Genomic DNA, 52,532 nt, shown 5'->3' with positions numbered 1-52,532 from the left:
AGTTCAAATCTGGCCCCCGCAACCAAGCCATATCAAACGCCCCGTGGCCACCAGCCCCGGGGCGTTTTTTGTTGTCCGCACCGCCTCGGTACCCCCGCCGACAGCGCCAGGATCGTCGCGAGTTCGCCCGTCATCACCGCAGCCAACTCGTTCCCGGATCGTGGGGTCAGCTTGACGCCGGCAATCATCGACCGGATCAGCTCGCGCGCTTCCAGGAGCCAAAAGCTCAGGGCTTGGTATATCCTGCAGTTGCCGGAAAATTGCGCGCAGCGATCTGAGCGGGCAGGATGGACGTTAAATTGTATATCGATAAATTTTGAATCATTCAAAATACATATTATTATTTTGGATTACCTAAAACGCACATTGTGAAATCCGGAAAATGGTCGCGTCCATGCTTCGTCGAATTATGGCATTCATCGTCCTGCTTCTCGCCGCTGTCGCGTCTGTCGGGGCAGCCGGCGCGGCCGAGGACCGGGTCATCCTGAAGATCGACGGCAAGATTGCCGGTAGTGGTGACCGCGAGTTCACCCGATCGCAACTTGAGAGCCTCGGTTCAGGCGAGATACGCACGTCGACGCCTTGGCACGAAGGCGTGCAGACCTTTGAAGGCGTCCCTCTCGACACGGTCATGCGGGCTGTCGGTGCGCAAGGCAGCAAGGTCGTCGTCGTCGCTCTCAACCAGTACCGTACTGAAATCCCGCTCACGGATTTCGCGGACTACAAGGTTCTCTTGGCGATGAAGCGCGGTGGTCAATACATGGAGGTTCGCGACAAGGGGCCCCTATTCGTCATCTATCCCTTTGATGGCAATCCAAACCTTAAATCTGAACGGTACTACAATCGGTCGGCGTGGCAGGTTCGCAGCATCACGGTGGAGTAACAGTTCCTGATCTTCCGCGAGAAGGCTGCAACTTGGGTCACAGGACGATACGGCATGTGGAACTCCGACCGGCTTCGGTATGGCCTCTTCGCGATTGTGCCCGTGATGGGCATCGCCTCGATCACGCTTCCGGCCGTCGTCTGGAATACCAATGCCGCCCTGGAGCGTTCTGTCCGGCACGATATTGCCTGGACGGCCGAGCACGGTCGTCGCGAACTGACGACCTTCAGCCACCATGTCATGACATATTCCCTCAACCCGTCGGCAGAAGCCGCCGATGGCATTCGGCTCTACCACGACATCCTATTGGCCCGCCTGAATACCTGGGCATCGGGAAGCTTTCGAAAATTCATCGATGAAAGGAATTCACGGCAGGAGACCTTGGCGACAATTTCCACGGGCTTGAATGAAATAGGCCGGCATATAGCCACCATCGAGATGAAATCAGCCCAAGAGGCGGTCCTTGGCATGACGTCAAAGGTCCAGGGGGCGGTCGATATTCTCGTCTCGGAGGCACAAACCGCAAGTGCCAATCAGATCACCAGAAATCACGAGCAACTCCGGCTGCTCCAATCCATCCAGCAGCTTTTGATCGCAGGTCTCCTGATCAGCGGCTTCATGCTGATCGCGATTCTGTTGTTGCAGAACCGGTTGCTCCGGCGGGCCAACGCTGCCGAGAAGGAGACGGCGGAACAATACGAATATATCGCCGCCCACGACACCTTGACGGGACTGCCGAACCGCGCCGCCTTCCGAACTGCCTTCGCGTCCGCGCTGACAAATCGTCAGCCGGACGCCCTGAAATCCGGTGGCAACGGCTTGGCGGTGTGCATCGTCGATCTTGACGGATTCAAGCCCATCAACGACACGCTCGGCCATCTCATCGGAGACAAGCTTCTTGTCGCGACCGCCGATCGGCTGCGAAAATGGGTGGTTCAGCGGCCGGGTTCCGTCGCCTCGCGCTTCGGCGGCGATGAGTTTGTCATTCTGCTGGCCAATGTGGGCGGAGCCGAGGCGGCCATGCAGGCGGCCGACGCGATCCATGGGCTGCTTCGAGCACCCCACGAGATCAATGGGCAGGTCATGTTTGTCGACGCCAGCATCGGGGTGAGCGTCTCAAACGGCGGCTCGGGGGCGGTGGACCTGCTCTTGCAGGCCGATCTGGCTTTGAACCGTTCCAAGAGCGCCGGCAAGGGAACCGTGATGCTCTACGAACCGGGCATGGAGGATGAGATCGTCCGCCGTCGGGCACTTGAGATCGAGCTTGGCCAGGCGGTTGCCAACAAAGAGTTCGAGCCGTTCTACCAGCCGATTATCGACCTTCCGACGGGCTCCGTGGTCGGCATCGAAGCCCTGGTGCGGTGGCGTCATCCGCGGCGAGGGCTTGTCTCCCCAAGCGAGTTCATCGCCGTCGCGGAGAGTTCCGGTCATATTGTCGAAATTGGGCAGATCGTCCTGGAGAAGGCCTGTCTCGACGCCTCGGCACTTGCGAAACCCATTCAGGTTTCGGTCAATCTCTCGATGGTGCAGCTGATGCGGGTCGATGTCCCGGCCATGGTCGCGGATATCCTTGCCAGGACGGCATTGGCGCCTGAGCGTTTGAAACTGGAAATCACCGAGAGTGTGATGATGTGCGATGAGGCCCGGTCGCGTGACCTGATCAGTCGGCTTCGCGAACTCGGCATTTGGATATCGCTGGACGACTTCGGAACCGGGTATTCATCCCTCTCCTATCTTCGGGGCTTTGGCTTCGACGAAATAAAAATCGACCGCTCCTTCGTCTCCGCGCTCGATCAGGATCCTGAAAGTCTTGCCATCGTGCAGACTATCATTGCACTGGGACGGCGGTTGGGCTTGAGGGTTGTGGCTGAGGGAATTGAGACGGAATTCCAGGCTAACATGATCATGGCCTGTGGCTGTACGCGCGGTCAGGGGTATCTGTTCAGCGAACCGGTTCCATTCCCGGCGCTAAAAGCCCTGATCGAGCCCTCCATGGTCGAGGCGGCGCGAGTCGCCTGAGCGCGATCCGCTCATCGGGTGAGCGGCATGACAAGCTTGAGGATGCTGTCCTCATCGATGCGATCCGAGAGGCCGCTCCGCCAATTCGGACGGTGGCCCGCCTGGGATTTCCGGCCGAGAACGGCGTCGGAGTATCGAGTGCCGCCGTCGGGCGTCTTCGGGGACCCTGCTTTCCGGCTGGCCGTCGGCGCAGGCGTTGCGCTGCCGCCGGTTCGCCGTCGAGGTCAGGCGGCATGATCCGATGCGGCGATCGCGTCGCGGGGCCGGGCTTTGGTGCCGCGGCCGCCGCACCCCGTCTCCGGCCGAAATCTTTCGGCGGCCGTTACGTCGCGGGGCCTCCGATGCGCGACGCGCGGGCTTCGGCTTCGAGCGACAGGCGCGTTACGCGGAAGACATGCGCCTGCGGCATGGCGCTTTCGGAGCGGTCGCGCACGTCGTCGAGGAAGCGCCGGAAATAGGTCAGCGGCTCGGCCGAGGCGTCGATATGGCGGGTGCCCTTGCGATCGGCGAGGAAGACATGATCGGCGCCCGGCCGGCCGGCGATATCGAGATACTTGCGCAGTTCGATGGTGCCGTCGGTGCCCAGGATGGTCAGGCGGCCGTCACCCCAGGTCGGCAGCCCGTCCGGGGTGTACCAGTCGACCCGGATATAGCCGGAGGCGCGGTCGCTGCGCAGCAGGATCTCGCCGAAATCCGCGAAGGCCGGGATGTCCGGCACGGCGTGATTGGCGGTCGCACTGGCGACGATCGCGGCGTCGGTCGACCCTGTATAGAACAGGAACTGGTCGATCTGGTGCGAGGCGATGTCGACCAGGATGCCTCCATAGGCGGCCGGGTCGAAGAACCAGGCGGGGCGGATGGCCCGGTTCAGGCGATGCGGACCGATGCCGATGGTCTGCACCACAGTGCCGATGCCGCCCTCGGCCACGATCCGCGCCGCGACCTCGGAGGCGCGGACCACGAAGCGCTCGGAGAAGCAGATCGAGAAGATGCGGCCGGTCTTGGCGACGCAGGCCTCGACGGCGGCGAGCTGTTCCGGCGTGGTCACGCCCGGCTTGTCGACCATCACGTCCTTGCCGTGCCGCATCGCCTCGATGGCGATCGCGGCCCGGTCGCGCGGGATCGCCGCCGAGCACACGACTGCGATGGTCGGGTCCTCCAGCAGGTGTCGGCGGTCGACTGGTTCGAGATGCGGGAAGCGCTCCCGGAAGCCGGCCAGGACACGCGGGTCGGAGGTGAGCGGACAGTAGCCCGCGCACTCGGCCCCGGCGGCGGAGAGCTCGGCGACCATATGGTAGATGTGGCGGTGGTCGAGCCCGATGGCGGCGAAGCGGATCATGGCGGCTCAGTCGCTCCGGACGCGAACACGATCGCCGGTTCGACCGGCGTCGATCAACGCATCGATCAGCCGATGCACCTTCAGGGCCTCCTCGCCGGTCACCCGGGGCTTGCCGCCGGTCCGGATTGCCGTCGCGAAATCGGCCATGACGGCGCGGTGATAGTCGTGCGGGAAGGCCATCGGGTCGGCACCGGTACCGCCCGCGCTGCGATCGGGTTCGATCTCCGTGCGGCGGCCGTCGTGCCAGGCGATTTGCAGTGCGGTTCCGACCAGGGACGCGGTCGCGTTGCGGGCGATCAGTTCGATGCGCTCGGCAAAGCCCGGATAGGCCGCCGTCGTGGCGTCGATGGTGCCGATGGCGCCGTTGGCGTAGCGCACCGCCGCCGCGACCATGTCCTCGGTCTCCATGCGATGCACCGGGCTGGTCAAGGCGCTGCCGGCGACCTCGGCGATCGGGCCGGCCAGGCTCAGCATCAGGTCGAGCGTATGGATGCCCTGCGAGATCAGCACGCCGCCGCCATCGCGGGCGAAGCTGCCGCGGCCGGGCTCGTCGTAATAGCTCTGCGGCCGCCACAGGCGGATCACGGTCGAACATCCGATGATCTCGCCGAGCGCGCCCGTGGCGATCGCATCGGCCAGCGTCACCGCGGCCGGCCGGAAGCGGTGCTGCAACACGATGCCGAGCGTCACGCCGGCGGTGCGGCAGACGGCGACGGCGGCCTCGGCGCGCGCGGAGGTGATCTCGATCGGCTTTTCCAGAAGCACGTGCTTGCCGGCGTCGGCGCAACGGCGAACGATGTCGAGATGCGTGTTGGCGGGCGTCAGCACGAGGACCGCGTCGACGGAGCGGTCGTCCAGGATCGCGTCCAGGCTGTCGGCGAGCGGGAACGGGAACCGGCCGGCGAAGGCGGCGCGCCGCTCCGCGCTCGGGCTGAAGGCATGGATCACTTCGACGGTGTCGGCGAGGTCCACGAGACCGCGGGCATGCGGGGTGACCGCCATCCCGAGGCCGACGATACCGATGCGCAGCTTGGTCATGGCAGGTGCGTTCCGATCAGGGGCCGAGCCAGCGGACCGGGCCAAGGGTGAGGACCGGCACGTAGGTGACCAGCAGGAGGACGGCGCAGAGCGCGGCGATGAAGGGGAGAATGGCCCGAAAGACCTCGACCACATTGGCGCCGCCGACGCGCGCCGTCGTGAAGACCAGGACGCCCATCGGCGGGGTCAGGGCGCCGATGACCAGATTCATGACCAGGACGATGCCGAACTGGACCGGATCGACCCCGGCGGCGACGATCAGCGGCACCAGGATCGGCACCAGGATGACCATCGCGGCGATCATCTCCATGAACAGGCCGACCACCAGCAGGAACAGGTTGATCAGCAGAAGCAGCAGGACGGGGCTCTGGGTATAGGCGCCGAGCGCTGCGGCGATCTTCTGCGGCACCTGCTCTGCCGCGAGCACCCAGGCGAAGGGCGCTGCGGCGGCAATGATCACCACGATGACGACGGTATCGAAGGTGGATTCGCGGACGGCGTCCAGGAATCGCCGCGCCGACAGGCTGCGATAGTAGAAGGCGCCGCACAGAAGCGCGTAGACGAAGGCCACGGCGCCGGCCTCGGTGGCCGTGAAGACGCCGAAGCGGACGCCGCCGACGATGAGGAGCGGCAGCAGCAGGGCCGGGACGGCCTTCATCAGCGCTTCGCCCCGCGCCCCCCAGCTAGCCCGAGCGACATTGCCGCCGAACCCTTTCACACGGGAGACCACATAGACCACGGTGATCAGCGCCGCGGCGGCCATCAGGCCCGGGATGATGGTGGCGACGAACAGGGCGCCGACCGACACGGAGGCGAGCGCGGCGTAGATGATCAGGCCGAGGCTCGGCGGGATCAGGTTGGCGAGCGTCGAGGACGCGGAGGTCAGCGCGCAGCCGAAGGCGCGATGATAGCCGTGCCGCTCCATTTCGGGGACCATCAGCTTTGCGATCGCCGAAGCGTCGGCGGTCGACGATCCGGACACGCCGGCCAGCAGCGTATTGGTGACCACGTTGGCCTGGCCGAGACCGCCGCGGAAATGGCCGACCAGGGTGATCGCGAAATCGACCAGACGCGCCGTGATGCCGCCCGCATTCATCACCGCCGCCGCCATGATGAAGAAGGGGATCGCAAGCAGCGTGAAGGAATTCAGCGACGAGGCCATGTTCTGCGGCACGATGACCAGCATGATGTCGCCGAGCGGTGCGAAGGCCGCGAAAGCCCCGAAGGCGAGCGCGAAGGCGATCGGCACCTCCAGCAGGACCAGGGTGAAGGCGACCGCCATCAGCGCGCCGGCGCTGCCCGCTTCGTTCCAGACCAGCGCCGCCCCGTGCCGGACCACCAGATAGACGGCGGCACCCGTCAGGATGGCGAACAGCCCGCCGAGGCTCGGCATGCCGCCGACCGGGCGCAGCAGGTAGACCAGATTGAGCAGCCCGCCGGCCGCGATCGAGACGAAGAGCCAGGTCAGCGGCCACTGCATCGCCGGCGAGACTTGGATCGCCCGCCCGGCAAAGTCGAGGCCCTGCACGACCATCATGACGCTGGTGGCCGCCACCATGGCCTCGACCAGATGGGCATGGACCCGGCGCAGGCGCGGCGGGAGATGCCGGCTGATCAGGTCGATGGCGATGTGCGAGCGGCGTCCCACGGCGAGCGCCATGCCGAGGAAGACCGCCCAGGTGAACAGCCAGATCGAGACCTCTTCCGGCCACGGCAACGCCGCGGAGAGCACGTAGCGGCAGAACACCTGCAGCACCGCGATCCCGGCCGAGCCGAGCATGAGACCGACGCAGAGGGTCTCGATGACCCCGTCGAGCAGCCCGAAGCCGCGCCACGCGGCGGGCGGGACGGGCGAATCTTCCGACATCATTTGGGCAACCATGGCTCGCGGAGTCCGGGGGCGGCAGACGGGTGGCGCAGACGGGGCGGGGCGGCAGATGGGGGGCAGACGGGCGCCGTCGGCCGGATGTGCGCTCCGGCCGACGGCGCGTGGAAAGCGATCAGGCAAGCTGCCGGATCTTCTCGATCATCGCCTTGGTCTCCGGGCTCTTGGCGCCGAACTGATCGAACAGCGGCGCGGTCAGCTTGGCCCACTGCGCGCGTTCCTCCGGCGAGATCCGGTTGACCGAGCAGCCGAGCTTCTCGAGATCGGCGAGCGCTTTGTCGGCATTGGCGCGGTTGGTCGCGCGCTGCTCGGCGAACACCTCCCGGGCGGAACTCCGGACCAGGTCCTGCAGGTCGGCCGGCAGCCCGTCGAGCCAGCGGGCGTTGACCCGCACCGCCTTGGGCAGGAACCAATGCGCCGTCACGGTGACGTTCTTAGCCTGCTCGTACCACTTGAAGCCGAGCACGGAGAAGAAGTCCGAATCGAGCCCGTCGATCACGCCGGTCGAAAGCGCCGAATACTGCTCCGAATAGGGCAGCGGCGTCGGATTGGCGCCGAGAGCTTTCCAGAAGTCGACCCAGATGCGCAGCTCGGGTACCCGGATCTTGAGGCCCTTCAGACTGTCGAGCGCGGTGACCGGACGCTTGGACAGGATGTGGCGGAAGCCGGTCTCCGCATAGGCGACGAATTCGACGCCGGTCTTCTTGCGGGCGATATCCGAGACCTCCTTGCCGAGCGGTCCCTGCAGCACGCGGTCGACATGGGCCTCGTCCTTGTAGATGAAGCCGGGCGCGCCGCCGAAGGCCGCGATTTCCGGCGCGATCGCCTCCTCGCTGTCGGGGCCGGCGGTCGTGACCTGGATGGTGCCGATGCGGCTGCCTTCAAGCGCCTGGGCGAGGCCGCCGAGCTGGGCGGCGGGAAAATGCTGGGCGTCGATCCGGCCACCGCTCTTGTCCTTGAGGATGCCGGTCCACTTCTCGAAGGCGAGCGTGATCGGCGTGCCGATGCCTTCGGTATGGGCGATGCGGCATGTGAACTTCTGCTGCGCCCGCGCGGCAGTGATCACGCCCGGCATCGCCAGGGCCGCGAGCCCGAGGCCGCCGAGGCGCCGGCGCGAAATCGGTGTTCCGAAGCTCGAATCCATGAAATCCTCCCGATCGGTCTTTTTGGACAGGGCGAACGCACCCCCGGCACTCCGGGTCGACGTCGCAGCGTCTGAAGGGGACGGTACGTGCAAACGATTGCGCTGTAAACAGCCTGACCTGCCTGCTAGTTTGTCGTCAATGAACCAAAGGATGCGCAATCGATTGCGCGAGGCTGCCGATGAAGCAACCGGTCAAGATGAAGGATCTCGCCGAAGCGCTCGGCCTTTCGGTGTCGACGGTCGCCCGGGCGCTGGCGGATTCGCCGCGGATCAGCCGAGAGACCCGCGAGCGGGTCGCCGCGGCGGCCGAGCGGCAGGGCTATGTCGTCGACCGCGCCGCCCAGGCCATGCGGACGGGCACCAGCGCGATGGTCGGGCTCCTGGTGCCCGACATTCAGAACGACCTCTATTCGACCGCCGCCAAGGCCATCGCCCGCTGCTGCCGGGAACGGGGCGTGCAACTCGTGCTCGCCGTCACGGACGACGATGCGGCGCTCGAACTGCATCACCTGCGCAACCTGCGCTCCGCCCGGGCGATCGGGGTGATCATGATCCCGAGCATCGCCCCGCGTCCGGAGACGCTGAAGCTGATGCGCTCGATGGACCATATCCAGTTCGTCCGGCACTGCCCGGCGGTCTCTTCCGACTGGTTCGGGATCGAGGATGTCGAGGCGATGCGGCTTGCCGCCGGCCATCTGATCGCGCAGGGCCACCGCCGGATCGCCTATATCGGCTCCACGGTGGCGATCTCGACCGGGGAGTTGCGGCTCGCCGGGTTCCGCCGAACCCTGCAGGAGGCCGGCATTGCGGTCGACGAGGCGCTGATCCATGCCGGCAGCTGCGACAGCGAGTTCGGCCGCGCCGCCATGGACCGGCTGCTCGCCGCCGACCGCCCGCCGAGCGCGGTGGTGACCGCCGGCGCCCGCATCAGCATCGGCGCCTATGACAGCGTGCGCCGGCACGGCGTGTCGGTTCCCCGGGACCTGTCTTTTGTCGGCTTCGGCGATTCGCCGACCCTGCGCTGGTGCGGTGACGGCATCACCACCATCGCGTTGCCGGTCGAGGACCTGGCGACGGCGTCGACGGACTTCCTGTTCCGGATGGCCACGCGCGAGGGGCAGGACCGGGAGACGCGGTGCAAATTCATGCTCCGCCCGACCCTGATCGAGCGCGGATCGACGGCGGCGCCGAGCCTTGTGCCGGCAGTTGAAATGGCCGGGTGAAGCGGCATCGTTCGACCCGCGAAGCCTGGGCCGCCGTCCGGCGCGGCCATTGCCGGCATCTCCTGAGCGTGCTGCGATTTTCCCGGCTGCCGGGCAGCCCCGCCGGCGAGGCCGATGACGGGAGGACCGATCTGTTCGCGTCCGGAGTGGCGCAACGCCGCCTCTCGGCCGCTCTCCGAGGGCCGGCGCCACCGTCGGCCCCGCGCGTCCCCGCGATCCGGCCGGCGCCGATGTCCTTGCCCAGATCATGGCTGAACGGCCGTCATGCAACTTGCACGGTTGCGCCGTTTAAGTGTTGAATTGCGGGCCTTCGCTTTGGGGATGTCATGCCGAGTCTGATCGATCGCCTGCTGGGCCGCGCGGAGCCGGAGACCGGTCTCGACCCGGCCGATCTGACGAGCCTCGAAGCCTTCTTCCGCGCCTTCGAACCGCTCGCCGGAGCGATCCCCGGCACGGACTCCTCGCTGCCGAAGCGGACCCGGCGCTATGTCCTCTTCGGCGAGGACGAGGCGGTGGTGGGCCTCATATGGGAGAAATTCACCCTTAGGTTTCAAATGCACCCATTTGACAGCGGAGCGGTGCTGCTGGCCGTGCCGATCGTCGATTTCCTGAACGCGCCGAAAAGCTGGCGGCCGGAGATCGTCTTTCGGCTGGCCCGCGTCCTGGATGCGGGTTTCAATCACAATGAATGGTGGCGCCGGTACCATGGCGGACCTGCGACGCCGGATTGGCTGCGCGCCTACGTGAGCAGCGCTCTGAGCGCGTCCTCGACGCTGGACCGCGCGCAACGTCGCTCGCCCTGGTCGGAGAGCCTGTCGAGCGGGCGGTTGCGGGATCTGTGCCGCGCCGCCGGCATCGACGAGGCCACGATCCTGAACATCGTCTTCAACGGGGTCGATCCCTTCACGCCGGGCGACGACGCCAACTCTTTCACGATGGCGGGCTTGCCCGATTTCATCCGCAGCCGCGCCGAGACAATGCCGGCCCATATCGCGGCGCTGACGGCACCGTCGCGCGCCAGTCTGATCGGCTATCTCGGCCACCATGGGCTCCTGAACGAGCCGGCGCTGTTCGATCTCGTCTATGCGGCGCAGCAGGATACGGCGAAGGGCGTGCGCGCCGCGGCGCGGGCGGCTCTGTCCGGGGCCGATCCCGAGCGTCTGCGCGAACGCATCGGCAGAGCGTTGTCCGAAGGTGGGCAGAAAGAGCGGATGACCGCGGTCGAAACCGCCGCGGCCTATCTGAAGGCGGAGGCCGCCGGCCTGCTGTCCCGCCATCTCGAGGGTGAGAAGGCCAAGCCGGTGCGGGCGGCCATCACATCGGCGCTGTCGGTTCTCGATGCCGCCGGCGGCGGGCAGGCCGCCGAGGAGACGACCGTTCGGGCCGAGGGGGGCGGGTCCTATCGCGGCCTCGGTGGCGTGACGGTGATCATCCCTCCGATCGTGCCGCCCGAGCCGGAGCGTCCTGTCGGCGCGGCCGGACGAGCTGCGCTCAAGGCCCATCTCGAAGAGTGGAACCGCGAGTTGGAAACCCGTCGCGACAGTTCTCCCGCGGCATGGGAGCTATGCCGTCCCGGACTGGCCGACGACGTGCTGCGCGTGATGGACGGCGAGCCCGTCGAAGGGGATGTCGGACTGCCCGTTCTACTGGCGTCCGGCCACGTCGTTCCCAAGCCCGCCGTCACGATCAGAAGCATCTTCGAACTGCCCGACTTCACCTTGCAGCATCTCGCACGCTGGTGGGTCGCAAGAGGCATGCAGGGATATCAGGCTGTCTCCTGGCTGTTCTCTGCCGACAGCCGGTTGATGGCAAAGGCGCCGGCGGGCGCCGATGTGCGGACCCTGATGCCGCTGCTGCCCTTCGAACCGGACTATCCGCTGCGCGCACTGATCGCAGACGGCTACAATTTCAATGATCTCGCCGACGTCCAGATCGACCGCTTCTGGCCCTATTTGGCGGAGAATCTTGCGGTCATCGATCAGGCGCTCGGCCTTGCCGCCCCCGGGCAGAAGACGGCGCTGTCCCTGGATCGCGCCCTGGTGCTTCTGTCCTGGCTGCCGGCAATCCCCGAGCGCTATCTTTCCCGTCTGATCGAGTTGGGGATCGGCGATCGGGCTCCGTCGCGAAGCCTGGCACAGAGCCTGCTCGCCGATTTCGCCGGTGCGGATCCGTTGCTCCGTCCCCTGGTTCAGTCGCCCAAGGCCGAAATCCGGGCGCGCGCGGCCGCCTGGCTGGCCGCGCGCGGGGATCGGGAGGCGGTCGCGGTCATCGAGGCGGCGCTCGGCAAGGAGAAGTCGGAGGTGGCGCGCGCCGCCCTGCTGACCGCTCTGCGCCGGCTCGGCGGCGATATCGGGCGATTCATGTCGGCCGAGGCGCTGGCGCGCGAAGCCAGGGCGGGCCTGGCCCAGGCCAAGCCCGGGCCGGACTGGCTCCGCTTCGAGGTCATGCCGCCGCTGCTCTGGCGCGACGGCCGGCCGATCGATCCGGACGTGCCGCGCTGGTGGACGCTGGTCGCGGTGAAGCTGAAGCAGCCGCGCGGTAACGCTCTCTTCGACCTGCTGCTCGACGAGATGCAGCCGCAGAGCGCGGCGGCGCTCGGGGTGTTCCTGCTGCAATCCTTCATCGCCGAGGACACGCGCCGGCCGACCGAGGCCGAGGCCGCCGCCCATGCCGAGGCCCTGGTCGACACCCAATTGCCGGTCTATCGCTCCTGGCAGCCGGAAATGAGCCGGGAACGGCTCTATGCGATCCTGAAGCAGGAGAAACTGTTCCAGTTCTACGGCTCGGCGATCGACCAGAAGGGCATGCTGGGCCTCGCCGCCCGGATTCCGGGCGTCACCCTGGTCCAGATCGTGAAAGCCTACCTGAAGGAGTTCTATATCCGCACCGCCCAATGCCGGGCGCTGATGGAATGCGTCGCCGGCAACCCGGACCCGGTCGCCCTGCAGTTTCTGCTCGCCATCGCCAACCGCTACCGGACCAAGGGCGTGCAGCAGCGCGCGGCCGAACTGATCGACGAGATTTCCGCGGAACGCGGCTGGACGCGCGACGAACTCGGCGATCGGACCGCGCCGACCGGAGGTCTCGACGAGACCGGTCTCCTCGAACTGCCGATCGGCGACCGTGTCTATGGCGCACGCCTGGATGCCGGACTGAAGCTGGCCCTGTTCAACCCCGACGGCAAGCCGGTCCAGGGGCTGCCGGCGACGGCCGACGACGAGGCGGGCCTTGCGGCCGCCAAGAAGCAGCTGTCCCAGGCGCGCAAGGAGATCCGGCAGGTCGTCGACCTGCAGTCCCAGCGCCTCTACGAGGCCTTCTGCTGCGAACGCCGCTGGCCGATTGCGGAGTGGACCGGCTTCCTGCTGCGCCACCCGGTCATCGGCCGGCTGGTCCAGCGGTTGGTTTGGCTCGGTTACGACGCCTCCGGCGCGGTCGTCGCCGCGTTCCGGCCGCTCGACGATCTCACCTTGACCGACGCAGCCGACACGCCGGTCGATCCGGCGGATTTCGCCACCGTCGGTCTCGCCCATCCGCTGCATATGTCGCCCGGGGATGCGGAAGCCTGGCAGCGCCATCTCGCCGACTATGCGATCGAGCCGCTCTTCGTACAGTTCGGCCGGCCGATCCTGCGCACCGACCCGGCCGCGGCGCAGGCCAAGACGATCGGGGATCGGGAGGGCCATCTGGTCGACGCCTTCACGCTGCGCGGCGTCGCCACCAAGCGCGGCTATCAGCGCGGGCCGACCGGCGACGGCGGCTGGTTCACGACCTATGAGAAACATTTCGAATCGCTGAAGCTGGTCGTGGTGATCACGTTCTCCGGCAATGCCCTGCCCGAGGAGAACCGAACGACGGCGTTGATGTCGCTGTCCTTCGTGCCGAAGACCGACGGCGGCAGTCCGCGCTACGGTCATCCGATGCTGCTGTCCGCGGTGCCGGCGGCGCTCATGTCCGAGGCCTGGAACGACTATCATGCGATCGCGGCGGCCGGCCGCGGCTTCGATCCGGCATGGCAGACCACGGTGCAGCTCTGATGCCGCCCGCCGAAATGCTGCGCCCCGCGGCCGAGCAGCGCCATGCCGACGAACTCGCCCGCCTGGCTGCGGCTGATACCGGGGGACGGCCGGACGGCTGGCGGCTTTCCCCGCGAGCGGTCCGGAGCTTCATTCTCGGCGAGCCCGGTCTCGGCGTGTCGCGCAAGTTCTTCGGCGACGACGGCCTGGTCGAGCGCGCCATCGTCAGCCTGCTGAGCGAACAGGGGCTTCTGCTGGTCGGCGAGCCGGGCACCGCAAAATCCATGCTGTCGGAGCTTCTGGCCGCGGCGATATCGGGAACCTCGACCCTGACAGTGCAGGGATCGTCCGGGACCACCGACGACCATATCCGCTACGGCTGGAACTATGCGCTGCTGATCGCCGAGGGGCCGAGCGAACGGGCGCTGGCCCCGTCTCCGGTGCTGCGCGCCATGACCGAAGGGCGGCTCGTGCGGATCGAGGAGATCACCCGTTGCCCGCAGGAGATCCAGGATGCGCTGATCTCGATCCTGTCCGAGAAGGTGATGGCCATGCCGGAACTCGGCGCGCACCGCTTCGCCCGGCCGGGCTTCAACATCATCGCCACCGCCAACCTGCGCGATCGGGGCGTCCACGAGATGTCGAGCGCCCTGAAGCGCCGCTTCAACTTCGAGACCGTGAAGCCGCTGGCCGACCCGGCCCTGGAGAGGGCGCTGATCCAGCGCCAGCTGGGCGATCGGCTGGCCGGCCTGGCGCCCCGGGTTCTCTGGCCCGACGAGGTGCTCGACGTGCTGGTCCAGGCCTTTCAGGACCTGCGCATCGGCCGAACCCAGGACGGTGCGCCGATCGCCCGTCCGGATGCGGTCATGTCCACGGCCGAGGCGGTCAACGTCGCCCATGCGGCCAGCCTCGATGCCGCCTGGTTCGGGCAGGGGCGGGTCGACGGCGGCCATGTCGGGCGCCAGCTGCACGGCGTGGTGCTGAAGGACAACCCGGACGATGTGCGCAAGGTCAGAGCCTATCTCGACCAGATCGTCCGTCCGCGTGGCCAGCGTCAGAAGGCCTGGGCCGAGTTTCATGCCGCCGCCGCCAAGGCCCTGAAGGACGGTTGAGGCCGGGCATGGCCGAGGGCGCCGCCGAGATCGTCGTCTTTCCGATCCGGCATCACAGTCCCGCCTGTGCGGCGATGCTGGCCGTGGCGCTCGACGAGATCCGTCCCGCGAGACTGCTGATCGAGGCACCGGCGGATTTTGTGGACCTGATCGGGGCGCTCGCCGACCCGCGCATCGTGGCGCCGGTGGCCATCGTCTCGATGCCCGACCGAACATCGTCCGGGACCGACTCCGAGGCGATCTCGTACTATCCGCTGTGCGATCATTCGCCCGAACTGGTCGCCCTGCGCTGGGCGTTCCGCAACGGCGTGCCGGTGACGGCCATCGACCTGCCATCGCGCCATCCCGCCATGCTCGATCCTGGTGCTGCAGCCGAGGGGCATCCGGTCCTGCTGACACAGGAGGAGGCGTTCACAGCCGGCGCCTATGTTCGTGCACTCTGCGAACGGACCGGCGCCCGCGACGGCAACGAGGTCTGGGATCGTCTGTTCGAAAGCCGGATCGGGCATCGGGACTGGCGCGGCTTCTTCCAAACGGTCGAAACCTATTGCCGGCATCTGCGCGAAACCCTGTCGCCGCAGTCGCATGCCGACGACGGCAGGCTCGCCCGCGAGGCGCATATGCGACACGTCCTCGCGGAGGCCGCCGCGGCCGGTGGGCTGCTCGCGGTCGTGGTCGGCGGACTGCACGTGCCGGCTCTGCAGGCCGAGACCCGGCCGGTATCGCAGCCGTCGCCGGCCGGCCGACTTGCGCTGGTGCGCTACGACTATGCGCGGCTCGACCGTGCCGACGGCTACGCGGCCGGTCTGCCGTCGCCCGGCTTCTATGAGCGCCTCGCGCATGCATTCGCCAGCGATGCGACGGCGACATGGGACGGACTGGCGCTCGACATCCTCGTCGGCTTCGCCGACCGTCTGCGGCGCGACGGGCAGGACGCGGCGTTCCGGCTGCCGACCCTGCGGGCCGCCGCCGAGACCGCATCGCGGCTTGCCGTCCTGCGCGGACTGCCGGGTCCGGGCCGCAGCGAACTGATCGATGCCGTGCGGGCAACCGCCGTCAAGGACGCGGTCGAGGCCGGGACCGCGCCGGTGCTTGCGGCCTTCGAGGGCTATCTGACCGGCGACCGGATCGGCGAGGTGCCGCCCGGCCGTTTCGTCGTGCCTCTGGTCGAGGACGTCCGCGCCACAGCCCGGGCCCTCGGCTTTGCGCTCGATCGCGCCGCGCCGGCCTCCCGGGTCCTCGATCTCCAGCGCAAGCCCCGTCACCGCGCCGCGAGCCGTTTCCTGCATGCGCTCGACCTGATCGGAGCGGGCTTCGCGCGCCGCATCTCCGGTCCCGATCCGGGGCAACGGCGTCGGTCGACCCAACTGCACGAGACCTGGAGCTATGCCTGGGGGCCGGCTGTCGAGGCGGCCCTGTTCGACCGCCTGCTTGACGGCGATCGGCTGGAAACCGTCTGCAGGACCGAGATCCTGCGTCGCCTCGAAGGGCTGGCCAAGGACGGCCGCGGTCGCGAGGCGGCCCCCGCCGCGGCGCTCTATGCCGCCGCACGGCGCGCGGGTCTCGGCGGCGAACTGGCGGCGATCGCGTCGCGGATCGAAGCGATCCTCGTCGAAGTGAGTGCGCTGCCGGACCTGCTGGCGGCCTTCCGGATCCTGTCGGCGCCGGCGCAGGGAGAGCCCGAACAGACGGCCGCCGCCCTGGTCGGCCTGTGCTATCGCCGTCTCGCCGCCTCGCTCGCCACCCTGTCGGATCTCGACGGGCAGCAGGCGATCGCGGCGGCTCGCGGCCTTGCCGATCTGGCCGCCGATCTGACCGATCCGGAAAACCTCGCGGCATTCGATCGGACGCTGCTGACCGAGGCTGTCCTGGACCTGATCGACGGCGACCTGCCGCCTTTTCTGCTCGGTGCGGTGGCGGCCGTTGCACGCGTTCTCGGATGCCTCGGCGAAGAAGCCTTCGAACGGCGCGTGCAGAACGCATTTGCCGGCGTCTACGAACAGGCCTCGGAGCGGGCCGCGGTCCTGAGCGGGATCCTCGCGGCCGTGCCACGCTTCCTGGTCGGCAGCCCGGCGCTGATCGGGATGGTCGACGGCTTTCTGGCGCGCCTCGACGATGTCACCTTCCTGGCCGTGCTGCCGGAACTGCGGCTGGCCTTCTCGTCCCTCAATCCGATCGAGATCGAGCGGATCGCTGCGCTCATTCCGGGGCTGCACGGTACCAGCGGCGCGCCCGACATGGCGGCCGGACTGACCGCCTCGGAACTTGCCGAGAATACCGCGATCGGCCTCCGGCTTGCCGAACGCTGGCGGGCCCAGGGGCTGGCCGCATGGCTGGCGGGCGAGGCATGAGCGAAACCGAGTCCGAAGGCGACCGGCTGCACCGCCTCAACCGCTGGCGCATGGCGCTCGGCCGCCATGCGGGCGATCTCGGCGGCGGTCTGTCGGAGCGGGACGCGCGCATCGACGGGGCACTGGAGGTGGTCTATGGCCGCGGTCTCGGTCGGCGCAGCCAAAGCGGCACGCTCGATCCTTCGCAGATCGCCCTGCCGGAATGGCTCGCAGACATGCGCCGGCTGTTTCCGCGCAGCGTGTTCGAGGCGGTCCAGGGCCATGCCATCGACCGGTTCGGGATGTCCGACCTGTTGGCCGATCCCGAACTCCTCGCACGGTTGGAACCGAACCGCGATCTGATGAAGGTGCTGCTCACCTTCAAGGGGCGGATCGATCCTCGTTTGGCCGACATGGCGCGCAAGATCGTGGCCGAGGTGGTCGACGAGATCGTGCGCCGGTTGAAGCCTCGCATGGAAAGGTCCCTGTCCGGCCGCCGCCGCCGGCATCGGGCGGTCGGGCTGCGCAGCGCGGCGGACTTCGATCTGGCCGGGACGGTCCGGAGCAATCTGGCGCACTACGATCCCCAGACGCGCCGGCTGGTTCCGCAGCGCCTGCGCTTCAACGGCCGGCAAAGCCGCCGCCTGCCCTTCACCGTGATCCTCTGCGTCGACCAGAGCGGATCGATGCTGATGTCGCTGGTTCATGCCACCGTCATGGCGTCGATCATGGCACGGCTGCCGGGCGTGGAGGTTCGCTTCGTGGTGTTCGACACGGCGGTGGTCGACCTGTCCGACCGCCTCGACGACCCGATCGATCTCCTTTTCGCCGTCCAACTGGGGGGCGGCACCAATATCGGGGCGGCGCTGGCCTATTGCGAAAGCCTGATCACCCAGCCGAGCCGGACCGTCCTGGCCCTGGTCAGCGACTTCTGCGAAGGCGCCTCGGTCGCCCGGCTGGTCGCCGCCGTTCGGCGCCTCAACGAGGCACGGGTGGTCACCCTCGGCTTGGCAGCGCTGGACGAGGCCGCCACGCCCGTCTACGACCGGGCGATCGCGGCGCGGCTTGCGGACGCCGGCATGCAGGTCGCCGCACTGACGCCGGACCGCTTCGCCGAATGGCTGGCGGACATCATCGCATGACCGGGACCCGGCTCGCCGCGGCCTATCGCGATGTGACCGAGGCGGATCTGGCGTCGGCCTCGTCACACGGCCTGGTCCGCCGGGCCAAGGCGGATGCCGCATCCGGACGTGGCGTTGCGGCGCTGTCGGAGACCGGGGAATTTACGTTCGCGATCGACGGCGAGACGGCGCGGCTCGGCGTCGGCGGCCTCGCCAAGAGCCGCTGCTCCTGCCCGTCGCCGATCCTTTGCAGGCATCGGATCGCTGCGGTCTTTGCCCTGCAGGGGCAAGGGGCCGGACTTTCGGACAAGGTTCCGCCGGCCGCAGTCCCGACGGTGCCGGCGGATGCGGTCCCGGCGGATGCGGCCCCGGAGGTGCCGCCTCGCACCCCGAAAGCGGCGGGTCCTGGCCGGGGCGAGCGGCCCGCCGTACCGTCCGACGACGGCGCCGCATCGGACCGGCCGGCAGCTGTTGGTGATCGCGGTTCCGCCGGCTCCGCGGCCCGGCAACCGTCCCGCCGCGCAGCGGCAGCGGCGGTCCCGGACTGGCCGCGCCGGGTCGAGGCATTGCTCGGCCGGATCTTCGCCACGGGTCTTTCCGTCGCCTCGGATCGGTTCGACCGTGAACTGGCCGATTTTGCCGCGGCGGCGCGGGCGGCCGGCCGCCCGGATGTGGCGGCAGGCCTGGGCACCATCGCCGATGGGCTGGATCGGGCGCGCCGGCGCGATCCGGCTTCCGATGTCCGGACGCTGCTGGTCGATCTCGGCCTCGCGGCCGCGGCGGCAGGCCGCGACGACGCGTTTGCGGACGGCGTCGGAAACGCCGAGCGCCGGCCGGCAGAAGCGGCCGCGCCCCCCCTGCCGCCCGACATGGAACTGATCGGGCTCGGCGGGCATCTCTGGGTGGCGCCATCCGGCGCTCGGGGCGTGACCGCCGCCTTCTACGACACGGCGGCCGGGATCATCCGGCACGCGACCCTGGTGCGGGCCCATGGCCAGGATCCCGGCTTCGAGCCGGCCCGGGGCTATTTCGACGCGGCCGTCTGGGGGCATGTCCTCGCAGATCTGTCCGGGCGCCGTTTCCGTCTCCAGGATGCGGTCGCGACCTCACGCGGCGATATCGCGACCGCGCGCCACGGCCGGGTGACGGCCGCCGAGCCCTGGGCGGCGGCGATCGAGGCGGTCAGCGCCTGGCCCGTCGCCTTCGACGACTGGTCGCGGCTCCAGGCCCACCTGCGCGAACGCCTGGATGCGACGGCCGCATCTTGGGAAGAGGCCATCGCAACCGCTATCCTGATGCCCTCGGCATCGGCACCGCTCGAACGCGATGCGGTCCGCCACGCCGTGCGCTGGCCGATCGTCGATGGCGGTGGACGCTGGCTGGGTCTCGAAATCGACGCCGAGCCGGCGGCTCGCGCGCGGATCGAGGCGCTCGGCCGCCTGACCGAGCATGGCGCGCCCTGGGCCGTCGTCGTCGCGGCAGGCATCCGGGACGGGCGGATCGCGCTGACGCCTTTTGCGCTGATCGAGCGGACGACCCTGGCGTTGGACTGTGCCCGGCCCGCCGCGGCCTCCGCAGCCTCGGAGCCGACCGTGAGGATCGCCCCGCCACAATTCGCGGAAGACCGGAGCGGGACCGCGACCGAACGGCTGATCGACGACGCGCTCGATCGCATTCTCACCCTGGCGGAGCAGGGCGAGGCGGCCGGTCCTGCCGTCCATCGCGCGACCGCGGGGGATCTCGCCACCGCCGTCCGGGCCGCGGCGCTGGAACCTGTCGCCGGTCTCCTCGACCGTGTCGTGGCGGCGTCGGACGCCGGTCTGCCGGCGCGATGGCTGCGGGTCGTCTTTGCGCTGGCCGCGACCCGTCATGCACGGCTCAAACTGCCGCTGCTGCGTCGCGTCCGGGCTTGATTCCGAGCGCGGACCGCCGGACCGCATGCGCCCCTCACCAGCGGAATTGCGCGCGCAGGCCCGCGAAGATCGCCGCCATCTCCTCGGCGACCGATGCCGCGCCGGCCGTGCGGGCGTCGACCCGGTCGAACACGCGCTGCTTCAGGAAATAGCGCCAGTCGACCGGGGCGGCGGCGAGGAAATCGGTCAGGAGCGCGAAGCGTTCCTCGGTCCAGACCGCCTCGAAGGCGTCGCGCTCGGCGCCGAACGCGAAATCCCGGGCCGGCCGGGTGGGGCGTCCGGCGCGAAGCGCCACCGTGGCGGCTTCGTCGACGGCGCCGTCGCGCAGCACGACACCGTAGTCGTGGGCCGCGCTCTCGGCCGAGACGGCGCCGCGTCGGACATCGGCCAGCACCCTTTCGGCCGGCCGCTCGAACGGATCGCCCCAGCCGCCGGCACCCGGGCCGACCACGCGGACCACGTCGCCGGGCCCGCAGCGCACGACATCGGTGTTGCCGAGTTCGACCGCATCCGGCCGGCCGGGATTGCGCACGAAATGCGAGACGCGGCCGGCTTCGCCACCGGCCACGCCCCAGCCGGCCAGGATGGAGCGGTTGCGGTTGCGCGCCGTCACGACCGTGTCGGGCGCGGCGATCTCGAATTCCATCACCGCCGACAGCCCGCCGCGATGGCGGCCGGGCGCGCCGGTATCCGGCTCCAGCCCGTAGCGCAGGAAGCGGATCGGCACCTCGGCCTCGGAGATCTCGATCGGGGTGTTGCGCAGGAAGCCGGTCGCGCCGCCGGCCCCGTCGCCGCCGTCGCCGAAGGGCGTGCCGCCGCCACCGCCGCCGACCGGGCCGATCGAGGCCATCACGGGCCGCCCGTTCCGACCGGCCGTCTTGATGTTCATGATCGCGTTGCCGCCCGGCGAGGCGGCCGGGATCAGGTCCGGCAGCGCCTTGGCGAAGGCGCCGACGGTGACGATCTGGGTCATCGCGCAGGTCAGCGAGCGCATGCCGACCGCCGCCGGCCTGGTGCAGTTGACGACCGAGCCCTCCGGCAGCACGGCGCGCGCCGGGCGCAGCGTGCCGGCATTGAGCAGGAGGCTGTTGTCGAGGGTGAACAGCACATAGGTCAGCCCGACCATGACCAGCGGATGGCGCTCGCGCCCGCCCGTCGGCATGTTGAGCGAGGAGGCGAGCTGCGGGTCGCTGCCGGTATAGTCGAGCTCGATCTCGTCGCCGCGGATCCGGAGCGTCAGCGCGATCCGGCTCGGGCGGCCGCCGGGGGCGTCCTCGTCGGCATAATCGGCGAAGAAATAGTCGCCGTCCGGGATGGTCGACAGGATGCGCCGCGCCTGAGCCTCGGCATAGTCGAGGATCGCCTCGACGCCTTCGAGGAAATCGGCAAAGCCGAAGCGGCGGATAATCTCGCCGATCTTGCGCTCGCCGATCGCCAGCGAGGCGATCTGCGCCTGCAGGTCGCCGAGATTCTGCTCCGGCATGCGCACATTGGTGCGGATCATCTCGGCCACGAAGGGATCGAGCCGGCCCGCCGAGACCAGCTTGACCGGTGGGATGCGCAGCCCCTCCTGCTCGATCTCGGTCAGCGCGCGCGACAGCGAAGCCGGCACGGCGCCGCCGACATCGGTGTTGTGGATATGGCCGACCACGAAGCAGGCGATTTCGCCCTCGTGGAAGACCGGCTTCCAGACATGCAGATCCGGCGTGTGGGTGGCGACGAAGCCGCTATAGGGATCGTTGGTCAGCCCGATGTCGCCCTCTTCGTAGTGGTCGAACATGGCGATCAGAGGCTGGTAGTCGATGCCGCTGTACCAGGGCGCACCGAAATGGCGCGGATTGGCGAAGGCGAGCCCGTCGCGGGTGACGATCTGGCAGGAGAAGTCCTCGGTCTCCTTGACGAAGGCCGAATGCGCCGTGCGCATCAGCGTGAACGCCATGGCGTCGGCGGCGGCTTCGCAGAAATTGGCCAGGATCTTCAGGTTGCGGCGATCGAACGCCATGGCTCAGCCCTCCGACCGGGTGATGAGGAGGTTGCCGAGGCCGTCGACCGCGACATCGAAGCCGGGCGGTACCACCGTGGTGGTGTCGTCCTGGTCGATCACCGCCGGCCCCGCAAAACCGTGGCCGGCGCGCAGCGCCGCACGGTCGTAGAGTGCTGTCGGGGTTGCCCGGCCGTCGAAGAAGGCCGTGACGGTGGCCCGCGGCAGGGCAGGGCCGTCGGCCGCGGCGAGGCGCGCGAGGCGCGGCTTCGTCGTGCGGCCGACGATGACCAGGCGCAGGTTGACGATCTGGACGGTCGCGGACGGGTCGGCATGGCCGTAGACGCGGGCATGCTCGGCGTGGAAGGCGTCGCGCACCGCGCCGTCGTCGCCGGCGGCGAGCCAGGCCGGATCGAGGCGCGTCTCAATCTCGTAGGACTGGCCGGAATAGCGCATGTCGGCCGAAATCCCGATCTCGCCCGGCCCGCCAGAGCCCTGCCGGGCGAGCCAGTCGCGGGCCTCCGCGGTCAGTGCGCGGACGTCGCGGTCCAGCGCGGCGACCGCGTCCGCGTCGGCCTCTCGGTAGACCGTCCGGATGAAGTCGTTCTTCAGGTCGGCGATCAACCCGCCGAGCGCGGAGACCACGCCGGGCGAGGGCGGCACCACGACGCCCTTCATGTCCAGTTCGCGCGCCAGGAAGCAGGCCAGCATCGGGCCGGCGCCGCCGAAGGCGAACAGATGAAATTCGCGCGGGTCGATGGCGAAGCGCGAGACGAGGCCGCTGACCTCCGCGAACATGCCCGAGACCGAGACCTCGACGATCCGCCCGGCCACGGCCTCGATGGAGAGATCGAGGGCGGCGGCGAGCGGGGCGATCGCCTGGCGGGCGGCCTCCCGGTCGACCGAGACGGCACCGAAGCCGAGCGCGCGGTGGCCGATCAGGTTGGCGGCCGCCATCGCGTCCGAGATGGTCGCGCGCGTCCCGCCGCGGCCGTAGCAGGCCGGTCCCGGCGTCGAGCCGGCACTCTCCGGCCCGACCTGGAGCACGCCGAAATCGTCGACCCGGGCGATCGACCCGCCGCCCTGGCCGACCGAGGAGACCGAGACCGACGGGATGTGGATCTGGAAGTCGCCGACCCGTTCGCCGACGCCATATTGCGCCTCGCCGTCGAGGATCACCGCCACGTCGGCGCTGGTGCCGCCGATATCGAGGCTCAGCACCTGGCCGAAGCCGCTTTCGCGGGCGAGCCAGCCGGCACCGATCACCCCCGAGGCGGTGCCGGACAGGACCATCTGGACGCATTCGGCCCGCGCCTGGTCGAGCCCCATCACCCCGCCGTTGGACTTGGTGATCAGGATCGGCCCGGCCACGCCGGCGCCGCGCAGCGTCGCCTCGAAGCGGTCGAGATAGTGGGCGACACGCGGACGGACATAGCCGCTGATCACCGCCGTGACGGTGCGCTCGTATTCGCGGATGATCGGCCAGGTCTCCGCCGAGCCGATCACCGGCAGGTCGGGCGCCAGGCCGGCGATCAGGGCCGCGACGGCGCGCTCGTTGGCCGGATTGCGGTAGGCGTTGAGGAAGGCGAGCACGATGGCCACGGCGCCCGCCGCGCGGGCGGCGGCCACGGCAGCGGCGACATCGGCGGCCTGCGGCGCAGTCAGGACCTCGCCGGTCGCCAGTGTCCGTTCGTCGATGCCGAAGACGCGGTCGCGTGGGATCAGCGGCGCGGGGCGGACCGAATAGAGATTGTGGATCTGCGGGATCTTCAGCCGGCCGATCTCGAGCACATCCTCGAAGCCGCGCGTGGCGAAGAGGGCGAGCTTCGCGCCGTTGCGCTGGATCACCGTGTTGATGCCGACCGTGGTGCCGTGGGTGAAGCGTTCGACGGCCTCAGGGTCGATGCCGTCGCGCTCCTTCAGCCGCGCCAGGGCGGCGATCAGTTCCTCGCCGGGCCGGTCGGGGCGGGAGAAGACCTTGAGGCTGGCGAGCCGGCCGTCGGCATCGTCCAGCACCGCGAAGTCCGTGAAGGAGCCGCCGACATCCACCCCGATCCTGCAGGCCATGCGGTCAATCCTCCTCGGGCGGCGCGTCATCGCGCGGCCGGGTCCAGGTCATGAAGCGTTCGGGATCGGCTGGCCGGCGGTAGCCGGCGCGCTCGTAGACCGCATGGGCGTCGGCGGTGGCCAGCGTCCAGGTGCCGACGGTGGCGAGATCCGGGTGGTTGCGGATTTCGGCGGCGAGCCAGCTGGCGAGGCCGCGGCCGCGATGCGCCGGCTGGGTGAAGACATCGCGCAGATAGGCGAAGACCGCGTAGTCGGTCAGCACCCGCGCGAAGGCCGCCATGCTGCCGTCCGGGGCATAGATGCCGATCAGCAGCGAATGGGCGAGGCCGCGGTCCAGCTGTGCGCGCGGCATGCCGCGGGCCCAGTAGGACTGGTTGGCGAGGAAGTCGTGGACCGCGTCCACGTCGATCCGCGCCCGGTCGGTAGACAGGCAATAGCCGTCGCCGCGCTCCACCTCGAAGAGGCGCGGGAAGGCATCGCCCGCTTTCGCCGCCGGCCTGCCGTCGGTCATCAGATCATCCCCGGTTTTCCGAAATCAGTGCCGTCGATCATGCGCTCGTAGCGGAACGGCTGCGGGTCGACGACCGGCCGCGCGCCGGTGACGAAGTCGGCCATCAGCACGCCGGCGCCGGGACCGATGCCGAAGCCATGGGCGCTGAAGCCGGAACAGACATAGAGGCCCGGCTGCCGGCCGACCGGCGCCAGCACCGGGATCGCATCCGGCGTCATGTCGACCATGCCGCCCCAGGCGAAGGCCGGCTTGAGACCCGCGAGCGACGGATAGAGCCGGCCGATCCGCTCCAGGCCGCGCGCGATCAGATGCGCGTCGGGTGCGGGATCGAGCACGCGGTTGCGCTCGAAGGGCGAGATCGTGTCGGCCGTCCAGCGGGCGAAGGATTCCGGCCCGTCAAGGAACTGACGGCTGATGCCGTAGGTCAGGTTGCGGCGCCGCGCCAGGAAGGTGCGCCAGAAGGCCCGTGCCTGCAGCATGCCCCAGGGCGAGGCCTGCCACTGGCCCTGGCCGTTCAGCCCGACCGTATAGCCGCCGTCGAGCCGGCGCCGCAGCGAGACATTCTCCATCGACAGTCCGCCGTCGATCACCGCCGCGGCCGGCACGGTCGCGAAGCTGGTCGACTTGACGGAGGCCTGCAGGAACTTGATCCCATGATGGCGCAGGAACATGCCGGTCCAGACGCCGCCGGCCACCACCAGCGCCGAGCAGGCGATCCGCCCGCGCTCGGTGACGACCGCCGAGATCCGTCCGCCGGTGGTCTCGAAGGCGCGCGCGGCGCAGTCCTGCACGATGACGGCGCCGTGGCGCTGGGCGGCGCGCGCCATGGCGGGCACGGCCAGACCCGGTTCGGCATGCCCGTCGGTCGGCGAATGGACGCCGCCGATCCACTGGCCGGCATTGCCCGGCAGCCGTTCGGAGACCTCGCGGGCGGTCAGCATGCGGGTGTCGACGCCGTGTTCCCGTGCCGCCCGGCCCCAGGCCTCCCAGGTGGCGATGTCGCCTTGGCTGGTGGTGGCGTAGACGAGGCCCTTTTCGCGGAAGCCTGTCTCCTCACCGGTCAGCGCGTTCATCTCGCGCCACTGCCGCAGGCCGACCTGGGCGAGCGGCAGTTCGCGCAGGTCGCGGTTCTGCTGCCGGCACCAGCCCCAGTTCCGGCTCGATTGCTCGCCGGAGACCACGCCCTTCTCGATCACCGTGACCTGAACGCCGCGCCGCGCCAGTTCGAAGGCCGTCGCGATGCCGCCGATGCCGCCACCGAGCACGACGACCTCGGAACGGGCGGGCAGGCACTCGGCGCTGGCGACGGGGCTGACGGGGGGAGACATGCCGGGACCTCCTGTCTCGCGCCGGTCATCGATGGGCGGCCGGCGGATCGACGGATCCGGCGGATGCCGGTCTGAGCGAGGGTAGGGGTGCCGATCCGTCGCCGCATGCCGAAGGTGGGGAAGCGACAGCGGATTGTTCCGATTTGCCGCCCCCGTCCGGCGGGATTTGCTGCGCGGATGCCGGCGCCGGGGCCGCTCAGGTGATCAGCCGAGCGCCTGGCTCGCCAGGGCGTAGCGGCGCGGCCCGTCCGGCCGGCTGCCGAGATAGGGCTCGCGGCCGATCCCCATCGAGGTGACGATATCGTGGTCGGCGAGCCCGCAGCGCATCAGGAAGGCGAAGAAGTCGCCCTCCGCTTCGGGCGTGTCGCAGCGCAGGAAATCGCCCACATGGGCGGCGGCATGCGGCGCGGCGACGGCGATCGCATCGGCATCCGTGGCCGCCGCGACCGGGCCGATGACATGGCCGCGCCCGAAGCGCCGGCACAGGGCGAAGGCCTCGGGCCGGCCGTCACGGATCAGGAGCGTGCCCTCGGCCTCGGCGAGCAGGCGCGTCAGCATGGTCGCACGGTCCATGCCGGTCGCCGTCCGGTCGAGGCTCAGCACGTCGGCGTGGTCGGCCGGGCCGATCGGCCGGATCGTCGCGCCGTCCGGCATCGGCATGTCGGGCGGCGCGAGGGCTTCGCCCTGGCATTGGTGGATCGGGCGCTCGTAGATGAAGTCAAGCGATCGGTAGAGGCGGCGGGCGACGCGGGTCGCGGTCAGCGCGAGGCGGCGGCCCTCGTTGCGCCGCATCGCCTCGCTCATCAGCCAGCGGCCGGCGCCCAGTTCCTGCAGACGCGGCGAGGTGATCATCATGCCGACCATGGCGGCGTCGGAGCCGTAGTGCATCCACATCACCGAGCCGACCACCCGGCCGATCTCATCGACGGCGGCAAGGCCCTGGCCGAGATCGCGCAGCATCTGCCAGTCGCTCGCCCGGTGCGGCCAGCCGACCCCGATCGACAGGGCGTGCAGCGCTTCGAGGTCGACCGAGGCGATGTCGGTCAGGGTCAGCTCGAATGCGTCGAGGGAGAAGGTGACGTTCGGTTCCACCCGGCGGCCTCCGTCGCCGCGCGCCTCCCAGCGAGGACACGGCGCCATGGAAAGTGGTACCGCAAGCCGACGACAGAATGCACCGTCTTTGCCTGGCATTTCGGCATCGTGCACCGGATCCGGGCCGGCAAACGGCGTGCGAAAGCAGGCGCCGCGCATAGACTGGCGGCGCGCAACGAGGCGGGAGCGGGCATGACGGTCGAGGACATTCTGGCGCGGCTGGTCGCGGTTCCGTCCGTGGTCGGCCGGCCCAACGCCGCGATCGTCGAGTGTGTCGCGGATCTCCTGGCGGGCACCGGTGCGCGCGTTGCGGTGCTGCCCGGCCCGGAAGGCGACCGCGCCAATCTCTTTGCGACGCTCGGGCCGGCCGACCGGCCCGGCCTGATCCTGTCCGGCCATACTGACGTGGTCCCGGCCGGCGAACCGGACTGGCGCTCCGATCCGTTCCATCTGACCGTGGAGGGCGACCGCCTGGTCGGCCGCGGCACCAGCGACATGAAGGGCTTCCTGGCGGCGGCGCTCGCGGCGTTCCGGGCGCTGGCCGGGCGGACGCTGCAGAAGCCGATCCACCTCGCCTTCTCGTATGACGAGGAGGCCGGCTGCCGCGGCGTGCCGCACATGATCGCGCGGCTGCCGGAATTGTGCGCCAAGCCGGAGGCTGCCGTGATCGGCGAGCCGAGCGGGCTCGTCCCGATCCTCGGCCACAAGGGCAAGGCGGCGGCGCGGATCGCCGTCCAGGGCCGATCCGGCCATTCCTCGCGGCCGGACCTGGCGCTCAACGCCGTCCATGCCATGACGGAGGTGCTGGCGGTCGCGCTGGCGTCGGAGGCGGTCTGCAAGGTCGGGCCGCTCGACGCCGATTTCGCCCCGCCCTGGTCGACGGTGCAGATCGGCATCGTCGCCGGCGGCGAGGCGCTCAACGTCATTCCGGCCACCTGCCGGGCGGAACTGGAGGCGCGTGCCGTGCCGGGCGTCTCGCCGGCCGCCCTGCTCGAACCGGTCCGCGCCGCGCTCTCCGGCCTCGAGGCGCGCGGCTTCGCCACCGCCTGGGAGTGGATCGCCGACTATCCGGGCCTCGCCTTGCCGCGCGAGGCCGGCATAGCCCGGTGCCTCGCGGCGCTGACCGGGCAGGCGCCGATCGCGGCGGTCAGCTACGGCACCGAAGCGGGCCTGTTCCAGGCGGCCGGCATCGACGCGATCGTCTGCGGCCCCGGCGACATCGCGCGCGCCCACAAGGCCAACGAATATATCGAGCGCGCCGAACTCGAAGCCGCCCGGGTCCTGATCGAACGGCTGTGCCTGGATTTCGCCACCTGACCGTCCCTCCCGCCCATCCCGTCGCGACGCCGTCCGCGGAGGCCCCGCCATGACCTTCCTGTTCAATTCCGACGCCGTCCGTGCGCGCATTTTCGCCGCCCGCTTCGCCGAGGCGCTGCCCGGCCTGCGCTTCGCCGTGCCGGACGACGCCGTGCCGCCCGAGGCGGTCCGCTACCTGATCACCTGGACCCTGCCGCCGGACCTGCCGCGCTACGTCAATCTGGAGGTTCTGTTCTCGATCGGCGCCGGCGTCGACCAGTTCAACGTCGACGACGTGCCGCCGCATGTGCTGGTCGTGCGCATGGTCGAGGACGGCATCGTCCGCATGATGCAGGAATATGCCAGCCTCGGCGTGCTCGCCCTGCATCGCGATCTCGCCGGCTATCTCGGCCAGCAGCGCGACGCCGTGTGGCGGCATCGCGCCGTGCGGCCGGCGGCGGAACGGCGCGTCTCGGTGCTCGGCCTCGGCATGCTCGGGCGCGCCGTGCTCGACCGGCTGAAGCCGTTCGGCTTCCCGCTCGCCGGCTGGAGCCGGTCGGTCCAGGCGATCGACGGCGTCGCCTGCCATGCCGGCCCCGATGGATTGGCCCGCATGCTGCCGGAAACCGACATCCTGGTCTGCTTGCTGCCGCTGACCGCCGAGACGACGCGCATTCTCGATGCGAAGCTCTTCGCCGCCCTCGCCCCCGGCGCCGGCCTCGTCCATGTCGGGCGCGGCCCGCAACTCGACCAGACGGCGCTGATCGAAGCGCTCGACCGCGATCACCTCTCAGGCGCGGTCGTCGACGTGACCGATCCGGAGCCGCTGCCCGTCGATCATCCGCTCTGGCGCCACCCGAAGGTGATCCTGACCCCGCATGTCGCCAGCTTCACGCAGCCGGACGGCGCCGCGCGTGCGGTGATCGAGAATATCCGCCGCCACGAGGCCGGCCTGGAGCCCATCGGCCTCGTCGACCGCGGCCGCGGTTACTGATAGGAAGCCCTTCCCGACACTCGGAGTTTTCCATGTCCCTGCTGAAGCTGATCACCCCCAATCCGACCTTCGAACCGGTCGCCTCCAAGGCCGCGCCCGAGCGGCTCGTCGCCGGCGATCCGGCCTTCCTGACCTGGCAGCAGGACGAGGCGCGCGACGGTCAGGTGCGGACCGGCGTCTGGGAGGCGAGCCCGGGCGAGTATCGCTCGATCAAGGGCGAGAATTTCGAGTTCTGCCACATCCTGTCCGGTCTGGTGGAGATTGCCGAGGACGGCGGCGAGACCCAGACCTTCCGCGCCGGCGACAGCTTCGTGATGAAGCCGGGCTTCGTCGGCACCTGGAAGACCATCGAGACGGTACGCAAGATCTGGATCGTGGTCGGCTGACGCCGGGATGCGGTCGGCTGACGCCGGCCTCGGAACAAAGCGCTGCGCCGGCCCCCGAAAAAGGATCGGGGCGCCGGCTCCCCCTGGCGCCTCGGCGGAAACTGCCGCGGCGGACCGGTCATGGTGGGTCCTCCCTCCCGATCCGGAGCCCGCCCGTGACGCTCAGCTTCGATCCCGACCTGATCGCCTGTCCGCCCGCCCATTTCATCGGCGGCGAGCGGATCCTCGCCGCCGACGGCCTCGATCTGAAACGCCCGTCCGACGCCGTTTCCTTTGCGATGTGCCCGATCGCCGGCCCGGATCTGGTCGACCGCGCCGTCGCGGCGGCGCAGGCCGCCCTGGCGAGCAGCGGCTGGGGCCGGGCGCGCCCGCGCGAACGGACCAATGCCCTGCATCGCTGGGCCGACTTGATCGAGCGCCATGCCGTCGAACTGGCGCGGCTCGAAGCCGTCGCCTCGACACGGCCGATCGCCGAGGTTATGGCCGGCGACATCCCGATTACGGCCGAGCAGATCCGCTTCTTCGCGGAGTTCGCCGACAAGGAGGGCGGCGACCTGGTGCCGACCGGCGACGACAGCCTCGGGCTGATCGCCAGCGAACCCTATGGCGTCGTCGGCGCCATCACGCCCTGGAACTTCCCCCTCTCCATGGCCGCCTGGAAGCTCGGTCCGGCGCTCGCCGCCGGCAATGCGGTCGTGCTGAAGCCCTCCGAGATGACCCCCTTCGCCACCGTCCGGATGGCCGAACTGGCGGTCGAGGCGGGTCTTCCGGCCGGACTGATCAATGTCGTGCTCGGCGACGGCCCGGTCACCGGCACGGCCATCACCGGCCATCCGGACATCGCCAAGGTCAGCTTCACCGGCTCGACCGGCGCCGGTTCGGCGATCATGGCCAATGTGGCGCGCACCGGCGTGAAGCCGATGACGCTCGAACTCGGCGGCAAGAGCCCGCAGGTCGTGTTCGCCGATGCCGATCTCGACAAGGCGATCGCCGCCATCACGCGCAGCATCCTGGCCAATGCTGGCCAGGCCTGCGTCGCCGGCACCCGGCTGATCGTCGAGGCGAGCGTCGCCGAGGCGGTCGCGGATGGGATCGCGGCGGCCATGCGGGCGGTCCGGCCGGGTCCGACTTGGGACGCGGCGAGCGGCTACAGCCCGATCATCTCGGAACGCCAGATCGCTCGCATGGGCGGCCTCGTCGATGCCGCGGTGGCGCGCGGCGCGAACTGTCGGACCGGCGGCGCCCGCATGGACCGGCCGGGCTACTTCTTCGCACCGACCCTGATCGAGGGCGTCGATGCCGGCTCCCCGGCGGTGACGGAGGAGATTTTCGGACCGGTCCTGACCGTCGAGCCGTTCCGCGACGAGGACGAGGCCTACGCGATGGCCGATCATCCGACCTATGGTCTGGCCGCCGGGGTTTTCACGCGCGATCTGGCACGCGCTGTCCGGGCGAGCCGCCGGCTGCAGGCGGGCACCGTCTGGGTCAACCGATACGGCCGCTCGCGCGACCACATCCTGCCGACAGGTGGGTTCAAGAGTTCCGGAATCGGCAAGGATCTCGGCCGCGACGCCTACCGGGCCAACCGGCGGGAAAAGAGCGTGCTGATCGGACTTTAGGGGCGGTTCCGACCGCGGCCGGAGTCATCCGGCCCGACGGGTGCCGCGCCATCGAGGCAAGGAGGAAGGCGACCATGAAGAGCTATCGCATTGCGCTCGTTCCGGGCGACGGCATCGGCCGCGATGTCACCGACGCGGCCTGGCAGGTGCTGGAACGGGCCGCGCGCGGCGCCGGCTTCGGGCTTGAAGGCACCGCCTTCCCGTGGTCTTGCGCCTACTACAAGGAAACCGGCGCGATGATGCCGGATGACGGCATCGCGACGCTGCGCGGCTTCGATTCGATCCTGCTCGGCGCGGTCGGCTGGCCGGCCCAGGTGCCCGACAACGTCTCCCTGCACGGCCTCCTGCTGCCGATCCGCAAGGCCTTCGTTCAATATGCCAATGTCCGGCCGCATCGCCTGCTGCCGGGCGTGACCGGCCCGCTGCGCAAGACCGATTTCGACATTCTCTGCATCCGCGAGAACACCGAAGGCGAATATGCCGGCGCCGGCGGGCGCGTGCATCGCGGCGGCCCGGACGAGGTCGCGGTCGAGACCTCCGTCTTCACCCGAAAGGGCGTCGAGCGAATCCTGCGCTTCGGCTTCGAGCAGGCCCGCCGCCGCACCGGCCGGCTCGCCTCCGTCACCAAGTCCAATGCCCAGAAATACTCGATGGTGTTCTGGGACGAGGTGACCGAGGCGCTGGCGCCCGAATATCCCGATGTGACGGTGACCAGCTACCATATCGACGCTATGGCGGCGCGCATGGTGATGGCGCCCGAAAGCCTCGACGTGGTGGTCGCCTCCAACCTGTTCGGCGATATCCTGACCGATCTCGGCGCGGCCATCCAGGGCGGCCTCGGCTATGCGGCCTCCGCCAATCTGGTGCCGGATCGCAGCGCCCCGTCGATGTTCGAGCCCGTGCACGGCTCGGCGCCTGACATCGCCCATCTCGGCATCGCCAATCCGATCGCCGCGATCTGGTCCGGCGCCATGATGCTGGAGCATCTCGGCGAGACGGCCGCCGCGGATGCGATCATGGCGGCCATCTCGGCGACCACGGCGCGCGGCATCGGCACCGTGCAGGGGCGCGAGAAGACCGGCGAGATCACCGCGGCGGTGCTGACAGCGCTCGGCTGATCCGGTTGGGTGAACCGGCGATCCGCGTCGGAAGAAGGGGAGGGCAGGCCCGCGGCCCGCCCTCCCGTCCGCGTTCACTGGAAGCGGTCGAGCGTCTTGTACCAGAGGCCGACCAGCGGCAGGAACCAAGGCTGGCCGAGATGGCCCGGAATGGCCGGCCAGTCGAGCCCGGCGAGCGGGTTGGTGTCGGGCCGGCCGAGGATCGCGTCGGCGATGCGGATGCCCATCTCGGTCGACATCTGCGCGCCGTGGCCCGAATAGCCCATGGCGTACCAGACGCCGTCGGCGCGGCCGGCGCGGGGAAAGCGATCCTGCGTCATGTCGACCAGGCCGCCCCAGCAATAGTCGAGCTCGACATCGGCGAGTTGCGGGAAGATGGCCGCCAGGCTGGCCCTCAGGATCGCGCCGCTCTTGGCGTCCGAGCGCTGGTCGGAGAAGGCCGTGAAGCGGGCGCGGCCGCCCCAGATCAGGCGGTTGTCGGGCGCCAGGCGGAAATAGTTGCCGACATTCATCGAGGTGACGCAGGTCCGGTTGCCCGGCATGACGGCCGCGACCTCGGCTGCCGTGAGCGGCCGCGTCGCCACGATGAAGCTGCCGACATTGACGAGGCGCCGGCGGAACCAGCCGAACGGGCCGGACGTGTAGGCGCCGGTCGCCACGAACACGTCGCGGGCGGAAAGCGTGCCGCGCGGCGTGGTCAGCTCGGTCATCCCGTCGACGGTCCGGCGCGCCGTGACGGGCGCCTGCTCGAACAGGACCGCGCCGCGTCGCCGGGCGGCTTCGGCAAGGCCGGTCGCGTAGCGGCCCATATGCATCATGCCGCTCTTCTTCGACAGCATGGCGCCGTGGAAGGCGTCGGTGCCGACCTCATGGGCGAGATCGGCCTTGGACAGGAAGGCCGTGTCGGGATCGACCTCGCGGTGGAGGACCTCGAAATTCGCCCGCAGCCCGGCGACATGCTTCGCCTTGGAGGCGAGCTTCAGCTTGCCGGCGCGCCGGAAGGTGCAGTCGATGCCTTCCTCCGCAACGATCGCCTCGATCCGGTCGACCGAGGCGTCGAAGGCACGGTAGACGGCATGGGCACGCTCGGCGCCGAGATGGGTCTTGGCGGCGACGTAGCTGTGCGCGATGCCGTTGTTGAGATGGCCGCCATTGCGCCCGGAGGCGCCGGAGCCGACCGTGTTCGCCTCCAGGAGCGCCACGCGGGCGCCCCCCATGGCGAGTTGACGGGCGGCGGCGAGGCCCGTGAAGCCCCCGCCCACCACGGCCACGTCGTAGCGGCCCTCGACCGGACCCTCGGCCCCGCCGGTGAAGGCCGGGGCGGTGTCATGCCAGTAGGAAAGGAGCTTCATCGGGCGGGCCTCACAGGCCGACGACGGCGGGCAGGCCGGAAATGTCGGCGATCTCGACATAGCCGTAATAGGGGTTGGCCGGCTCGTGGCCGCGATTAACCCAGACCTTGTTCTTGATGCCGAGATCGTGGGCCGACATTAGATCATAGCGGAACGAGGAAGAGCAGTGCAGCACGTCCTCCGGGCCGCAGCCGAGCATGTCGAACATGTATTCGAAGGCCTGGAAGCGCGGCTTGTAGGCCTGCGCCTGCTCGGCCGTGTAGACCGCGTGGAAGGGCGCGCCGAGCCTGGCGACATTGTGCGGGATCTGCACGTTCATGGCGTTGGACAGGATCACCAGCGGGATCTCCTTGGCCACCTTGGCGAGACCGGCCGGCACGTCCGGATGCGGACCCCAGGTCGGCACCTGCTCATAGATCCAGGCGGCATCCTCCGCCCGGAACGCGACGCCATTCTTGCGGCAGGTCCGCTCGACCGCGTTGTGCACCACCTCCGCATAGGGCTTCCAGGCGCCCAGGATCTCGTCGAGCCGGTAGGCCGAGAAATCGCGGATGAAGGCGGTCATGCGCGCCTCGTCCAGCGTGGCGCCGTAGATCGCCCGGGCGGCATCGGCCATCTGATAGAAGATCAGCGTGCCGTGGCAGTCGAAGGTGACATATTTCGGACGGAAGCGGCTCATGACGATGTCCTTGGGGCCGATGGCGGGATGTCGTCTCCATCATAGGAGACCGCACCGATGCGCCCGCGCCGCAGGCGGGCCGGAGGAAAGCACATCCTGCCGAATGCCCGACGAGGCTCGGCAGAGAGTTGCGAGCCGGTCGCGGGACGGATCGCGGTCATCGACCCGGCTCGTCGGAGCTCGGCGGGCACGTCCGGAATAAACTGCGGTGTCGCGTCCGGTGGACGGCCGAAGATGTCGCCGGACCGGAAAGCACGACCGGAAACGCCACGCCGGCCGGGCTACCAAGGAGGAAGCCGCCCCTCCTGCCGGATCCGCCGATGGCCGATACCCCGATCGCTTTTCAGGACTTCGCCGAACCGCATCTGGACGGCGCCCACCGGCTTTCCGTCGAGGCGCGCTGGCCGCATCGGCGCGAGGACTGGGCGCTGGTCATGGACCTGAGCCAGGGCGTCGCAGCGCTCGACGGCGAGCGGGTCGTCGGTACTGCCTTCGTCACCCCGTTCGGGCCGGTCGCGACCGTCAACATGGTGATCGTCGCCGAGGCCATGCGCGGACGCGGGCTCGGCCGGGCGCTGATGGAGCGGGTCCTGACGGCGGCGGGACCGCGCGCGACCCGCCTGACCGCCACCGCCGACGGCCTGCCGCTCTACGAAAAGCTCGGCTTCCGGCCCGTCGGCATGATCCACCAGCACCAGGGCGTCCCGTCGGAGGTGCCGGCGATGCCCGACCGTGTCGCCTGGGCGGAGACGCCCGATCTCGATGCCTTGGCGGCGCTCGACCGTGCGGCTTCGGGCATGGAGCGCAGACCGCTCCTCGAGCGTCTCGCCCGGCTCGGCCGCTTCGCGGTTCTGACCGCCGACGGATCGGTCGTCGGCTTCGCGGCCTTGCGCGCCTTCGGCCGCGGCGAGGTGATCGGCCCGGTCGTGGCGCCGGACCCGCAGGCAGCGATGGCGCTGATCGATTTCGTGATTGCCGACCGTCCCGGCGCCTTCCTGCGCGTCGACACGCCCGATCCGGCGGTCCTGTCCGCCTTCCTCGAATCCCGCGGCCTCATCAAGGCCGGCGACGGCATCCCGATGGTCCGCGGCGGGACTGCGCCCGCCGAGGCCGGGCCCGAGGGAGATGCCGCGCCGGCCGGGCCGATCGCGAAGACCTATGCCCTGGCCAGCCAGGCCCTCGGTTGAACCGGAGTTCCGCCATGCTCAGCAATTCCCTGGTCGAGCTCGACCGTGCCCATCTGATCCACCCGGTCGCCTCCTATCGCGGCCACGAGAAGGCCGGCGTGCGCGTGCTGCGCTCGGCGCGCGGCGCGACCGTCACCGACGGCGCCGGCCAGCAGCTGCTCGACGGCTTTGCCGGGCTGTGGTGCGTCAATCTCGGCTATGGCGTCGAGAGCGTGGTCGAGGCCGCCGCGCAGCAGATGCGCGAACTCTCCTATGCGACCGGATATTTCAGCCTCGGCTCGGAGCCGGCCATCCGGCTGGCCGCCGAACTTGCCGAGCGCACCCCGGGCGATCTCGACCATGTCTATTTCACGCTCGGCGGATCCGACGCGGTCGATTCCACCGTGCGCTTCGTGCGCTACTACCAGCGCGCCCGCGGCAAGCCGGAGAAGGACCAGTTCATCTCGCTGGAGCAGGGCTATCACGGCTCCTCGACCGTCGGTGCCGGCCTGACCGCGCTGCCGGCCTTCCATGCCGGTTTCGGGCTTCCGTACGACTGGCAGCATAAAATTCCGTCGCACTATCTCTACCGCAACCCGGTCGGTGCCGATCCGCAGGCGGTGATCGCCGCCTCGGTGGCGCAGCTGCACGCTAAGGTCGCCGAGATCGGCGGCCCGGAGCGGGTCGCGGCCTTCTATGCCGAACCGATCCAGGGCTCGGGCGGCGTGCTGGTGCCGCCGGACGGCTGGATGAAGGCGATGCGCGAGGCTTGCCGCGCGCTCGACATCCTGTTCGTCGCCGACGAGGTGATCACCGGTTTCGGCCGCACCGGCCCGCTCTTCGCCTGCGCGGACGAGGACATCGTTCCGGACCTGATGACCGTCGCCAAGGGCCTGACCTCCGGCTACGTGCCGATGGGAGCCGTGTTCATGTCACAGCACGTCTACGACACCATCGCGGATGGGGCGGGCGCCGCCGCGGTCGGGCACGGCTATACCTACTCGGCCCACCCGGTCAGCGCGGCCGTGGGGCTCGAAGTGCTGCGGCTCTACGAGGCCGGTATTCTGGAAAACGGCCGCAAGTCCGGCCGGCGGCTGATGCAGGGGCTGGCCGGCCTCGCCGACCATCCGCTGGTCGGCGATGTGCGCGGCCGCGGCATGCTGGCGGCGGTCGAGCTGGTGGTCGACAAGGCCGCACGGACGCCCCTGCCGGCAGCCAGCGAACCGGCCCGCCGCATCTTCGAGCGCGCCTGGGCCAACGGGCTGGTCATCCGGGCCTTCGGCAACGGCGTGATCGGCTTCGCGCCGCCGCTCTGCGCCACCCTGTCGGAGATCGACGCCATGGTCGAACGGACCCGCCGGACGCTCGACCAGACGCTCGAGGATCCGGACGTGCGTGCCGCCATGGCGTGACCCGGCCCCGGCGCTTCGGCCGGCATTTCAGCCGATATGTTGGAATGCCGCGCGATTCGAAATTTTGTGCCGAACCGCTTCGCGCATTCAGCGGATAAGGCGCAAGCCCCTTGGGGAAACTCCTGAGGGCGCGATCGGAAGAAATCCGTTCCAGCCGGCCATCGCCAGGAGGTTCCCGGGTGTCCAAGAGTTTCGCCGATTTCCGGTACCTGACCTTCGACGTGGTCGGCACCCTGATCGACTTCGAGGGCGGCATCACCGGCACGCTCGCGGCGATCGGCCGGGAGGCGGGCGTCGCGGTCGACGGCGAGGCCGCGCTGGCACTCTACCGGGCGGCCCGGTACATGCCGGAGGCGCTGCGCTTTCCCGACGATCTCGCTCGCGTCTACGGCGTCATCGCCCCGAAGCTCGGCCTGCCCGCGGGCACCGAATTCGGCGCGCGGCTGCGCGATGGGGCCGCGACCTGGTCGGCCTTCCCGGACAGCGCCGAGGCGCTTGCACGGCTGGCCCGCCGCTATCGCCTGATCGCCATGACCAACGCGCAGCGCTGGGCCTTCGAGCATTTCGCCCGTACCCTCGGCAACCCGTTTCATGCCGGCTTCACGGTCGACGACACCGGCACCGAGAAGCCCGATCCCGAATTCTTCCGCCAGGTCTTCCGCTTCGTGGAGAGCGAGGGCGGCGCGCCCGACCGGATCCTGCATGTGGCGCAGAGCCAGTACCACGACATCGGCATCTCGCGCCGGCTCGGCATGACCAATTGCTGGATCGAGCGCCGCCATGCCCAGCCCGGCTACGGCGGCACGATCGAGCCCGAGCGCTTCACCGAGCCCGACTTCCACTTCACCTCGATGGCGGCCCTGGCCGATGCCGTCGAGGCCAGCCTGCCGGCCTGATCAGCCGTCTTGCGCCAATCCGATCGAACGGTGGGCATCCGCCCGCGGAACCACGAAAGGGGAACGTCGTGACCGACAAGTTCGCATCCCACTGGACCCAGTCCGACGACGCCATGGTCGAGCATGCGCTTCGCCACGGCGCGACCCGCCGCGATCTCATCAAGATGCTGATGGCCGGCGGCCTCACCGCGGCCGCGGGCGGCCTGGTCATCGGCCGAGCCACCTCGGCGCTGGCGGCGACCCCGGTTTCCGGTGGCACCCTGAAGGCGGCCGGATGGTCGTCCTCCACGGCCGACACGCTCGATCCGGCCAAGGCCTCGCTGTCGACCGACTATGTCCGCTGCTGCGCCTTCTACAACCGTCTCACCTTCCTGGACGAGACCGGCGTGCCGCAGATGGAGCTGGCCGAGAGCATCGAGTCCAAGGACGGCAAGGTCTGGACGGTGAAGCTACGCAAGGGCGTCACCTTCCATTCCGGCAAGACGCTCTCCTCCGCCGACGTGATCTACTCGCTGAAGCGCCATCTCGACCCGGCGACCGGCTCGAAGGTCAACGCGATCGCCAAGCAGATGACCGGCTTCAAGGCGGTCGACGACCTGACGGTCGAGATCACGCTCGCCGAGTCCAACGGCGATCTGCCGACCATCCTGTCGCTGCATCATTTCATGATCATCGCCGACGGCACCACCACCTTCGCCAAGGCGAACGGCACCGGCGCCTTCGTGTGCGAGAATTTCGAGCCGGGCGTGCGCTCGATCGGCGTGAAGAACAAGAACTACTTCAAGTCCGGCGCCGCCCATCTCGACAGTTTCGAGTTCTTCGCCATCCCGGACGACGCCGCGCGCATCAACGCGCTGCTCGCCGGCGACATCCAGCTCGCCGCCTCGATCAATCCGCGCAACATCCGTCTGGTCGAGGGCCAGCCGGGCGTGGTCCTGTCCAAGACCACCGCCGGCAACTACACCAACCTGAACATGCGCCTCGACATGACGCCGGGCGACAAGGCCGACTTCGTCGCCGGCATGAAGTATCTGATCAATCGCGAGGCGATCCAGAAATCCGCGCTGCGCGGCCTCGCCGAGATCGCCAACGACCAGCCGGTCTCGCCGGCCAACCGCTACCACAATGCCAGCCTGAAGCCGAAGGCGTTCGATCCCGAGAAGGCCAAGTTCCACTTCCAGAAGGCCGGCCTGATCGGCCAGGAGATCCCGATCGTCTGCTCGGACGCGGCCTCCTCGTCGGTCGACATGGCCACCATCGTGCAGTCCGCCGGCCAGGCGATCGGCATGAAGTTCGACCTGAAGCGCGTGCCTTCGGACGGCTACTGGTCGAACTACTGGCTGAAGGCGCCGGTCCATTTCGGCAACATCAATCCGCGGCCGACCCCCGACATCCTGTTCTCGCTGCTCTACGCCTCCACCGCGCCGTGGAACGAGAGCCAGTACAAGTCCGAGAAGTTCGACCGCATGCTGATCGAGGCGCGCGGCTCGCTCGACGAGGCCAAGCGCAAGCAGATCTACGGCGAGATGCAGGTCATGGTCGCCGAGGAAGCCGGCACGGCGATCCCGGTCTACATCTCCAACGTCGATGCGATCTCGTCCAAGCTGCAGGGCCTCAAGGCCAATCCGCTCGGCGGCATGATGGGCTACGCCTTCGCCGAATATGTCTGGCTGGCCTGACCGGCCGACCGTTGCCGGCGCGCTGCAGCGCCGGTGACCGCCTTCCGCGCGACCGGGGTTCGAACCCCGGTCGCGCCCTTCGTCCGATGGACGAGACCTGAGCCGGGCCTTGCGCCGGCACCGTCCGATGCGTCGGACGCGATGCCTCGGCGCCTTCGGGGAACGACAAGGCCCTTGCGCGCCTCCGGGAGGCGCCATCCGCCCGGTTCCGGCCCGCTCCTTGCTAAGCGAGACTGCAAATCGAGACCGTCGTCGAGGTCGGCATGCGGTATGATTACCGCAGCGGGCACGCCGATCCTGTTGCCGAACGAACGGAGCGCGGATGAAAGCCAGGATACCGTCCCTGATCGCAGGACGCCTGCTGATCGCGCTGTTCACGATGGTGGTCGTGTCCTTCACGGTCTTTGCCGCGACCGCGATCCTGCCCGGCGATGTGGTCGAGATCCTGCTCGGGCAGGCCGCGACGCCCGAGGCGGTGGCCGGCCTCAGGACCGCGATGCATCTCGACGAGCCGGCGCTGGTCCGTTTCGGCCATTGGCTGGCCGGCCTCGCGACCGGTGATCTCGGCACTTCCTACGCCAACCGCCTGCCGATCGCGCAACTGATCGGCGGCCGGCTCGTCTCCTCCCTCAAGCTTGCCGGGCTGACCGCGCTGTTCTCGGTGCCGATCGCCCTGACGCTGGGCATCACGGCCGCCGCCATGCGCGGCTCGGTCTATGACCGGACGGTCTCGATGCTGACCATCGGGGTCATCTCGGTGCCGGAATTCATGGTCGCCACCAGCGCCGTGCTGATCTTCGCGGTCTGGCTGAAATGGCTGCCGGCCCTGTCGATCGCCCGCGACGTGTCGACCTTCGGCGAGCTCCTGAAGATCTACGCCATGCCGATCATGACGCTGAGCTTCGTCATCTCGGCCCAGATGATCCGCATGACCCGGGCCGCCGTGATCGAGGCGCTGCAAAGTCCCTATGTCGAGATGGCCATCCTCAAGGGCGCCTCGCCGGCCCGCGTCGTGCTGCGCCATGCCCTGCCCAACGCCATCGGGCCGATCGTCAACGCCGTCGCGCTCTCGCTGTCCTACCTGCTCGGCGGGGTGATCATCGTCGAGACCATCTTCAACTATCCGGGCATCGCCAAGCTGATGGTCGATGCGGTCGCCACCCGCGACCTGCCGCTGATCCAGACCTGCGCCATGATCTTCTGCCTCGTCTATCTGCTCCTGACCACCACCGCCGACATCCTCGCCATCCTGGCCAACCCGAGGCTCCGCTGATGGCCGTCCTGTCGCAACATATCGGCCGTTGGACCGGCTACCGCGTCAACGGCGTCGGCTTGGCGAGCTTCGCGGTCGTGCTGGCCTGGGCGCTCGTCGCGATCGCGGCGCCCTGGATCACGCCGCACGGCGTCGGCGAGATCGTCGACTACGACTATTTCGGCCCGCTGACCGCCAAATTCCCGCTCGGGACCGACTATCTCGGCCGCGACATGCTCTCCCGCATCCTGATGGGCGCGCGCTACACGGTCGGCATCTCGCTCGCCGCCGTGACGATCGCCTGCCTTGCCGGCGTCTCGCTCGGCATGGCGGCCGCGGTCCTCGGCGGCTGGGCCGACTCGGCGCTGAGCCGACTTCTGGACGCGCTCAACTCGATCCCGAGCAAGCTGTTCGGCCTGGTCGTGGTCGCCGGCGTCGGCTCCTCGATCCCGGTCCTGATCGTGACGCTCGCGATCATCTACACGCCCGGCGCCTTCCGCTTCGCCCGGGCGCTTGCCGTCAACGTCAACACGATGGACTTCATCACGGTGGCGCGCATCCGCGGCGAGAGCCTCGGCTACCTGATCGGATCGGAGATCCTGCCCAACATCGTCGGGCCGGTTTTCGCCGATGTCGGATTGCGCTTCGTGTTCATCGTGCTGCTCCTGTCCGGCCTCTCCTTCCTGGGTCTCGGCGTGCAGCCGCCCAATGCCGACTGGGGCGCCCTGGTGCGTGAGAATATCGGCGGCCTGTCCTTCGGCGCGCCGGCCGTGATGGCGCCGTCGCTGGCCATCGCCAGCCTGACGATCGGGGTCAATCTCCTGATCGACAACCTGCCGCAGAAGATCCGGGACCGGAGCGCGTGATGGCGACGATCGTTGACATTCGCGACCTCGAGGTCGAAGCCACCACCGATGCCGGGCGGCGGGTCGAGATCATCCGCAAGGTCGGCTTCACGATCGAGGAGGGCGAGATCGTCGCCCTGATCGGCGAGAGCGGCTCGGGCAAGTCGACCATCGCGCTGACGCTGATGGGCTATACCCGACCCGGCTGCCGCATCACCGGCGGCTCGGTCACGGTCGGCGGGAAGGACATGGTGCGGCTCTCCGAGCGCGAGCGCCGGGCCATCCGCGGAACCGAGGTCGCCTATGTGCCGCAGAGCGCGGCGGCGGCCTTCAATCCGGCCAGCACGATCATGGAGCAGGTGATCGAGGTCACCCGCATCCATGGCCTGATGTCCGACACCGAAGCGCGCATCCGTGCTGTCGAACTGTTCCGTGCCCTGTCCCTGCCCGAGCCCGACACGATCGGCGACCGCTATCCGCATCAGGTCTCCGGCGGCCAGCTGCAGCGGCTCTCCGCCGCCATGGCGCTGATCGGCGGCCCGAAGCTGATGATCTTCGACGAGCCGACCACGGCGCTCGACGTGACCACCCAGATCGAAGTCCTGCGCGCCTTCAAGACGGTCATGAAGCGCGGCGGCATGGCCGGCGTCTACGTGTCCCACGATCTCGCCGTGGTGGCGCAGATCGCCGACCGGATCGTCGTCCTGAAGGGCGGCGAGATCCTGGAGATCGGCACCACGGCGGCGATCCTGGAGCGGCCGCAGCATCCCTATACGCGCGAGCTTCTTGCTGCCTTCGCGCCAAACCGGGCCGTGCCGGCCGCCGTCGAGCCGGCCGTCCATCCGCATCCGCTCCTGGAACTCTCCGGCGTCATCGCCGGCTACGGCCGCATCATGGCCGACGGCATGCCGGCCGTTCCGGTCGTGCGCGACGTGACCCTGTCGCTCGCCGCGGGCCGCAATCTCGGCATCATCGGCGAATCCGGTTGCGGCAAGTCGACCCTGGCCCGCGTCATCGCCGGCATCGTGCCGCGCGCCCGCGGCCATATCCTGTTCGACGGCAAGGAACTCGCCGCCGACGCGGGCGCCCGATCGCGCGACGAACTGCGCAAATTGCAGATCGTGTTCCAGTCCGCCGACACCGCGCTCAATCCGATGAAATCGGTCGAAGAGATCCTCGGCCGCCCGATCACCTTCTATCACGGCATCGGCGGCGCCGAGCGGCAGGCGCGCGTCGACCGGCTGCTCGACATGGTGCATCTGCCGCGCAGCCTGCGCCACCGCCGGGCGACGGAACTGTCCGGCGGCCAGAAGCAGCGCGTCAACCTTGCCCGCGCGCTCGCCGCCGAGCCGCGCCTGATCCTGTGCGACGAGATCACCTCCGCGCTCGACACGGTCGTCGCGGCGGCGATCATCGACCTCCTCAAGGAACTGCAGCGCGAGCTCGGCGTCTCCTACCTGTTCATCAGCCACGACCTGAACACCGTCCGGGCGATCTGCGACGAGGTCGCGGTCATGTATCGCGGCGAGAAGATCGAACAGGCCGCCCCCGACCATCTCGGCGGCCCCGACAGCCACCCCTATTCCCGCCTCCTCTACGCCTCCGTCCCCAAGCTCGACCCGACCTGGCTCGACAGCCTCGACAGGGATCCGGAGCTGGTGAAGGCGTTCGACGGGCGGTAGCCCGCGCAGGGGCGCGGGTCGGCAGTGGGCAGGCGGCAGTCGGCAGGGGGCAATATGCGGTATGAGAAGGGCCGCGGAGCAACGCTCCTCCCTCAACCGCAATCCCGGCCGCAGCGCAGCGGAGAGCCGGGACCCACTCTGCAGGCGACTTGCCGCAAGACTATGTTTTAATTGATGATCGTGATGTGGCGGCGAGGCGAGTAGGTCCCGGATCGGCGGCTCTTCGGGCCTTGTCCGGGATTGCGGTTTGGGGGCACTGCCGGGGCGCAATTCTCCAATGCCCACTGCCCACCCCCTGCCACCCCTCACTCCGCATGAAACAGGGTCGCCAGCGGGATGTGCGGTTTTACGATCGGGGATTTCAGGACGACGAAACTGAAATACTTGTCGATGCCGATGTCGAGGTCGATCAGGCGTTCCATCAGGACCTGGTATTCGGCGATGCCGCCGGTGACGAATTTCACCAGATAGTCGTAGCCGCCCGAAACGAGGTGGCATTCGACGACGGAATCGAGTTTTTCGACCACGGCCAGGAAGCGGGCGAAATCCGACTGGCGGTGGTTCTTCAGGGTGATCTCGGTGAAGACGGTCAGCGGCTGGCCGAGCTTGGCGACGTTGATGCGGGCCGAATAGCCGAGGATGTAGCCCTCGGCTTGCAGCTTCTTGACCCGCATCAGGCACGGGCTCGGCGACAGATTGACCAGTTCGGCCAGCTCCACATTGGTGATGCGGCCGTTCTTCTGCAGTTCCGAGAGGATTTTCAGGTCGATCTGATCGAGCTTCATGCAGGGTCCCGAAACCGCGCCGCCGGTCGGCCGACCGATTTCATCAGGCGCCGCGGGGGATCATGGTCGAGCCGCGAGGCCGGGGCAATCCCGCGGTGGCCGGTACCCCCATTGGAACCTGCGGGCGGGCGAAGGTTGCGCCGTCGGTCGTCGGCGCGGCAGCATGTTATGCCGTCCCGGCGCGCAGTCCGGCGGCTCCGGCCGCCGCCACCCGGGTAGTCTCAGGGCGTCAGACCGGAGATCCGCATGCCCGCACCGTTGCTTGCCATCGAATCGTCGCCCGCTCTGCCGTCCGCAGCCGATGTGGTCGTGATCGGCGGCGGCATCGCCGGCGTGTCGGCGGCCTACTATCTGGCCCGGCGTGGCGTCAGCGTGGCCCTGGTCGAGAAGGGGCGTATCGGCGCCGAGCAGTCCAGCCGGAACTGGGGCTGGTGCCGGCAGCAGAACCGCGACGTCCGCGAGCTGCCGCTCGCCACCCGCAGCCTCGAACTCTGGGACCGGCTTGCCGGCGAGATCGGCGCGGATCTCGGCTTCAGCCGCTGCGGGCTGCTCTATCTGAGCGACGACGAGGCCGAGATCGCCCGCTGGGCCGCCTGGCGCGACATGGCCCGTCACCACGGCGTGACGACCCATATCCTCAACGCGGCGGAGGCCGCCGAGCGCGGCCGGGCGACCGGCAAGGCCTGGAAGGGCGGCGTCTTTTCGGCGAGCGACGGCATCGCCGATCCGAGCCGGGCCGCGCCGATCATCGCGCGCGGCGTGATGGCGGCCGGCGGCACCGTCCACCAAATGTGCGCGGCGCGCGGCCTGGAGCTGGCCGGCGGGCGGATCGCCGGCGTGGTCACCGAAAAGGGCACCATCCGGACCTCGACCGTGGTCCATGCCGGCGGCGCCTGGACCTCCTCCTTCTGCCGGCAGCTCGGCATCGACTTCCCGCAGGCCTCGATCCGCTCCTCGGTCCTGGCCGTGGCGCCGGTCGACGCGACGCTGCCGGATGCACTCCACACCGCACGCGTCTCGGTCACCCGGCGCGGCAGCGGCGGCTTCACGCTCGCGGTCAGCGGCAAGGCGCGGGTCGACCCGACGCCGCAGCAGCTCCGCTTCGCGCGCCAGTTCCTGCCGATGTTCGTCAGCCGCTGGCGCAGCCTCGCGGTCGGCGGCCTCGAAGGCCTGCGCGGCGGTCACGAGACGCTGGCGCGCTGGGCGCTCGACCGGCCGACGCCGATGGAGGCGAACCGGATCCTCGATCCGAAGCCCGACCGGCGCCAGATCGACGTGACCCGCCGGCGCGCCGGCATCCTGCTGCCGGCCCTTGCCGATGCGCCGGTCACCGCCGCCTGGGCCGGCTATATCGACACCACCCCGGACGGCGTGGCGGCGATCGGCAGCTACGACCGGCTGCCGGGCTTCATCCTGGCCTCGGGGCTCAGCGGCCACGGCTTCGGCGTCGGACCGGGCATCGGCCATCTGGTCGCCGATCTGATCACCGGTGCGACGCCGATCGTCGATCCGGCGCCCTACGATCCGCGCCGGCTGGACGCCTCGGTCTGGGGCCGGGTGGCGCAGTTCTGATCCGCTCCTCCGCCGCCGCTTGCGGAGTGCGGCGATGGCATGGGCGATATCGCCCGAAAGGCCTGGACGGACGGCCCGCGCCGCGCGAGAAGGCGTCTTTCGCCGGCAGACGGCCGGCCGAACGAGGATACTCTGTCCATGCACCTGACCCCGACCGCCGCAGGCGTCTTCCCGATCGCTCCGACGCCGTTTGCGGCCGACGGCAGCCTCGACTGGGCCTCCGCCGAGCGGCTGTTCGCCTGGTATGACGGGCTCGGCGCCGATGGCACCACGGTGCTCGGCATCATGGGCGAGGCGCCGAAGCTGGAGCCGGAGGAATCGCTCGGGATCGTCAAGGCGGCGGTCGCCGGCATGCCCGGCAAGCCGGTCATCGTCGGCGTCTCGGCACCCGGCTTCGCGGCGATGCGTCGGCTGGCCCGGGACGCGATGGAGGCCGGCGCCGCGGCGGTGATGATCGCGCCGCCGCCGTCGTTGCGCACCGACGACCAGATCACCGGCTACTACGCCCAGGCGATCGAGGCGATCGGCGCCGATATCCCCTTCGTCATCCAGGACTTTCCGCTGACATTGTCGGTGATCATGACGCCGGCGGTGATCCGCCGGATCGTGATGGACAATCCGTCCTGCGTGATGCTGAAGCACGAGGACTGGCCGGGCCTGGAGAAGATCTCCGCCCTGCGCCGCTTCGAGGCGGACGGGTCGCTGCGGCACATCTCGATCCTGACCGGAAACGGCGGCCTGTTCCTGGATTTCGAGATGGAGCGCGGCGCCGACGGTGCGATGACCGGCTACGCCTTTCCGGAGATGCTGATCGACACCGTCGCCCTGCAGAAGGCCGGACGGCGTGACGACGCCCACGACCTGTTCGACGCCCACCTGCCGCTCCTGCGCTACGAGCAGCAACCCGGCGCCGGCCTGGCGGTGCGCAAGTATACGCTGATGCGCCGCGGCATCCTGGCCAGCGACGCCCAGCGCAAGCCGGGCGCGGGCCTGACGCCTGCCGCCAAGGCGGAGGTCGACTATCTGCTCGCCCGCCTGGCCCGCAAGGATGCCCGCGCGGCCCTGTAGCCGGCCCCGGCCTATCCGGGCGCCTCACTGTTGTCGTTCACAGAAACTCTGACCGCGGCAGGGTCGTGTGCCAGCCTCCCATGAGTGAGGCCGGCACTGCACAATGGTCACGCGGCTCGGGAGAGCGCCACAGCATCCGCCCCGGCCGGGAAACGCAGCTTGCCGCTGCCGTCGTTGACCGCCCGCCAGACCGCCTCGGCGACATCAATTTCCCGCGTGGTCAGGGCCGGCTTCGCGAATGCTTGAAAGATCGGCGCTGCGAAATCCGCGTAAGCCTCCGGGATCAGGTCTTCGACCCGCACGGAGGTGTTCCGGGCGAAGCTCGTGGTCGGTGCATAGCCGGGTTCCACCAGCTTGGCCTGGATGTTGAAGTGTCCGAGTTCGTGAGCGAGAGAGCCGGTGAAGCCCTCGATGGCCTGCTTGCTGGCGGTGTAGGCCGCCGCCAACGGCATGGGGGCCAGAGTTGCGCTCGACGTGACGTTGACGATCACGCCGGATCGGCGCTCGCGCATCTGCGGGATGACCGCATGCGTCATGGCCATGACGCCGAAGGTGTTCGTGTCGAAGACCTTGCGGATGTGAGACATCGGCGTTGCTTCAAATGCGCCGACGACGCCGATACCGGCATTGTTGACCAGCACATCGATCGGCCCGGCAGCTTCGACGGCCCGAGCGATGCTGGCTTCGTCCGTTACGTCCAACGATTGAATGCGCAGGTTTTCCGAGCGCGGCAGAATGTCTTCGCGCGGGGTGCGCATGGTCGCGATGACGTGCCACTGCTTCTGACGGAAATAGCGAGCCGTTTCAAGTCCATAGCCCGAGGAGCATCCGGTGATCAGGATGGTTTTCATGGCTCGTCTCCTTGTTGGTGTCGATGAAGCCATGGTAGCCCGCCCGGGCCGGACCAACTACGATTGAAAGTCCATATTTCATTTGTTATCGTCCAGAAATGAACGATCCTCTCTCCGACATCATAGGGCTGCTGCAACCCCAGGCCGTGTTCACCAAGGGCATCAGCGGCGCCGGACGCTGGGGCGTTCGTTATGGCGATTTCGGCCACCCCAGCTTCGCCATCATGATCGAAGGGTCCTGCCGTCTGGCCGTCGATGGGCAGGCTGAGTTGAACCTCCACGCGGGCGATTTCGTTCTGCTGCCGACGACGCCGGGTTTCACGATGTCGGGCTTCGAGCCCGTCACTCCCGTGTCCATGGATCCTCATGTCGCGGCAGCGGCGACCGGCGAGGTTCGCCATGGCAGGCAGGACGGCCCAGCAGATGTTCGCATTCTGGGGGGCTATTTCATCTTCGCCAACGAAGACTCAGGCCTTCTCCTGTCGCTCCTCCCGGATCTGATTCATGTCGGCGGTGTGGAAAGACTATCGACTTTGGTCAAGCTTCTGATCGACGAGGCTGCGTCGGATCGTTCGGGGCGCTCCCTGGTGCTCACCCGGCTCGTTGAGATCTTGCTCGTGGAGGCGCTACGGCTGACGCAAACTGCTGATGCCCCTGCGGGATTGCTGCGCGGCCTTGGTGATGCCCGGCTGGCCGAGGCAATCAGACAGATGCATTCCGATCCTGCGCGTCCTTGGACGATGGCCGATCTGGCCAGAAAGGCGGCCCTCTCCCGCTCCGCGTTCTTTGACCGCTTCGTACGCCATGTCGGCGTGCCGCCCATGGAGTATCTGATGGCATGGCGCATGGCGCTGGCAAGGAATCTTCTGCGCCGACAGGAAATCGGCATTGCCGTGGTCGCCGAGCGGGTCGGCTACGGGTCGGCAAGCACATTCAGTACCGCCTTCACCCGCTATGTCGGACAGCCACCCGGCCGATATGCGCGCAGCCTCGGGAACCGGAACCCGGCCGGTTCCTAGTACGGCTCCACGTCTGAAGAAAAATCCGTGCGAAACCGAGAAATCGGAAATGGCGCGCCCGAAAGGATTCGAACCTCTGACCCCCAGATTCGTAGTCTGGTGGTATTAGGCTTAGGCGGTATCCTGTGACCATCTGAATTAGCGTAGAACCTTTGATGTTCTGCTGTTTTTGCCCTATCCTGTTTCCCGTCGGGTTCGGCAGTTTCGCCTAGCCGTGGCGACCCGGTGGCGACCCAAGATTGGCGCCTCAGCTATCGGTGGGGAGTGGGCAGCATGGCGGCGGTCAAGATTACCAAGCGTGTCGTGGACGCGGCCGAACCCAAGTTGAGTCGCTATGTCGTCTTCGACAGTGAAATTCGCGGGTTTGGTCTCCGCGTGTTCCCATCTGGGCAAAAGTCTTGGATTTTCGAGTACCGTGCTGGCGACGGCGGTAGGCGCGCAGCGAAGAAGCGCATAACCATTGGCTCAATCTCCGACTTCACACCGGATCAGGCACGCAAACAAGCTGATACCCTGCGCTCGCAAACTAAGGTCGGACATGATCCACAGGCGGCCAAAGTCGAAAGCCGAAAAGCCATAACGGTTGCAGAGCTGGTCAAAATATTCCTGACTGATCATGTCGAGGCTAAGCGCAAGTCTAGAACCAAAGAGCATTACGAAGATATTTTGTGTCGCATCGTTGTACCTGCCATTGGTGCGAAGCGAGCGAAAGATTTGAAGCGATCGGACGTAGCGCAGATACATCTAGATTGGCGACATACCCCGGCACAGGCAAATAGAGTCCTAGCCATCATTGGTAGCATGTATGGCTTTGGTGCTCGCCACGGCCTGGTGCCCGACGACTGCAATCCTGCACGCCGCATAGAGCGTTTCGTAGAGCACCGTCGCGAACGCTTTCTGACGACCGAGGAATTGAGTCGACTTGGCGAGGCCATCAGAGAGGCTGAAACGGTCGGCATCCCGTGGGATATCGATACGACCAAGAAGACGAAGCACGTCCCCAAAATTCGGCAGGCCACGCCGATCGGCGCTCATGCGGCAGCCGCGCTCCGGCTGCTCATCTTCACTGGTGCGCGACTGCGTGAAATTCTCGGCCTGCGCTGGAGTGAAGTGGATTTCGAACGAGGGCTCTTGCTGCTGCCTGATAGCAAGACCGGCCGCAAGACCATTATCCTGAATGCGCCCGCCCTCCGTGTGCTGTCTGAACTGCCAAGGATCGGTGGATACGTCATCGCGGGCGGGACCGCGGGTTTGGATGGCGAACGCCCCCGGTCTGACCTTAAGCGCCCGTGGGCGGTCGTTGCACAAAGGGCGGGTCTCAACGGTATTCGACTCCACGACCTCCGCCACACGTTCGCAAGCATCGGGGCTGGCGGCGGTCTTGGGCTGCCTATCGTTGGAAAACTTCTCGGCCATGCGCACACGGCCACTACTGCCCGTTACGCTCATTTAGATGCGGACCCGCTTAAGCGGGCTTCCGACACGATCGGCAGCGTGATTGCTTCGGCAATGGAGGGCAAGCCTGCGGACAACTTGTTGAAATTCAGGTGACGGACGGGGGGTCGAGTTGGGCGACATTTTACATGAGCAAGCCTGCGCGGCCACGGGCTGTAACTCTTCCACACATGTGCCGGCCCATGGCTTGGGAGGACTCCCTTGAGGCAGGAAGAGAATGTCAGTGCGGGTGTCTGAAGTTCATTCGATCGTACTGATTCGGTCTGGCGAACAAGAGTGACTGCTCTCCTCCGATAACAGATCTGTTCTGCTGTGCTTTGATTTCAGTTGAAATGAGGTAAAACAGAAAATTTGCAGTTGCTTCATAAGTATTTGATATTAAAGCGAAAATTACGTGACTTGCAGCCTCCGATCTACTGCAACGGTGGATAAGCTGCGTCGGTACACCGCCGTTTGTTGCGCGGGGCTGGAGTCGCCGGCACAATCTTGGCTAGTGTTCGCCAGCGTATTCGTGGAACGAAGCGCGACCGAGCCGGGATTGACCAATCTGGAGGTAATATGAATTCACAGCATATCGCGACCAATCAGTACATGGGCACCGCTGACGCGGCCGGCTATGTCGGTCTGGGCGTCTCCACGCTTGAGAAGCTTAGACTTACTGGAGGCGGCCCGCGCTATTCGCGGCCGATCAAGCGGGTCCTCTACAGTGTTCGTGACCTGGATGAATGGCTTGCCAGCCACAGGCGGCGGTCAACGTCAGATGCCGAATGAGGACAAGACCCCGGCCGCAGCGGTCGAGTTGGTAGCTTTCCGTAGCGAGCCGGGGTCGATCCAATCTCCGAGAGAACAGGAGTTTAGGACATGACAATCCTATCAACGCGCGGTCGTGCGCGCAAATCACATCCCAAATTGCAGTCGGGTCTATTCGGTTGTCCCTCCCCCCACACTGTCCTGCCTCGATGCACCGTACCGACGCGGCTGGCGGGCAATCTCATGGGGCGATGGGGAATGAGCCGGGAACTGGCCATGGCTGTCTGCGAGGCTAACGGGCTTGAGGGGAGGGCTTACTCATGAAAGCCGTCCTGCAGATCCATTATCGCGCCAACGGCGAGGCCGGCACCCGGACAGCACGAGGGCGGTACGCCTGGGCCTTGCTCCAGTTGGCTATCTCCGGGGATCGGGGGTGCACCCCGATCACTCATCCCGGGCCAAGATGGTCCAGCTATGTTCATCGCCTTCGGCAAGGTGGGCTTGCTATCGAAACCATCTATGAGGCTCACGCTGGGCCGTTTGCGGGGAATCATGCCCGCTACGTCCTGCGCACTCCTGTCGTAATCCTTGGGGGTGATGATGCCGAGGCGGCATGATGCCAGAGGGCGTTCCAAGAATCCGGACGGGGCCTATTGGCTCCTTCCGTATTCCCTAGCCAAGCATCCCGCGTTTCGGGCCTTGAGCGGGCCGGCACTCAAAGTGCTCATCGAACTGCGATGCCGATATACCGTTCGCGGCGATGGAAAGACCAACAACAACGGCGAACTCCGACTTGCCTACGAAGAGGCGGCCAGTCTGCTGGGATTGGGTAAGGCAACCCTTGCGCGGGCATTCAGGGAGCTTGAGGCGGCGGGCTTCATTGCCAAGACGAAGCCTGGCCACTGGTACGGACGGATGGCGACGGAGTGGCGAGTCACGGATCAGAACTACAAAGGTGCCCTGCCTACGCGCGACTGGCAAAAGGCTCGCCCAAAATCAGAACGCGGTACTAGGGCGGAACATATCAACCCCGAACATGGTCCGGGCTAGAACTAGACCTGTTGATCATGGTCCGCGTTGGATACCGTCAAAGGGATTTCGGCGCGGATTCATGGTCCACCTCAGAACTGCATATAATTACCATGAGGGCGAAGCACGAAGAGGAATCTTGAGGGCTCAATCGGTACGCGCCTCAATCGTCTTGATCGACCAGCGCCAAGCGAATTGCTTGGCTTTCGGCATATTCCTGAAATAGACGCTGTCGGACAGTGCCCGAATTTGTTGAGAGGGAACGTCCAGTCCGTAGAGCGCCACCTCGGCCTCGCCGATCACATCGCATAGCCCTTCCGGGCAATCGAGGGCCGTCAGCAAAAGGCGGAGATTCTGCAATGTGTAAGGCGAGCGATTTCGTACATTCCCGGTCAATTGCCGCAAATTGGTATAGGGCATTGGATCGGTTCCCAAGCGCATATCGATAAGGTCTATATCGCCCGGGGCAATCATAGAACGTGCGCGGGCTAGTCGCGATTGTTCCTTTTGATCGTAGACGAAATAGGCTGTGGCACTGAGGATGCACAAGGAAACTAGGCCCTGTTGACAAATGCCCGTATCCAGAGGCGGATGGCTGCGATCTGGACGAAGCCGAGGTAGCTGGCCG

The 52,532-nt window shown here is 68.2% G+C and carries 42 protein-coding genes; 28 read left to right on the top strand and 14 right to left on the bottom strand.

Annotated features, from left to right (window positions below; genetic code table 11):
- The 3 genes from KL771_RS26375 to KL771_RS26365 form a co-directional block, all read left to right on the top strand.
- Positions 1–372, top strand: a 372-nt coding sequence (locus tag KL771_RS26375) for a hypothetical protein (protein ID WP_261971502.1), incomplete at its 5' end; no start/stop codon positions are given.
- A 10-nt stretch (positions 373–382) separates the two neighbouring features.
- A complete protein-coding gene (locus KL771_RS26370; RefSeq protein ID WP_261971501.1) occupies positions 383–883 on the top strand; it encodes a molybdopterin-dependent oxidoreductase in 501 nt (166 codons plus the stop codon).
- Positions 884–937: 54 nt separating this feature from the next.
- Positions 938–2,902, top strand: coding sequence for a putative bifunctional diguanylate cyclase/phosphodiesterase (locus KL771_RS26365; protein ID WP_261971500.1), 1,965 nt, complete (start codon positions 938–940; stop codon positions 2,900–2,902).
- 322 nt (positions 2,903–3,224) lie between these two features.
- On the opposite strand, the gene KL771_RS26360 is transcribed toward KL771_RS26365, so the two are convergent.
- From KL771_RS26360 to KL771_RS26345, 4 genes are all read right to left on the bottom strand, one after another.
- Positions 3,225–4,241 carry a Gfo/Idh/MocA family protein gene (locus tag KL771_RS26360; protein ID WP_261971499.1) on the bottom strand — a complete coding sequence of 339 codons (1,017 nt, stop codon included), beginning with the start codon at positions 4,239–4,241 and terminating at the stop codon, positions 3,225–3,227.
- Between the two features lie 6 nt (positions 4,242–4,247).
- On the bottom strand, positions 4,248–5,279 hold the full coding sequence (locus KL771_RS26355; protein ID WP_261971498.1) for a Gfo/Idh/MocA family protein: 1,032 nt from the start codon (positions 5,277–5,279) through the stop codon (positions 4,248–4,250).
- A 16-nt stretch (positions 5,280–5,295) separates the two neighbouring features.
- Positions 5,296–7,161, bottom strand: a complete 1,866-nt coding sequence (locus KL771_RS26350) for a TRAP transporter large permease (protein ID WP_261971497.1) — start codon at positions 7,159–7,161, stop codon at positions 5,296–5,298.
- A 118-nt stretch (positions 7,162–7,279) separates the two neighbouring features.
- On the bottom strand, positions 7,280–8,308 hold the full coding sequence (locus tag KL771_RS26345) for a TRAP transporter substrate-binding protein (RefSeq protein ID WP_261971496.1): 1,029 nt from the start codon (positions 8,306–8,308) through the stop codon (positions 7,280–7,282).
- A 179-nt stretch (positions 8,309–8,487) separates the two neighbouring features.
- Between KL771_RS26345 and KL771_RS26340 the strand changes: the two genes are divergently transcribed.
- The 6 genes from KL771_RS26340 to KL771_RS26315 all read left to right on the top strand — a co-directional run bounded on the left by KL771_RS26340 (position 8,488) and on the right by KL771_RS26315 (position 20,020).
- Positions 8,488–9,531: a LacI family DNA-binding transcriptional regulator gene (locus KL771_RS26340; protein ID WP_261971495.1), complete on the top strand. Its 1,044-nt coding sequence runs from the start codon at positions 8,488–8,490 to the stop codon at positions 9,529–9,531.
- A 326-nt stretch (positions 9,532–9,857) separates the two neighbouring features.
- Entirely contained in the window at positions 9,858–13,565 is a 3,708-nt protein-coding gene (locus KL771_RS26335) for a DUF4132 domain-containing protein (protein ID WP_261971494.1), read from the top strand.
- On the top strand, positions 13,565–14,656 hold the full coding sequence (locus tag KL771_RS26330) for an ATP-binding protein (protein WP_261971493.1): 1,092 nt from the start codon (positions 13,565–13,567) through the stop codon (positions 14,654–14,656). The genes KL771_RS26335 and KL771_RS26330 overlap by 1 nt, the downstream gene beginning before the upstream one ends.
- A gap of 8 nt (positions 14,657–14,664) precedes the next feature.
- Complete coding sequence (locus KL771_RS26325; protein WP_261971492.1) at positions 14,665–17,007, top strand: DUF5682 family protein; 2,343 nt, start codon at positions 14,665–14,667, stop codon at positions 17,005–17,007.
- Positions 17,004–18,128 (top strand): VWA domain-containing protein, encoded by a 1,125-nt coding sequence (locus tag KL771_RS26320; protein WP_261971491.1) that lies wholly within the window; start codon positions 17,004–17,006, stop codon positions 18,126–18,128. The genes KL771_RS26325 and KL771_RS26320 overlap by 4 nt, the downstream gene beginning before the upstream one ends.
- Positions 18,125–20,020, top strand: a complete 1,896-nt coding sequence (locus tag KL771_RS26315) for an SWIM zinc finger family protein (protein WP_261971490.1) — start codon at positions 18,125–18,127, stop codon at positions 20,018–20,020. Before KL771_RS26320 ends, KL771_RS26315 begins: the two co-directional genes overlap by 4 nt.
- 34 nt (positions 20,021–20,054) lie before the next feature.
- On the opposite strand, the gene KL771_RS26310 is transcribed toward KL771_RS26315, so the two are convergent.
- From KL771_RS26310 to KL771_RS26290, 5 genes are all read right to left on the bottom strand, one after another.
- A complete protein-coding gene (locus KL771_RS26310; RefSeq protein ID WP_261971489.1) occupies positions 20,055–22,022 on the bottom strand; it encodes a hydantoinase B/oxoprolinase family protein in 1,968 nt (655 codons plus the stop codon).
- A 3-nt stretch (positions 22,023–22,025) separates the two neighbouring features.
- Positions 22,026–24,068 (bottom strand): hydantoinase/oxoprolinase family protein, encoded by a 2,043-nt coding sequence (locus tag KL771_RS26305; protein ID WP_261971488.1) that lies wholly within the window; start codon positions 24,066–24,068, stop codon positions 22,026–22,028.
- Positions 24,069–24,072: 4 nt separating this feature from the next.
- Positions 24,073–24,579, bottom strand: a complete 507-nt coding sequence (locus KL771_RS26300) for a GNAT family N-acetyltransferase (protein WP_261971487.1) — start codon at positions 24,577–24,579, stop codon at positions 24,073–24,075.
- Entirely contained in the window at positions 24,579–25,907 is a 1,329-nt protein-coding gene (locus KL771_RS26295; protein ID WP_261971486.1) for an NAD(P)/FAD-dependent oxidoreductase, read from the bottom strand. The genes KL771_RS26300 and KL771_RS26295 overlap by 1 nt, the downstream gene beginning before the upstream one ends.
- A gap of 204 nt (positions 25,908–26,111) precedes the next feature.
- Positions 26,112–26,999, bottom strand: a complete 888-nt coding sequence (locus KL771_RS26290; RefSeq protein WP_261971485.1) for a GNAT family N-acetyltransferase — start codon at positions 26,997–26,999, stop codon at positions 26,112–26,114.
- A gap of 192 nt (positions 27,000–27,191) precedes the next feature.
- Here KL771_RS26290 and argE point away from each other — a divergent pair, with 192 nt between their 5' ends.
- The 5 genes from argE (at position 27,192) to KL771_RS26265 (ending at position 32,412) form a co-directional block, all read left to right on the top strand.
- A complete protein-coding gene (argE, locus tag KL771_RS26285) occupies positions 27,192–28,316 on the top strand; it encodes an acetylornithine deacetylase (protein ID WP_261971484.1) in 1,125 nt (374 codons plus the stop codon).
- Positions 28,317–28,365: 49 nt separating this feature from the next.
- The gene (locus KL771_RS26280) at positions 28,366–29,289 is read left to right on the top strand and encodes a 2-hydroxyacid dehydrogenase (RefSeq protein WP_261971483.1); all 924 of its coding nucleotides are present in this window, start codon (positions 28,366–28,368) and stop codon (positions 29,287–29,289) included.
- A gap of 32 nt (positions 29,290–29,321) precedes the next feature.
- Positions 29,322–29,675 (top strand): cupin domain-containing protein, encoded by a 354-nt coding sequence (locus KL771_RS26275; RefSeq protein ID WP_261971482.1) that lies wholly within the window; start codon positions 29,322–29,324, stop codon positions 29,673–29,675.
- Positions 29,676–29,830: 155 nt separating this feature from the next.
- Positions 29,831–31,294: an aldehyde dehydrogenase family protein gene (locus tag KL771_RS26270; protein WP_261971481.1), complete on the top strand. Its 1,464-nt coding sequence runs from the start codon at positions 29,831–29,833 to the stop codon at positions 31,292–31,294.
- Positions 31,295–31,368: 74 nt separating this feature from the next.
- Positions 31,369–32,412, top strand: coding sequence for a tartrate dehydrogenase (locus KL771_RS26265; RefSeq protein ID WP_261971480.1), 1,044 nt, complete (start codon positions 31,369–31,371; stop codon positions 32,410–32,412).
- Positions 32,413–32,486: 74 nt separating this feature from the next.
- Here KL771_RS26265 and KL771_RS26260 read toward each other — a convergent pair whose 3' ends face one another.
- Positions 32,487–33,764: an NAD(P)/FAD-dependent oxidoreductase gene (locus KL771_RS26260; protein ID WP_261971479.1), complete on the bottom strand. Its 1,278-nt coding sequence runs from the start codon at positions 33,762–33,764 to the stop codon at positions 32,487–32,489.
- Between the two features lie 10 nt (positions 33,765–33,774).
- Positions 33,775–34,443 (bottom strand): haloacid dehalogenase type II, encoded by a 669-nt coding sequence (locus KL771_RS26255; protein ID WP_261971478.1) that lies wholly within the window; start codon positions 34,441–34,443, stop codon positions 33,775–33,777.
- Positions 34,444–34,763: 320 nt separating this feature from the next.
- Here KL771_RS26255 and KL771_RS26250 point away from each other — a divergent pair, with 320 nt between their 5' ends.
- From KL771_RS26250 to KL771_RS26220, 7 genes are all read left to right on the top strand, one after another.
- Positions 34,764–35,630, top strand: a complete 867-nt coding sequence (locus tag KL771_RS26250; RefSeq protein ID WP_261971477.1) for a GNAT family N-acetyltransferase — start codon at positions 34,764–34,766, stop codon at positions 35,628–35,630.
- Between the two features lie 14 nt (positions 35,631–35,644).
- Positions 35,645–37,021, top strand: coding sequence for an aspartate aminotransferase family protein (locus KL771_RS26245; protein WP_261971476.1), 1,377 nt, complete (start codon positions 35,645–35,647; stop codon positions 37,019–37,021).
- A 179-nt stretch (positions 37,022–37,200) separates the two neighbouring features.
- Positions 37,201–37,917 (top strand): HAD-IA family hydrolase, encoded by a 717-nt coding sequence (locus KL771_RS26240; RefSeq protein ID WP_261971475.1) that lies wholly within the window; start codon positions 37,201–37,203, stop codon positions 37,915–37,917.
- A gap of 113 nt (positions 37,918–38,030) precedes the next feature.
- Complete coding sequence (locus KL771_RS26235; protein ID WP_390867797.1) at positions 38,031–39,596, top strand: ABC transporter substrate-binding protein; 1,566 nt, start codon at positions 38,031–38,033, stop codon at positions 39,594–39,596.
- 322 nt (positions 39,597–39,918) lie between these two features.
- Positions 39,919–40,869 carry an ABC transporter permease gene (locus KL771_RS26230; RefSeq protein WP_261971473.1) on the top strand — a complete coding sequence of 317 codons (951 nt, stop codon included), beginning with the start codon at positions 39,919–39,921 and terminating at the stop codon, positions 40,867–40,869.
- Positions 40,869–41,714, top strand: coding sequence for an ABC transporter permease (locus KL771_RS26225; protein WP_261971472.1), 846 nt, complete (start codon positions 40,869–40,871; stop codon positions 41,712–41,714). Before KL771_RS26230 ends, KL771_RS26225 begins: the two co-directional genes overlap by 1 nt.
- Positions 41,714–43,375, top strand: a complete 1,662-nt coding sequence (locus KL771_RS26220; RefSeq protein WP_261971471.1) for an ABC transporter ATP-binding protein — start codon at positions 41,714–41,716, stop codon at positions 43,373–43,375. The genes KL771_RS26225 and KL771_RS26220 overlap by 1 nt, the downstream gene beginning before the upstream one ends.
- A 305-nt stretch (positions 43,376–43,680) precedes the next feature.
- Here KL771_RS26220 and KL771_RS26215 read toward each other — a convergent pair whose 3' ends face one another.
- Positions 43,681–44,160: an Lrp/AsnC family transcriptional regulator gene (locus KL771_RS26215; RefSeq protein ID WP_261971470.1), complete on the bottom strand. Its 480-nt coding sequence runs from the start codon at positions 44,158–44,160 to the stop codon at positions 43,681–43,683.
- A 246-nt stretch (positions 44,161–44,406) separates the two neighbouring features.
- Here KL771_RS26215 and KL771_RS26210 point away from each other — a divergent pair, with 246 nt between their 5' ends.
- The gene (locus tag KL771_RS26210; protein ID WP_261971469.1) at positions 44,407–45,732 is read left to right on the top strand and encodes an NAD(P)/FAD-dependent oxidoreductase; all 1,326 of its coding nucleotides are present in this window, start codon (positions 44,407–44,409) and stop codon (positions 45,730–45,732) included.
- A 138-nt stretch (positions 45,733–45,870) separates the two neighbouring features.
- Positions 45,871–46,800 (top strand): dihydrodipicolinate synthase family protein, encoded by a 930-nt coding sequence (locus KL771_RS26205; protein ID WP_261971468.1) that lies wholly within the window; start codon positions 45,871–45,873, stop codon positions 46,798–46,800.
- Positions 46,801–46,907: 107 nt separating this feature from the next.
- On the opposite strand, the gene KL771_RS26200 is transcribed toward KL771_RS26205, so the two are convergent.
- The gene (locus KL771_RS26200; protein ID WP_261971467.1) at positions 46,908–47,651 is read right to left on the bottom strand and encodes an SDR family oxidoreductase; all 744 of its coding nucleotides are present in this window, start codon (positions 47,649–47,651) and stop codon (positions 46,908–46,910) included.
- 98 nt (positions 47,652–47,749) lie between these two features.
- On the opposite strand from KL771_RS26200, the gene KL771_RS26195 reads away from it, so the two are divergent.
- The 5 genes from KL771_RS26195 to KL771_RS26180 all read left to right on the top strand — a co-directional run bounded on the left by KL771_RS26195 (position 47,750) and on the right by KL771_RS26180 (position 51,925).
- Positions 47,750–48,670 carry an AraC family transcriptional regulator gene (locus tag KL771_RS26195; RefSeq protein ID WP_261971466.1) on the top strand — a complete coding sequence of 307 codons (921 nt, stop codon included), beginning with the start codon at positions 47,750–47,752 and terminating at the stop codon, positions 48,668–48,670.
- A gap of 273 nt (positions 48,671–48,943) precedes the next feature.
- Positions 48,944–50,221: a site-specific integrase gene (locus KL771_RS26190; protein ID WP_261971465.1), complete on the top strand. Its 1,278-nt coding sequence runs from the start codon at positions 48,944–48,946 to the stop codon at positions 50,219–50,221.
- A 462-nt stretch (positions 50,222–50,683) separates the two neighbouring features.
- Positions 50,684–50,896 carry a helix-turn-helix transcriptional regulator gene (locus KL771_RS26185; RefSeq protein WP_261971464.1) on the top strand — a complete coding sequence of 71 codons (213 nt, stop codon included), beginning with the start codon at positions 50,684–50,686 and terminating at the stop codon, positions 50,894–50,896.
- Positions 50,897–51,195: 299 nt separating this feature from the next.
- Positions 51,196–51,492, top strand: a complete 297-nt coding sequence (locus tag KL771_RS28330; protein WP_315901531.1) for a winged helix domain-containing protein — start codon at positions 51,196–51,198, stop codon at positions 51,490–51,492.
- Positions 51,493–51,595: 103 nt separating this feature from the next.
- A complete protein-coding gene (locus KL771_RS26180; RefSeq protein WP_261971463.1) occupies positions 51,596–51,925 on the top strand; it encodes a hypothetical protein in 330 nt (109 codons plus the stop codon).
- Positions 51,926–52,051: 126 nt separating this feature from the next.
- Here KL771_RS26180 and KL771_RS26175 read toward each other — a convergent pair.
- The coding region (locus KL771_RS26175) for a hypothetical protein (RefSeq protein WP_261971462.1) at positions 52,052–52,532 on the bottom strand (481 nt) is incomplete at its 5' end.

It is taken from the genome of Prosthecodimorpha staleyi (assembly GCF_018729455.1).
In the GTDB taxonomy this organism is placed as follows: domain Bacteria; phylum Pseudomonadota; class Alphaproteobacteria; order Rhizobiales; family Ancalomicrobiaceae; genus Prosthecodimorpha; species Prosthecodimorpha staleyi.
This window is presented reverse-complemented; position numbering and strand designations above follow the sequence as displayed.

Coding starts and splice junctions, on each gene's coding strand:
- KL771_RS26370 (WP_261971501.1), top strand. CDS start 383: ATGGTCGCGTCCATGCTTCGTCGAATTATGGCATTCATCGTCCTGCTT.
- KL771_RS26365 (WP_261971500.1), top strand. CDS start 938: ATGTGGAACTCCGACCGGCTTCGGTATGGCCTCTTCGCGATTGTGCCC.
- KL771_RS26360 (WP_261971499.1), bottom strand. CDS start 4,241: ATGATCCGCTTCGCCGCCATCGGGCTCGACCACCGCCACATCTACCAT.
- KL771_RS26355 (WP_261971498.1), bottom strand. CDS start 5,279: ATGACCAAGCTGCGCATCGGTATCGTCGGCCTCGGGATGGCGGTCACC.
- KL771_RS26350 (WP_261971497.1), bottom strand. CDS start 7,161: ATGGTTGCCCAAATGATGTCGGAAGATTCGCCCGTCCCGCCCGCCGCG.
- KL771_RS26345 (WP_261971496.1), bottom strand. CDS start 8,308: ATGGATTCGAGCTTCGGAACACCGATTTCGCGCCGGCGCCTCGGCGGC.
- KL771_RS26340 (WP_261971495.1), top strand. CDS start 8,488: ATGAAGCAACCGGTCAAGATGAAGGATCTCGCCGAAGCGCTCGGCCTT.
- KL771_RS26335 (WP_261971494.1), top strand. CDS start 9,858: ATGCCGAGTCTGATCGATCGCCTGCTGGGCCGCGCGGAGCCGGAGACC.
- KL771_RS26330 (WP_261971493.1), top strand. CDS start 13,565: ATGCCGCCCGCCGAAATGCTGCGCCCCGCGGCCGAGCAGCGCCATGCC.
- KL771_RS26325 (WP_261971492.1), top strand. CDS start 14,665: ATGGCCGAGGGCGCCGCCGAGATCGTCGTCTTTCCGATCCGGCATCAC.
- KL771_RS26320 (WP_261971491.1), top strand. CDS start 17,004: ATGAGCGAAACCGAGTCCGAAGGCGACCGGCTGCACCGCCTCAACCGC.
- KL771_RS26315 (WP_261971490.1), top strand. CDS start 18,125: ATGACCGGGACCCGGCTCGCCGCGGCCTATCGCGATGTGACCGAGGCG.
- KL771_RS26310 (WP_261971489.1), bottom strand. CDS start 22,022: ATGGCGTTCGATCGCCGCAACCTGAAGATCCTGGCCAATTTCTGCGAA.
- KL771_RS26305 (WP_261971488.1), bottom strand. CDS start 24,068: ATGGCCTGCAGGATCGGGGTGGATGTCGGCGGCTCCTTCACGGACTTC.
- KL771_RS26300 (WP_261971487.1), bottom strand. CDS start 24,579: ATGACCGACGGCAGGCCGGCGGCGAAAGCGGGCGATGCCTTCCCGCGC.
- KL771_RS26295 (WP_261971486.1), bottom strand. CDS start 25,907: ATGTCTCCCCCCGTCAGCCCCGTCGCCAGCGCCGAGTGCCTGCCCGCC.
- argE (WP_261971484.1), top strand. CDS start 27,192: ATGACGGTCGAGGACATTCTGGCGCGGCTGGTCGCGGTTCCGTCCGTG.
- KL771_RS26280 (WP_261971483.1), top strand. CDS start 28,366: ATGACCTTCCTGTTCAATTCCGACGCCGTCCGTGCGCGCATTTTCGCC.
- KL771_RS26275 (WP_261971482.1), top strand. CDS start 29,322: ATGTCCCTGCTGAAGCTGATCACCCCCAATCCGACCTTCGAACCGGTC.
- KL771_RS26265 (WP_261971480.1), top strand. CDS start 31,369: ATGAAGAGCTATCGCATTGCGCTCGTTCCGGGCGACGGCATCGGCCGC.
- KL771_RS26260 (WP_261971479.1), bottom strand. CDS start 33,764: ATGAAGCTCCTTTCCTACTGGCATGACACCGCCCCGGCCTTCACCGGC.
- KL771_RS26255 (WP_261971478.1), bottom strand. CDS start 34,443: ATGAGCCGCTTCCGTCCGAAATATGTCACCTTCGACTGCCACGGCACG.
- KL771_RS26250 (WP_261971477.1), top strand. CDS start 34,764: ATGGCCGATACCCCGATCGCTTTTCAGGACTTCGCCGAACCGCATCTG.
- KL771_RS26245 (WP_261971476.1), top strand. CDS start 35,645: ATGCTCAGCAATTCCCTGGTCGAGCTCGACCGTGCCCATCTGATCCAC.
- KL771_RS26235 (WP_390867797.1), top strand. CDS start 38,031: ATGGTCGAGCATGCGCTTCGCCACGGCGCGACCCGCCGCGATCTCATC.
- KL771_RS26230 (WP_261971473.1), top strand. CDS start 39,919: ATGAAAGCCAGGATACCGTCCCTGATCGCAGGACGCCTGCTGATCGCG.
- KL771_RS26225 (WP_261971472.1), top strand. CDS start 40,869: ATGGCCGTCCTGTCGCAACATATCGGCCGTTGGACCGGCTACCGCGTC.
- KL771_RS26220 (WP_261971471.1), top strand. CDS start 41,714: ATGGCGACGATCGTTGACATTCGCGACCTCGAGGTCGAAGCCACCACC.
- KL771_RS26215 (WP_261971470.1), bottom strand. CDS start 44,160: ATGAAGCTCGATCAGATCGACCTGAAAATCCTCTCGGAACTGCAGAAG.
- KL771_RS26210 (WP_261971469.1), top strand. CDS start 44,407: ATGCCCGCACCGTTGCTTGCCATCGAATCGTCGCCCGCTCTGCCGTCC.
- KL771_RS26205 (WP_261971468.1), top strand. CDS start 45,871: ATGCACCTGACCCCGACCGCCGCAGGCGTCTTCCCGATCGCTCCGACG.
- KL771_RS26200 (WP_261971467.1), bottom strand. CDS start 47,651: ATGAAAACCATCCTGATCACCGGATGCTCCTCGGGCTATGGACTTGAA.
- KL771_RS26195 (WP_261971466.1), top strand. CDS start 47,750: ATGAACGATCCTCTCTCCGACATCATAGGGCTGCTGCAACCCCAGGCC.
- KL771_RS26190 (WP_261971465.1), top strand. CDS start 48,944: ATGGCGGCGGTCAAGATTACCAAGCGTGTCGTGGACGCGGCCGAACCC.
- KL771_RS26185 (WP_261971464.1), top strand. CDS start 50,684: ATGAATTCACAGCATATCGCGACCAATCAGTACATGGGCACCGCTGAC.
- KL771_RS28330 (WP_315901531.1), top strand. CDS start 51,196: ATGAAAGCCGTCCTGCAGATCCATTATCGCGCCAACGGCGAGGCCGGC.